Raw genomic sequence first — 57671 nt, forward strand, 5'->3', positions numbered from 1 at the left:
ACTGTTTCTTTAGTCATTTCTCTATCATTGTCACTGGTTTAAAGATAGCCATTTCTAATAAATCCTTTTACATAATTTTGTCTGCTTTGATCAAGGCATCAATTATGACACCACTTCATAAAAAATAATATCCAAGTCTTAATGATTATGTCATATTTTATCATAAGAATTGTAGAGGGGAGTTCACTTGCTAGCAGTCTCTATAGTCGACAAGCCTCAAATTTTTATGCTTGCTACTACTTATTTTTAATGGGATTCTTTGCTATTTTATGCCTTTTCCTAAGAAACATCATGATACTATTTTAATATGCCTAAAAACACATATGTGATAAGGTGCTCAAAACTTTTAAAGATTCAATTTCAAAGTTAATTATCAAAAATTGAAACCCAGGTGTTCAGAGACGAATTGAAATATTGTTTAACGAATAATGATATGTCTTACATGTAATTAGCTATGACAAACGTGTTGTACTTGTTTTAGAAAAAGAATATCATCAACAACTATTCGAGTTAGCGAAAACGCAGAACATAACCGATAGTAGGCTCGCACAAAAGATGATAGAGGAATATTTAGACAAGCATCAGAATTAAGGTATTTATTTTGAACAAAACCTGGTTAATTTAAAAAACCGAACTCCCCATTCATCTACACGATAGTGCAATTTATTTGCAGTCTATTTCGTGTGAATGAAGGGGTTTTTAGTTAGAAACAAACTATACATAATATCAAAATTTAGGGGTATAGGATTTATGGTTTAATCATTTATATGTATATACAAATAGTTCTTTTTGTATATTAATTCCCATAATGTACTACCTAAAACGGTTAGTTTAGCACCATCCTAATAGTGATTGTCTGTCTATAATAGATAATGTTTCAAAAATCACAAGTATTAGGAGGAAACAATTTGCTAAGGAAGATTTTCATTCAATTGATTGTTTTGGCAATGTTCATTGCCTTTATTCCTTTTGGGAATTTTGCAAGTGTTGCTGCCAAAGAAAATCCCCAAAAAAATATGAAAGGAAATGAGAAAACCGAAGTAGTAGGAAAACGTACGCAAACTTCTAAAACGTTTAACAATTCTGATGGTACTTATACAACTGAAATATATGAAGCACCTATTCATTTTAAAGATAGTAAAGGTAACTGGAAAGATATTGATAACGACCTACAAAAAAAGAAAAATAATGGCAAAGGACAATTTGAAAATAAAGCCAATACCTTTGCTGTGACATTTGATGAAAAACTTGAAGAGGAAACGAACAACGTACAAGTAGCGGATAACCATTACAACCTTAATATTGGATTAAAGGAAATTGAACAAAAAGGTGAAATAATTCCTGCTAAAGAGGTTATCGGGGTTGCTACAGATAACCAAATTGAGTACCAAAATGTTTTTGATAATATTTCGACTACATATTCTGTTGGAGAAGACTTTGTAAAAGAAGATATTATAATTAACAAGAAGCCCGAAAAAGGGTTACCACAAACCTTCTCATATCAGCTATCTCTAGAAAATTTGACATATGAACAAATTAATAATCAAATCTATTTGAAGGACGCCAAAACGGGTGAGATGGTTTATGTTATAGAAGCGCCGTTTATGTATGATGCTTATAAACCTGTAGGCTTTCAATCTATTGATGGTTCAAATTCTATACCAGAGGAAGCAAAGTCTTATGATATCACGTTAAAAACACGAAAGGAAAACAATACTCTATGGATTGATTTAACCCCCGATACAGCATGGCTACAGGATTCTAAAAGACAATACCCTATTGTTATTGATCCAACAATTGTACGTATCCAAGGAAACTCTAAAATGGTTGATACAACAATACGAAAAAAGTTTCCAACTCAAACTGGGGGAAATGATACAGAATTAGGTACAGGTACAGCCACAGATGGGAATATTGTAAGAAGTTTATTGAAGTTTGATGTAACACCTATTCCAGAAAAAAGCATTATTATGTCTGCAGATGTAAGTCTTTATCTATCTTCAACTAATGATCCAACTCCTATTAATTTAAGTATGCATGCTATGAAACGCTCATGGGATGAAAATACGGCGACATGGAATAACTATTCTACAGCAGGGGGCTGGACAACAGCAGGGGGAGATTTTAATACCACGGCTCTTTCAACTGTCACAGGAGTCTCTTCAGTGCCAAGTAATGTAGAAGAGGGTATTAAACGATGGTCTATTCCTACGAGTATGGTGAGTGGGTGGCTATATAATCCCGAATCAAATCTGGGTTTATTATTGAAAAGTACATCAGAAAATACAATGATTTACAAAAAATTCATCAGTAGTGAAAGTACAACCAACCCACTCCCTTATAAACCGAAACTTGTCGTTACTTATAAAACACCCAATCGTTTAGGGTTGGAAGACTATTGGGATTATGCCACACATGATATTTCAAATGGATCTAACTATGTAAATTTAGGCACAAATAATAATGTTATTCAATACACAGATTTTAGCTTATTCAACTATGGTGGATTTGGTTTAGATTTTACTAGAACTTATAATAGTAAGGATTTTGAAAAATCTCCATTTGGCTATGGTTGGAGTTTTACAGGTTCAGAGAAATTATTTTATAATGATAAATATTTTAATGTCGAATATAAAGATGCAGATGGTACGGTCCATGCTTACTCATGGGATGGAGATAAGTATATTGCACCAGCAGGTAATTATGATAGTTTAGATATGGTGGATAAATACACTTTTAAACTGACTAGCAAAACTGGTATCATAACAACATTTAAAGTTAGAGAAAGCACTAGTGATACAGATGTGGAAGTAGCATATGTAACAGAGCAAAAAGATTTAAATAACAATACAATCACTTATAATTATGATACATCAAATCAGCTTACTTCTATCAATACTAATCTAGGCACAAAATTAGTGTTAACTTATACTGATGGGCTTATTACAAATGCAAAATATAATGATCAGGATATTAAGTATACTTATACAGATGGTTACTTAACACGAGTAATGGTTAAGAAAGATAAGAACGATGACAAAACATCAACGCCTACTTCGTTCTACTACACAACTAATGGACAGTTAACAAAAATTATTGATAGTAATCAGAAGATTATGCTTTATGGATATAATAGTGAATTGGATTTAGTATCGGTAACAGAACCTTCATTAGATGGGCAAGTAGATTCTATCACTAATTACTCTTTAGATCGAACAAATAATATTGTGACAGTTACAAGCCCAGAAGGTACTGTTACACGCTATGGTTTAAATAACAATTTTAATGTAACGAAAATGTTTGATCCTTCAGGTGATACAACAACCTATACATTAGATGAAAAAAGCTATAATGTTCTTTCACAAAATGTTATGTATTCAGATGGATCTACTTATACTAAGAAATTTGAGTATGATACAAAGGGAAATTTATTAAGCACTAATGATTCAAAAGGTGTGACAGAATCCTATACGTATAATGAGTATAGTAATCTTTTAACTCAGACAGATGCCAATCAGCAAACAACTACCAACACTTATGAGAATGGTAATCTAAAAACCTCCACAACACCTAAAGGAGAAACAACAACCTATACGTATAATGACCATGGAGATTTGACACAAGTAAAATATCCAGATGGGAAAATCGAAACGTATAGCACTAGCTATGAGAATAATCAAAAACTAACAACCTATCAAGATATTGAATTAGGTATCACAACTAAAACTGTAACTGATTTTAATGGAAATATCCTCTCTTATGAAGACGGAAAAAAGGGGAAAACTAGGTATCAATACAATTTGAAAAATGAACTAGTAGAGGTAGAAGATGCTGCAAATAAAATAACGACTTATACGTTTGATGCCAACAGCAATTTAACATCTGTGACAAATGCTAATGGTAAAAAGCAAATGTCTCTTAGCTATAATGCACAAAATGCCATAGAAAAAGAAACAAATGCAGAGGGACAAGTTACATCTTACAATTATAATGCTGATGGTGATTTAAGTGAAATTATCAAAGCAGCAGGTGAAAAAATCGCCTATACTACTTCAGCTGATACCAATACACAGATAGTGAAAATAAATGGGGTTAATCAGTTTTCAACACAAGTAGATGGTTTATCTACGACAGTGACAAATCATACACTTAGCAATCAAAAAGTTACGTATACACTTTCAGAAAATGAACTATTACAAAGGGTAGACATTAATGCACCTGTAAATCGTTCAATAATGTACACTTATAAAAATGAGAAAGATTTAGAAAGCATTCAATATGGTACAAATACCATTGAGTATGAATCAGATGAAAATGGTCAAACAATTGCAGTAACACTCAATGGACAACCTTCAGCGAGCTTCGCAAGGAACACAAATGGCTTATTGGAGAGCACGACTTATAAAAATGGTGCCGTTATTTTAAATAAGTATAAAGCTGATCAATTACAAACAGAAACTTTGAAAACAAATAGTACAACAACTTGGCGTACAAATGCGTATGAGTATGATAAAAACCAGCAAATTACCAAAGTAACGAACAGTGATGGTACGGTAACTTACACATATGATGCTTTAAACCAACTAACCAAAGAACAATATAGTAATGGTTTATCCATTTCATACACATACGATTCAGTTGGAAATCGGACTTCTAAAACGACTTTGCATAACGGCAATACAACTACAACCAACTATAGTTATAATGATGCAAATCAAATGAAAGCTGCTGGTGATAAAACTTATACTGTAAGTCCTAACGGAAATGTAACTAATGATGGTGTTTTCCAATATGTTTGGAATGCCTTTGATCAATTAACAGAAGTAAAGACCCTTACTGGTACGACAGTTGCAACCTATCGTTATGATGAAAATGGTCGTCGTGTATACAGTAAAGATAGTAATGGTGAAACGTATTATCGATATAATGGCCTAACAAATGAAGTGCTGTTTGAAGAAGATGCAAGTGGCAATCTTACAAAAGCATACACTTACGGTGATAATGGGCATCTATTAACAATGACATATCAAGGTTCAACTTATTACTATTTAACGAACTATCGTGGAGATGTACTAGCCCTAACGGATTCAAATGGTGACATTGTGGCGAAATACACATATGATGCATGGGGTAATATTATGAGCGAAATTGGTACAATGGCAACTATCAACCCATACCGCTATGCTGGCTATCGTTACGATGAGAGTACAAAACTATACTATTTAATGGCACGTTACTATAATCCAGATACAGGTGTGTTCTTATCGTTAGATTCTGTACGTGGAGATATTATGAATCCTTTAACATTGAATGGTTATAGCTATGCAAACAATAACCCAGTAATGAATATCGATCCAAATGGGGAATATTGGAAAAATGCATGGTGGAATAATAAATCTTTTTTATCTAAAACAATAAATGCTGTAATATTTATTGTTTCTGTATCTTTTGGAGGAGGAATAGCAAAAATTTTATCTAATTATTCAAAGAAACAATTTAGTAAAGCTAAACGAATTCTTTTTGCAGATAAAGTAAAAAAATCATTAATCCGAAAGGGCGTTTCTGCGAAAATTTCTAGTAATATTGTTACTGCTTTAACCACAGCTGTTAACATTGCAGGGTTTTATACTGACCCTGGTACAGCTATTTTTAAGTTTTTAGATGCAAGAGATAAATATCCCAAAAACGGATATTTTAATGGATATTAGTATCTAAATTAATATATGGAGAACTAAATATGAAAAATCAATTTCTACGAATGCTTTTGTATAGTATTATTCTACTAGTATTATTGAGTTGGCATAAACTAAATTTTTATATTCTGGCAACTTTATATTTTCTTTTTATGGTGATAGAAGTTTTCTTGAATTCAAAAGAATATAAGAAGGAAAGTAAATATATAGTTTTAGGATATCGAATCCTCTTTATTCTTACAGCAGTGATAATTATATTTAATAGGGATAAGATTATGGGATAAATATTTAAAAAAATAAAAGGTTTATTACTAATAAATATAAAGCATAAGAAATGACAAAAGGTATGAGAATAAATCTCAGTGCCTTTTGTCCATTTAGTTATTCCCTTTATATTTACAGTGATAGCACTATATTTTGCAAACAGACTAACCGAAAAAATGGACTGGTAGTATTAATAATCAATTATGAATGTACAATTCAATATGGGGAAAATACACATAAATTAATAGATATAGAGTTCAAGTAGTGCTCTAATTTAGTTTACTTTACATATTGTGAGAAATAGTGTTAAAACAGTAGGACGACTAAACTGAATTACACCATAATACCAAGTAAATTTAAATTACTCTGCGCTTCTTACATAAAGCCCAGCCACTGATAGTTCAGAGGTTTGGGCTTTTATTATTTATCTTCTTTTATCCATCTCATTTAACACTTTTTCACCATCTTTAGAAGACATGTTCTTATACAATGAAGTTGTTTTAATATGGTATAGTACAAGCTATGAGAATAATCAAAAACTAACAACCCATCAAGATGTTACGTATATACAATCTGAAAATGAACTATTACAAAGGGTAGACATTAGTGCACCAGTGAATCGTTCAATAATGTACACTTATAAAAATGAGAAAGATTTAGAGAGCATTCAATATGGTACAAATACCATAGAGTATGTAACAGATGAGAATGGTCAAACAACTCAAACCACACTTAATGGGGCAAACACTGCTAACTTCATATGGAATAAAAACAACTTATTGGAGAGCACAATTTTCAGAAATGGTGCAGCTATATTAAATGAGTATAGTTTTAATCAATTACAATCAGAAACATTGAAAACCAATAGTGAAACGACTTGGCAAACAAATAAGTATGAGTATGATAAAAATCAGCAAATTACCAAAGTATCAAACGATGATGGTACAGTCACTTACACGTACGATGTTTTAAACCAGCTAGTCAAAGAACAATACAGTAATGGTCTATCCATTTCATATACGTACGATTCAGTTGGAAACCGTATTTCTAAAACCACTTTGCAAAACGGTAGTATAACTACAACCAACTATAGTTATAATAATTCAAACCAGATGATGGCTACTGGTGATAAAACTTATTATGTTAGCGACAATGGAAATGTTACAAATGATGGTGTTTTCCAATATGCTTGGAACGCATTTGATCAATTGACAGAAATTAAGTCTCTAACGGGTACGACAGTTGCCTCATATCGTTATGATGAAAATGGACGTCGTATATATAGTAAAGACAGTAACGGCGAAACGTATTATCGTTATAACGGTATAACAAATCAAGTATTGTTTGAAGAAAACTCAGAAGGGGTCATTTCAAAAGCATATACTTATGACGATAATGGTCATCCTCTAACAATGACTTATCAAGGTTCAACATATTACTACTTAACGAACTATCGTGGAGATGTACTAGCCTTAACAAATACAAATGGTGAAATTGTTGCAGAATACACATATGATGCATGGGGCAATATTATTAACCAAAGAGGTGCACTGGCAATTATCAATCCGTACCGTTATGCTGGTTATCGATACGATGAAGATTCAAAACTTTACTATCTAATGGCACGTTATTATAACCCAGATACAGGAGTGTTCTTATCGTTAGATTCTGTACGTGGAGATACAATGAATCCTTTAACACTGAATGGTTATAGTTATGCGAACAATAATCCTGTAATGTTTGTTGATCCAGATGGGGAATTCTCAATTTCAAAAAATTTAAAATCAATACTAAAATCATTTATTAAAATGATTTTCGCTGATTTACGTGAAAATACATTAACAAATTTTGTATTGTTTGTTGGTGGTGGTGGTGTATCCGCTTATGTTGCAAGAAAAATGGCCTTAAAGGGGTTTACTATGTTGAATAGAGCACCAAATAAAAAGGCAATTAAAGCTTTTATTACAGGTGGATTTAGCGCATATATTTCTGGATCCTTTCTTAAGGGAGCTGCAAGTACAGCAGTGAATTTAAGTGGAAAACTATGGAAATGGGATCCGTGGTTTGATACTACTAGGCTTGGAAAAACAATTGATAAAGGATTACTTAGTGCAGAGCGATATTTACTAAGTAAAATTAAGTAATAGGTGGTAATTAAAATTAATATATCTAAAAATCAGCCATCCAGAAAATATAATAGCATAGTAAGAAAAGCGAATCTTTATGATTTATTTTTTATGAAAAATAAAGCTATTAATACATTGGTTTCAGGGTTAAACTATTCTTTAACAGACACTGAAAAATCGAGTGCATTTATTTATATAGGACTTTTATATTCTGATTTAAAAAAATACAATAAGGCATCTGAATATTTTCATAAAGGTTTGAAAATCCTTGAAAATGAAGAATTCTATTACAGTCCTAATTTCAATAAAATCATTAAGGTTCTTGTAAAAAATAGAGATTTCGAAAAAGCCACTTACTGGTTAGAGAACTTTAATGGTAGAATATCCTATGATAAAAAATTTAGTAAACTAGGTAATCTTAATTCATATATAAAAAACATTAATAAGTAACCTGAGATAATATCAATTTTTTGAAAAACGTTCTAACAAGCAAGGGTTTAATACCTTGCTTGTTGTTTTTTATAGCGCTACTAGTAATAAAGCCCAAACACTATTGGTCAGTAGTTTGGGCTTTACTCTTTTATCTACGTTTATCCATCTCATTGAGTACCTTTTCACCATCTTTAGAAGACATGTTCTTATACAATGAAGTTGTTTTAATAGCTGAGTGACCTAATTGATCCCTTTATAAAATTATGTCTCCACCGCTCCGGGTAAAATCTATTGCAAATGAATATCTAAGTTTATGTGGACTTTTACCGTTTCTAAAGAAAGCTGCTGTATATTTATTTACGATATTTTGAATGGCTCTTCTATATAAAGGTCTTACAACACCACCATAAACGCTAACAAAAAGGAAAGGGGGATTTTTTAGCGCCTGGGTATCTAGATTCTCTAACATCCATGAACCGTTCTAAATCTACAATAGCACTTTCTAAAACGGAAACAGAGTCAGGTTTGTTACCTTTTCGTACAACATCTATGTATCTGCTGTGCAAATGTATATTGTTCATTTCGAAGAGGTATTTTTAATTATAGACAAAGGTATAAAAAATAGGGGAAAAGGCAAAACCTTTTATGAGACTAGTTTCCATGAAAGGGGAAATCTTCGATGAATATGGTTCTAACTGCTAATAAACGTCAAAAAGGGCGTCATTCGTCACTAACACAGCTTCGACAAAATGGGGCTATTCCTGGTGTTGTTTACGGTTTTCAAATGGAGCCGACAGCCATTACGTTAGATGCTAGAGCTTTTGCGAAAATATTGGCTGCACATGGTACGAAAAGTGTCTTTCAACTCGATGTGGAAGGAGAGCGCATCAATGCTGTTTTAACAGAAGTGCAGCGCTGTGCATTGAAGGGTAATGTAAAGCATGTTGATTTCAAGTCCATTAATATGTCTGAGGAGCTAGAAGTCGATATTCCGGTAACCGTGATTGGTGATGCTGTAGGAGTGGCAGAAGGAGGCTTCCTGCTTCAGCCTAATCGTGAGGTTCGCATTAAAGTGAAGCCAACTGAAATTCCAGAAACCATTGAAATAGATGCCACGAATGTTGCGATTGGCACTTCTCTTTATGTAGGGGATATTCGCCAACAGTTTCCGTTTGAAATTTTACATGAGGATGACTATACACTGGTGACCATCACACCACCAGCTGCTGAAAATGTACAGGAAGATGATACAGTCGACGATACACCTGAAGTGCTTGAAGCGACAGGGCAAAATACGGATGAAACAAGAGGATAGAGAAAGAGGGAGCCATCTTACATTTCGTAAGTGGCTCCTTACCGTTTATTGGTTAAACTGCTGTATCGATTTTCGGTAACGATAATATAAAGTGATGTAAATACTACAAGTTACTAAAAATAGCCATGGTGGGATAAAGCGCCCGATGGCAAAGGGTGTTTCAAATAAAAAGGCAAAAAGGAAAGAAAACCCTTCTTTCTCCCATAAACCAGGTGTAAAATACGCATTTTTTATACTGAAAAGGGAGTAGTAACTATCGTTGGCATAAAAAATCATTAAGAAGATAAATGACAGTATGGCCCAGTTGCTTGCTTGTTTCATTAAACGTTTATATTTCGCAATGTGGGAATCATGATCTGAAAATAATTCATCATTACCATCTTTACTTTTTGTCCAATAAAAAGTGCCATCATATGATTTTTCTTTTACTATACGCCAGCCAAAATCCTCATGTAATTGCTTATAGGTCGCTTTCTTTTCTTTGCGAAGCTCCTGCTGACAATCAATCCGAATAACTTGTTCAAGATCTTCAGTAGGCTGAAATGTATAAATACCTGCCGAGTTTATGTTGGAGCATATCCAACCCTTGGCTAACATTTCGTTTAACCAACGCTCTTCCTTTTCGATATCAAAAAAGATTTTAAACTTTATCATGTTCGCCAGCTCCCTCGTATAAAGATAAAATGCGCTGCAATCTTTGTTGCTCTGCGGCTAATATTTCTAGACCCTCTTCTGTCGTTTGATAAACCTTGCGTCTTGTATCCTGGGTTTCAACAGGTGTAATCCAATGATATTTCAATAAATTGTCAATGGCTCCATACATCGTACCTGCAGCAATTCGGACTGTACCAGCACTCATTTCCTCAATTTTTTGCATCATAGCATAGCCATGTAGCGGTTCACGTAAGGCCAGTAGAATATAATGCATGGTTTCGGATAAAGGTAATAATTTATGTTTTTTCACATCTTCACCTCAAATATACAGTTGGACTATATAGTTTGATTATATATAGTTGCACTGTATATTTCAACTGTAAAAAAAGACAATGCAAAAATGCATTGTCATTAAAGTTTAGACAACAGCGCTTTTCACGCCTGTCCATCGCATAAATAATTTTTCGTTATAGGATAAGGCAAATTGTACGATTGGTCCAAGTCCAAATGCCATAAACACCGTACCGATGCCTATAGGACCGCCAAGTAGGAAGCCAATAATTGCAACTGTTACTTCCATTGTTGTACGAGAGCGGGTCACACTCCAGCCAAGCTTATGGACCATCATCAGCATAAGTGTATCACGTGGTCCAATACCTAAATTCGCCACCATATACATCCCACAGCCCCAGCCTAGTAACACTAACCCTGTAAGGTAAGATATAAGTTGCATCCAAAAACCATCAATATCAGGTAACCAATAGTTGAAAATATCAATAAAAATGCCTGCCAAAAACATATCGATAAACGTTCCAGGTAAAGGGAACTTTTTCGTAATCAGCATATCAAACGCTAAAATAGCAAGTCCCAAAATAATGGACCATGAACCGATTGATAAGCCCAATGTTTTTGTTAAGCCAATATGTAGTACATCCCATGAGCCCACACCAAAAAGTTGGCCTTTAATTGTTAATGTGATCCCAAAAGAAAGCACGATAATGCCTGTTATGAAAAACAAACAGCGCGTGAAAAAAGCTTGTTTCATTTTTAACCCTCATTCATTCGAAAATTCCTGTTGTCCATCCAGTTATTATAACAATAGATTTTCAATATGCCCGAAGATTGTCATTTCACATTTTTCAAAAAAAGACGGTTAGCTTTCTTGGGAGAGGGCAAAATAGATATGTAGATGAAAGGATGGGATACTATGACTTCTGTACGTGATGAAATTTTAGAAGTGTTAAATCGGGAAAAGATTGGGACAATGGCAACTGTAGAAAATGGCAAACCGTACTCACGTTACATGACGTTCCAGCATGAAGATTTTGTGTTGTATACAGTGACGAATAAACATTCAGAAAAAATGGAAGAGCTACGCAAAAATCCATATACCCATATTTTATATGGCTACGAAAATGGTGGCTTTGGTGATACGTATGTGGAAATAGAAGGCAAGCTTACGGAAGTACATGAAGAAGGGATAAAAAATAAACTAGCCGAATTTTTTACAAGTATCTTTGTTGGCAATCAGGATGAAATGGTGACATTAAAAATTGAGCCTATTCGTATGCGCTTGATGAATAAAAAAGGGCAACCACCCAAAGAGCTAGAATTTTCGAACGACCATTGATCAATGGTCGTTTTTTTACTGACATAACGATAAATAGTTGCAATGATTAGTATCTTTTTGGCATGATAGTTCTTAAAAGAAAAAGGAGTATAGGTTATGTCGATAAAATTACAGCAGCTAACACAAAATGTATTATCATCTCAAGGAAAATTAGAGGCAGATTTTATACTGAGAAATGCGCAAATTGCGGATGTTTTTTCGTTAACATGGCAAAAAGCAGATATCGTTGTGAAGAATGGTATGATTGTTGCTCTAGATCGCACTAATAAGTTTCAGGCTAAACAGGAAGAGGATGCGGCAGGAGGCTATGTCATTCCCGGATTAATTGATGGTCATATACATATTGAATCTTCTATGTTGACACCTGGAGAATTTAGTCGCGTTTTACTTCCTCATGGTATTACAACCGTGGTGACAGATCCTCATGAGATCGCCAATGTCGCAGGAGCGGAAGGCATTCAATTTATGCTCGATGATGCACAAAAGGCAGATATGGATATTTTTGTGATGCTGCCATCAAGTGTGCCAGGTACACAGTTTGAAAATGCAGGCGCTACACTAACAGCTAAGGATTTGGCACCATTTCTACAACATGAGCAGGTTCGTGGATTAGCTGAGGTGATGGATTTCCCAGCGGTGTTAAATGGGCAAGAGGAAATGCTTCAGAAAATTTTGTTATCGCAGGAAGTAAATTTAGTCATTGATGGGCATTGTGCAGGCTTACAAAGCGAACAAATTACAGGCTATCGAGCTGCGGGTATTCACACAGATCATGAGTGTGTAACGGCTCAAGAAGCGATTGACCGTGTAGAGCAGGGGATGTATGTACTAATCCGAGAGGGCTCAGCCGCGAAAAACTTACGTGACTTATTGCCAGCTGTCCAGTCACACAATGCTCGTCGCTTTGGATTTTGTACAGATGATAAATATGTGGATGAGTTAATCGATGAGGGCAGCATCAATTATGATATCGCCATGGCAATAGCTGAAGGGATGCAACCATTGCAAGCAATCCAGTTAGCAACGGTAAACACAGCAGAATGCTATCGTTTATTAGATCGAGGTGTACTTGCACCAGGCTATAAGGCAGATTTTGTGTTAATAGAGGATTTGTCGACGATGCAGGCAAAGGCTGTATGGAAAAATGGGCAGAAAGTGGCTGAAAATGGTGAGATGCTGACAAATCGACAAGAGCCAGTTGTGCCTGCTCATATCTATCAATCTGTCCATTTACCGACCATTACAAAGGATAGGCTACAACTAGCATTCACAAAGGGTACAAAGGCGAATGTGATGGAGATTGTGCCAAATCAGCTGATTACAAATCATGTAATAATGGATGTCCCTGTAAAGGAAGGGGTCTTTGTTCCGTCTGTAGAACAAGATCTATTAAAATTAGCCGTAATCGAACGTCATCATCAGTTACACACGACAGGTCTAGGCATTGTCAAAGGCTTTGGCCTACAAAAAGGAGCAGTAGCCACAACAGTAGCTCATGATTCCCATAATGCCCTTGTTGTAGGAACAAATGATGAGGATATGGTCCTGGCGCTTACACGCATTCAGGAAATCCAAGGGGGCTTTGTGATCGTTGCGGATGGCCAAATTCTAGCGGAGATGCCATTAACCATTGGTGGCTTGATGACAGATGTACCAGCTCAACAGGCAAAGGAGCAGCTAGCAGGCTTGCACAGTGCATTAAAGACGCTTAATCCAACATTAGATTTCCATTTTTTATTAACGTTTTCTTTTGTGGCATTACCAGTTATTCCTACTTTAAAGCTAACAGATACAGGATTATTTGATGTGACAACCTTCCAGCATATCTCAGTAGAAGCATAGACGGTAGAACGACCTAATTGCGGTAAGCGATTAGGTCGTTTATTATCATTCTGTATACCGTAATTAGGTAAATCTTTTTACGTCGTGGAAATATATTTTCCAAGAGGCTACTTCTGCTCCTTCATCGAGCAATATGCAGCCATGCGATTTATCATGATGGGGACGAGGATAATGTTAGAAAATTGTCGGTACCATACCACCATCCATACGAATCGGTGATCCTTTAAATGCAGATGCAAATGGACTACATACAAATGTAGTTATTCTCCCTATTTCGATTGGTTTGATAAATCTTTGGATTTCTGATTGAGGTAGGTTTGTCATCATAAATTCTCTCTCTTTCTCAGAAAAACTCATGTCTTGGTTAGGAAACATACCATCAATTATTTGATACACATTCTCAGAGAGTGTTGGTCCTGGCATGATTGTATTAATTGTAACCTCTTTTCCTATTGTTAATTTAGAGAGGCTTTTTGACAAAGATAATAGCATCGTTTTTGTCATGCAATATTGAGGCATTTGTCCCGAGGGCATAATTGCTTCTTCACTGGCAATAAAAATAATGCGACCAAAATCATTTTCCAACATTTTTGGTAAGTAAAATTTAGATAATCCATTTGCCGCAAGAACATTAGTACGGAAGTATTTTTCCCAAGTATCATCATCAACATCTTCATATGGCATAATTTCATAGATACCCATATTGTTAATTAAAATGTCAATACACGGATATTTTTCAAATAAAGCTTCTCTTTGATGTATATCAGCAATATTGGCTGTAGCATTTTGTGGAAAAGTAGATGGATAAGCTAATTTAATTTCATTTACAGTGCGTTGTACCTCTTCATCATTTCGCCCATTTATTAGTACGTTCACACCTTCTTTGGCTAGTTCGATAGCGATTGCTTTACCTATACCTCTTGTAGATCCGGTCACTAAAGCTGTTTTATTGTTCAATCCTATATCCATATTACATTGCTCCTCTATCTATTTTGATTTTCTGGATGTAAAAATAAAAACGCCAACTTTTTTGAAAGTCTGACTATTGGTCTTGTGTTTCAAAATTTTATATTTATCTAATTTGTTCCTACATGTTTAGAACGCCAATTTGAAGGCGTATCACCTTCCCATAGGTGGAAGGCACGGTAAAATGAGTTTTGATCTTCGTATCCAATCAAGAAGGCGACATCTTTAATATCAAGCGAGGGGTCTGCTAGATACTCGCGGGCCTGATCCTGTCGAACTTGTGTTAACAAAAACTTAAAGCTCGTGCATTCGTTAGTAAGCCTGCGCTGCAAGGTACGGTCGCTCATTCCTAGCTCGCTCGCGACTGTCTGTATGTCAGGGCGTCCTCCTGCTAAGCTACGTTTTATTATCCATTTAACCATCTCAGTGATGGAGCTGCTATGTTGGTGCACATTCAACGATTGATCCAGAAGAGGGGTCAACATTTCCAGCAACTCCAAGTTATATGAGGCAAAGTGACGATCCAGATCCTCGCGGTGTATCGTCAACCGGTTACACTTTGCTCCAATTAGGATACTGCAACCGAAATAATCTTCAAGCGTCTGTACATCGCCCATTTCATGTGAAAATTCAACGAACTTTGCTGCGATCGGTTGACCTGTCCCCCGACGTCCAAGCTCAAGAAGAAATGCAAGTGTGATACCAATAAGCATAGGAGGACCAGGTTGCTCAGTATACGACCATTCTAGTTCGATTGTACATTCCTCACCCTCCTCAGTGATACGCAAGCTTTCAGGCGGACACAGTTGTTTGTACCGTGCCATTCTCTTTAAGGCATCACGATAATCACGTGCATGGTAGGCTACTAGGACAGTAGGGGGGTAATGAGTTGGTTCAAAGCTAGTCGCTAGTTTGATGATTCCTTTAGCAGTGTCGTCAATGATATCGGAATAAGCCTGCCAAATTGAAAAATATTGAGTTATAGAGACGACAGGTTCATTAATGATTGTAATAGGTAGTCGTGCTTTTCAAACCACGTCTTGCGGGGCTATCCCTACTTGACGTAACCCTTCCCAAAATCCCAACGGCATTTTAATGCGATTAGAGGTCTGTAACATCATCAATATGAGGCTCCTTCATCATGTATATTTATTGTTCATATCGTAAATTTTGTCCTGCTTTGTTTGAACGGGACAGTTTATATAGTATCTTTTCAATCACGCCTTGTAACTAGCAAACAGTGACTACTAACTTGCAATGTACGACAAATTTTTAGAAAACAAGAATAGTAGGCATCATTTTACGTCAAATAATTAAATAAATTTAATGCTTGGGTCAATAAAGCAACTATTGCTTCCCTTAACTTTAGCATATCTTTATCACGCGCATTGGCAGTATTCATTTTTCTCTCTTACAAGAGATATTTTGATTTTCCTCAAGATAATTAATACAGAATAGGGGATAGAGGCCACATTTTTAGCCACGCCCAGCCTATCTCAATACAGCCAAAAAAGTGTTTATAGCTTTATACATTTTGCCAAAGGAAGGCAAAACAGCAATCTCCTTTAAAATCACTTTTTTCGATTGATTTTATCGAAATAATCATCTTTATCGAATTGTAAATACATAATAAGATATAGGTATCCGGGAACAATAGTAAAAACTTCAAGGAAGCGGGGATCATCTAAATGTCAATAGCAGTTATTTACGGTGGCAATCGTCCGAATGGGAATGTAGAGACTTTAACAAAATTAGCCACTCAAGGCCTAATGATTGAAGAAATTTATCTAAAGGATTGTGTCATTCAGCCAATAATCGATAAGCGTCATGCTGAGGAGGGGTTCTCAGATGTCAGCGATGATTATAATGCCGTCATTGACCGTATTCTTCCGCATGATATTCTTATTTTTTCTACGCCTATTTATTGGTATAGTATGACAGGAGCGATGAAGAACTTTATAGATCGATGGTCACAAACCTTAAGAGACCCGAATTATCCTGATTTTAAAGCCTCAATGTCTTCTAAAAAAGCGTATGTTATTGCAGTTGGTGGAGATGAGCCTTATATAAAGGGGTTACCAATGATTCAGCAATTTCAACATATTTTTGATTTTGTTGGGATAACCTTTGAGGGGTATATTCTAGGAGAAGGAAACAAGCCAGGCGATATTATTCAAGATCTCAAAGCGTTGTCTGCAGCTGACCATCTTAGAAAAGAATTGCAATAGGTGCTGGTATAGAAAAGAACGAGCCAACTATCAGACGATCTTATTGGCTGTTAGATTATTTACTATTTTTATAGCAGTATACACAGAAACGTATTTGGATGAAAGAAGTCTCCAAATTCGTTTCTTTTTATATGATAAAAGGATTAAATGCCAGTCACTACATTTGGCAGCCCTTTCTTTCTTTCAGTTACAAACTAGTGTATATTGGATTTTATTATCGAAAAGGATGAATGTTTAAAAATAAACTATCGAAGAAATAGATAAAGGGGTTCAAGTGATGGATATTAAGCAGCTTCAAACGTTTTTTACAGCAGCTGAAACATTAAGCTTTACACAGACAGCCCAGCTTCTTGACTACGCTCAATCGAGTATTACAGCTCAAATCAAAACTTTAGAACAAGAGTTGGGTGTTCAACTTTTTGAGCGGCTTGGCAAGCGCATTATTCTCACGGAAGAGGGCAAGCGTCTACAGCATTATGCAAAAAAAATGCTTGAGCTAGACCGTGAAATGAAAAAAGCTATATCCAACGAGCAGGAGCAAGTCCTATTGAAGATAGGGGCACAGGAAAGTCAGTGTGTCTATCGATTGCCCAGCATTTTACAGCAATTTCAACAGGTTCACCCCCATGTGAAAATCATTTTTAAGCCAGTGCATACAACGGACATTGCTAAAAAGCTATTACAGGCAGGGGATCTAGATGTTGCCTTTATTACAGATACGTACCAGGAAACATCGATGTTACAGCGACAGCGATTGATTGAAGAGCAGCTTATTTTTGTCAGTGCACCTATCGAAAGAAGGGAGCCGCTATCCGCTCAACAACTAGCGCATGAAACGATACTGTTAACTGAAACAGGGTGCTCTTATCGTAATCATTTAGAAGCATTGCTTCAGCTAGAAGGGGTTAGGCCTTTACAAATGATTGAATTTGCCAGTATTGAAGCGATCAAACAATGTGTAATTGCAGGTCTAGGTATGACGTTTTTACCTAAAATGGTCGTAGAAAAAGAACTGACATTGGGACATGTAACAGAGATACCGTCCACATTAAAGCTAGCTCCTATTTATACAGATATTGCTTGGCATAAAGATAAGCATTTGCAACCGTGCCTCCTCGATTTTATTGCTATTGCCAAGCAGAAGTATCAAACGCTGGGGAATTAAAAAAAAGGAGCCTGAATGAATCAGACTCTGTTAAAATTATTGCTGCTTGAGGGTACCCGAAAAATTGGTGCCTTCATTACGTTCAGCACGACAATCAATCTCGGACACCTTTAGGGCATTATTGGCTAAACGTTCAAATTCAACGACACAGCGATTGCCGTTTGAGGACTTATTCATTAAGGCTTTTGAGCTGCTTGTTATCGTGGCTGTTCCATTGACGTTACCTGAAGCTGTCCCATCATTTGCTGTTAAAGCAATAGAGAAGCTGTTACTTGTAGCGTTAGAAATGACGGCATCGCGGCGGTTAAAATCGTTTGCACCTTTACCCCATTTGTAATAATACGTATAGACACCTTCCCAAGCACTTTTACCAGGTGTTGCTTGTTGCAAAGATTTATCGAGCTGACTTTGGGCATTTTTAGCTCTTGTCATTAATGAAACATTGTTGGCATTCTCGTGTATGGCTTGTGCATCCGCTGAAATTTCATAATAATTTCGCTCGTCCATACGATAAAGCATCGTGACAACTTGCGCACGGGTCATGTTGTTTGTCACGCCATAAAACTTTTGTAAATTACGATCTTCATACTGTGGATTTAGCCCAGAAGAAATATAGGTATCAAGTAAAAACTGAATAGATTGATCTAATCCCTTCTTACCGCTAGCTAAATGAGCAATAGCCTGTGCCACTACACCGCGCTTCACAGTAGCCGCTCGAATTCGGTTGTCGAAATAGCCATTTAAAGGCACCCCGTAGCTTGCGAGCTGGTTATAGAATTCATCCGACCAGTTTGCCGAAAGCGTTTGCTTTTTTAATTCGTCGATGGGCGTTTCGAGCTCATAAAAATTGGCTAATAGTTTTGCTAATTGCTGTTCAGTAATAGTAGCATTCGGTTTAAATGTACCGTCTGTAAAGCCATTAACAATATCATATTCTTCTGCCCATAAAATAGCTTCATAGGCATAATGATCCTCTGATACATCTCGAAAGCCAGCAGCTTGTACATTGCCTGCACTAGCGATAATCAGAATAGAAAATAATAATGTACCGATTAATTTTTTCATTCGTCGTCTTCATCCTTTCTTGCTCGCTTTAGTAATAGTTTGCAGGAAATGGATAAAAACTGCAAATTTTTCTAGTGAAAAAAATAATCGCTGCCCTTTGTCGGGAAGCGATTATTTTAAACGTCATTATTGGGCTGTGTAGCCACCATCTACTGTTAATGTGTTCCCTGTCATAAACGTTGAATCGTCACAAGCCATAAATAAAACAGCTTTTGCCATTTCCTCTGGTTGTCCTAGTCGTTGCATAGGTGTGATCTGACGTAATGGTTCCTTACTTTCTTCTGGGATAATCGGTGTATCAATAAAGCCTGGACATAGGGCATTAACACGAATACCTCGCGTAGCAAATTCCAATGCTAATGAACGTGTTAAATTAATCACACCCCCTTTTGCTGCATTATAAGCAGCTGATCCTGGCGAGCCAACCCAACCATACATCGAAGCTGTATTAACGATTGTACCACCATTCGCTTTTAGCATTTCTTTGATGGCAGCCTGCGCCATTAAAAATACACCATCTAAGTCTACATTTACAGTTTGACGCCATTCCGCATAAGGAAGCTCCTCAGTTGGCGTAACACGACCAATTCCTGCATTATTAAAAAGGACATCGACTTTGCCAAATGCCTCAATCGTTGTTTGATAAATAGCAGCTACTTCCTGTTCATCCGTTACGTTTGCTTTGATGAACATGGCTTCTGCGCCTGTTGCCTGTAGTTCGGCTGCAAATGCTTGGCCTTTTTCCTCGTTTAGGTCCACAAGCACCACTTTTGCTCCCTCTGCTACAAATAATTGAGCGGTTGCAGCACCGATACCAGAAGCACCACCTGTAATAATTGCGACTTTATCTTGTAATTTCCCCATACATGACACTCCCTTAAACAATCATTTTTCTTGCACACTGTGTAAATCACGGTGTACTTTTATTGTAAAACGCCTGAAAACGGAAACAATCATTAATGTCGTAGTAAATATCTAACTAGTAGACATATGTCCCTGAAATGTCTAAAAGGGGGAAGTAAAATTGCCAAAATGGACACAAAGACAAGAAAGAACCCGCCGTCATTTTTTTGAGGCGTTTGTCGATTTAATGAAACAACATGGTTTTCAAGCCATTACAGTGAAGGATATTGTAGAACGAGCCGGCTATAACCGAAGTACCTTTTATGTGCATTTTCGAGATAAATTTGAGCTGGCAGAGAATTTACTAGAACAGATGCTGAATGGTCTGGAAGTAGCAGTAGGTGAACCCTACCTATATGGGGAAAAGGTATATACGACAAAATTGAAGGCACCATCCTTTAATATTATTCATTACATTTATAAGCATCGTTTGTTTTTCGAGCTGCTGAATGTGGAAGACACGATTCCTGGGTTACATACTCGTATGCCCTTAACGATTACAAAAATTTATCAAGAGCAATTTAAATTTGAGACGATCAATCAGCAGCCTGTCAATATGAACATGTTCAAGCATTATACTTCCTACGGCTTTTATGGATTGATGATGCAATGGATTGCAAGCGGTTATGAAAAATCAGAAGAAGCTTTAATCAAGGATATTATTGAATTAACGAAAACACATATTTATGCCTTTGAATTTATAGGAAAACCGTTAGAAAAAGAAGAATGAACGTTTATTCACATAAATCTATGTATTAAAAAATCTCTAATGTTAGCATTGGGGATTTTTTGTTTGGGCCAAACTAATTTTTACATAAGAAAAAAATTTTTTAAAAGAAATTTTCATAAAGTAGTTGAATTTTCTTTTCATTAAGCATATATTTTTCCTAAGGGAAACAAAATATCTGTGGAGAAAGAAGAGTGTATGAATGAAAGATTTAGGTGATTTCAAGCTGACGATTCTTCCAATGGTCATTTTAATTATTTTAGCAATCGTATGGAAACTGACCGATTCAGTAGGCGCAGGGATGATGTTAATACTTTTCTGGATGAGCTGGCGCCAGCTTATCAGGAAAATGAATATAAATTAAGGCATTGTATGAAAAAAAGCTGTGAGATTAGCGTTCAAAACCATTAGAGGGCGGGCATGACAAACAATATACGGCTTGTCCGCCGATTGGTTACGTTGTTGTTTAGCACTTTTTTCAAACAATTGCTTAAAAATGAGAAAGTCGAGGTAGGAAAATGAAACAATGGTTAGGCGTGATGGTATTATCACTCTCATTTCTATTATTTGGCTGTTCAGCAGAAACAGAGGGTGAAAAAGAAGGCATTGTGGTCGCAACCACTGGACAAATTGCAGATGCGATTAAAGTAATCAGTGGCGATCATTTACAGGTATCGGCATTGATGGGTCCAGGCGTAGATCCCCATCTCTACAAGGCGACTCAAAGTGATTTATCGAAATTGGATAAAGCAGAAGTCATTTTTTATAATGGCTTACATTTAGAAGGACAAATGCTCGATATTTTTGAACAAATGGCGAAGGATAAAACGGTCCTGGCAGTGGGCGAGACATTAGATGAAAAGCAACTGCTTGCCAGTGATACGGATGCCATGCTCCATGATCCGCATATTTGGTTTGATATTGAGCTTTGGCAAGGTGTTGTCAAGGCAATCAGTACGCAGCTTCAGGAAGAATACCCTGAATTTAAAGCAGATTTTCAAACAAATGAAGCAGTGTACTTGAAAAAGCTAGATGATTTACAAAGCTACGCAGAAAAGCGTGTGAATGAAATACCACAGCAACAAAGAATATTAGTAACGGCTCATGATGCATTCAATTACTTTGGCAGAAGTCAGGGATTTGAAGTACGTGGCTTACAAGGACTAAGTACGGATTCAGAGTATGGTGTGAAAGATGTTCAAGAGATGGTTGATTTCTTAGTAGAAAATAAGATTAAGGCTCTTTTTATAGAATCCAGTGTGTCCGATAAGGCGATGAAAGCTGTCATTGAAGGGGCTAAGGAAAAAGGCCACGACATTGTCATCGGTGGGGAATTATTCTCCGATGCTATGGGAGCTGAAGGAACAACAGAAGGTACGTATATAGGTATGTATCAACATAACATCGACACGATCGTCGATGCATTAAAGTAGGTGAAGAAAATGTATGCATTAACAGTGGAAAATCTATCAGTGGCGTATGATAAAAAAACAGTATTGGAAAATGCCTGTGTAACAGTGCCTACAGGTCATCTAGCTGCCATTATTGGCCCAAATGGTGCAGGGAAATCCACATTCTTAAAGGCCATTTTAAATCAGCTTCCCAATAAAGTAGGAAAGGTAGAAATTTTAGGGAAGATGTTTGAGCCAAAGAGTTTGGTCGTAGGCTATGTGCCACAGCGTAATGCGGTGGATTGGGATTTCCCAACAAATGCGTTGGATGTGGTGCTCATGGGGCGTTATGGCCATACAGGCTTATTTAAAAGACCGTCTAAGCAGGATAAAATTGTTGCTCGACAAGCTTTAGCAAGTGTTGGCATGCAGGATTTTGCAGAGCGTTCCATCGGGCAGCTTTCAGGAGGCCAGCAACAGCGTGTATTCCTGGCTAGAGCCCTTGCACAAAATGCAGATATATATTTTTTAGATGAACCATTTGCAGGAGTAGATGCTGCGACAGAAAAAACGATTATTGATATCTTAAAGGATTTAAAGGCACAGGGGAAAAGTATTTTTGTTGTGCATCACGATCTTCAAACTGTCAAAGAATACTTTGACTATACGATTCTATTAAACAAAACGATTTTAGCATCAGGCGCAACAGAAGATGTTTTTACACCAGAGCAATTACAAAAAACATATGGTGGTAAACTTTTCATGATGCAGCATGTGTAAGGAGGGACATAATGTTAAGCGGTAACTTATTGTGGGTACTGAGCGGAACGATGTTACTTGGGATTGCAGCAGGCATCACAGGCACGTTCTCCTTCTTACAAAAACAGAGTCTAGTAGGGGATGCTGCTGCGCATGCAGCATTACCAGGCATTGCCCTTGCGTTCCTGCTAACAGGTCAAAAGGAATTGCCAATTTTAATGCTAGGAGCGGGCATTACATCTGCATTATCTGTGTATTGTATTCAATGGATTGTGTCATTTTCAAAAATGAAGGCTGACGCTGCCATTGGATTAGTCCTCACCGTATTTTTTGGTGTTGGTGTTGTATTTTTAACAGTGGTTAACCGTAGCCCACTGGGGAATCAGAGTGGTCTGAATAATTTTATTTTCGGTAAAGCAGCGACGATGACCAAGGCAGATTTAATGTGGCTCTTTATTAGTGCAACCATCATTATTATGGTCAGTCTCTTGCTTTATAAGGAATGGAAGCTACTGATCTTTGATCCTGTTTATGCAAAAGGGATTGGCTTACCAATAGAGGCTTTAAAGGCAACATTAACGGTTTTAATTGTCATGACAATTGTTACAGGTATACAAGCTGTTGGCGTTATTTTAATGTCAGCGCTATTAATTATTCCTGCTGCCAGTGCCAAGCTATGGACAAAAAAATTGAGCACAATGCTCATTTTAAGTGCCGCGATTGGAGGTATCGCTGGCATAACAGGAACCTTTATTAGTGCGATTCGAACAGGGTTATCGACGGGTCCTATAATTGTCTTAGTGGCAGCAGGTATATTCTTTCTATCGTATTTTATAAGTCCAGCTGGTCAAATTAGTAAATATCGTAGGAAAATGCAATTTCGAAAGCAGGGTGATGTAGGATGATCGAATTTTGGGTTGTATTCACGGGACTGTTAGTTGGGATAACTTGTGGAATTGCAGGGGTCTTCCTCATCTTGCGTAGAATGTCTATGATTGCAGATGCGATCAGTCATACAGTGCTCTTTGGTATCGTGATGGCATACCTTATTACCCAAACATTGAATGGCTTTTGGATGTTGGTAGGTGCCGCCTTTGCAGGGATTTTAACAGCCTATCTTGTGCAATTATTACATTCTTCTGGTATTCAAGAAGACGCAGCGATAGGCGTAGTATTTACATCTCTGTTCGCAGCAGGTGTTCTCCTCATCACCTTATTTGCAGGCAATGTGCACTTAGATGTTGAGCATGTTTTAATGGGAGAAATTGCTTTTGTTCCTTGGGATAAATGGACATTGCTTGGGCTGGCAATGCCTAAGGCTGTATGGATGCTTTTGCTCGTCCTCGTCATTAATATTGCGTTCCTACTCCTATTCTTTAAAGAAATGAAGCTTGCGACGTTTGATCCTGTGTATGCAGCAACCATTGGGATTCCCGTTGTCTTTCTTCATTATGGCTTTATGACATCGATTTCGTTTACAACAGTGGCAGCTTTTGATAGTGTAGGGGCCATTTTAGTGGTTGCCATGTTGATTGGGCCAGCTGCAACCTCCTACTTAATCAGCAAGACGATTAAGCAAATGTTCGTCTATAGTATGCTCTTTGGAGCTGCTGCTTCCGTCATTGGCTATTATTTAGCGAAATTGTGGGATACCTCTATAGCAGGTATGATGGCAACAACAGTCGGCTTCATTTTTATCGTGACGTTCATCTGTCAAAAAATCGTTGAGCGTAGGAAAAAAGTACTTGTTCATAAACTAGAAACTTCTTAATGAAAAACGTCGTTTGATACGCCCATCAAACGATGTTTTTTCTTTTGAGGACAAGTTCAAACTTTTGAATGAGTACTACTTCTAGGAAAAATAGTATACTCGTTAAGATAAACTAGAAAGAGAAAGAATAGTAGCATCTAGCAAATTTTTCTATATTTTTATGTACGAATATTTAAAATTTTGTTACGATAAATTTTATGATAGCAACAAGGAGAACAGCATGTGGAGAAATCGAAACGTATGGATTATTTTATTAGGTGAATTTGTCGTAGGTCTCGGCTTATGGGCTGGCATTATTGGCAATTTAGCCTTTATGCAAGAGGTAGTACCTTCTGACTTTCACAAATCATTAATTATTTCTTGTGGTATTTTAGCAGGCTTAGTTGTTGGTCCAATGGCAGGACGTATCATTGACCAATCGAAGAAAAAAACGGTTGTCCAGATGGCGAGTATCGGACGCATCATCAGTGTTTTATTTATGTTTATCGCACTTTATACTAATTCGGTCATTTGGATGATTCTATTTTTAATCACGCTGCAAATAGCAGCAGCATTTTATATGCCTGCCTTGCAATCTATTATTCCCATGATTGCGAAGGAACAGGATTTAATTACATTAAATGCTTGGCAAATGAATGCGAGAACCATTTCAAGGATCATCGGTACAGCCGCTGCTGGATTTATGCTCAGTTTTTTTGAGTTAAAATGGTTATATATTATTTCATTTATTGTCTATTTAGGCATGTTTGTCATTACTAGTTTATTGCAATTGGATGAAGCATCTACTGAAACGATGACAAACAAAGAAAAAGGGAATTTTAAAGAAGTGTTACCGATGATCAAAGAGCATCCAGTCGTCTTGATGACGCTTGTCTTAATGTTAATTCCTACATTATTTTTAGGCTCTTTTAATTTAGTGATTATGAAAATATCTGAAATTCATCAATCTACCACAATTTCAGGATTATTGTATACGGTGGAAGGTATCGGATTTATGCTTGGTGCAGCTGGTTTAAAAATGATTGCTGACCGTGTACAAATGGGTACACTGCTTTTTTCATTAGCCTTTATTATCGGCTCAATGGAGCTACTATTATTACTGGCAGATATTCCATTTTTCGCTTTAGTGGCATTTGGCGTTTTTGGCTTTTCAGTTGGCTGTTTTTTCCCAACGACAATGGTAATCTTCCAAAAGCAAGTACCAAAACAGTTCCATGGACGCTTTTTCTCATTCCGCAACATGATTGATTCGGTCGTCTTTCAAATCGTGCTTTTATCGACAGGCATGATGCTAGATTTAATTGGTTTAAGTGGTATGGGACTTGTATTCGGAATCATAAGCTTAAGTTTAACCACGTCTTTCTTATTTTACGCGAAGAAAAAGAAAGTCGTTATGCATGCACATTAATAGCATGTCCTTTATGTATTACACCAATTGGGGCATACGGTAGAGGTCTAAAAAGGTGGTAACAAAAGAAAGGAACTGTCTAGATGGAGACGGTTCCTTCTTCATTAATTCAAGTAATCTTGTTTTATATACATAGAGAAGGAAGGTTGAAAAATGGTTGAAAAATCTCAACAGTCAATTGCGTCCTATATTGAGTCACCAGAAAAACTAAAAAACCTATATAGGCGTGTACTTATAGTTGTTAGCTTATCCCAAATTTTTGGGGGAGCTGGACTTGCAGCGGGTATTACTGTAGGCGCTCTACTGGCACAACAAATGCTTGGAACGGATGCCTATGCGGGTGTACCCTCTGCATTATTTACGTTAGGCTCTGCGGGTGCGGCTTTCATTGTAGGAAAACTATCACAGCGTTATGGTCGCCGCATAGGCTTATCAACAGGTTTTATAGTGGGTGGACTTGGTGCAATAGGTGTAGTTCTAGCTACTTTAATGAACAGTATTGTGTTATTGTTTGCCTCTCTATTAATCTATGGAGCTGGTACGGCAACTAATTTACAGGCACGCTACGCTGGGACAGATTTAGCCAATAATAAGCAACGTGCTACTGCGATTAGTACAACCATGCTTATGACCACGTTTGGTGCTGTTTTAGGTCCGAATTTAGTAGAATGGATGGGAAAAGTGGCGCTGTCTATCGGTATTCCAGCTCTAGCGGGTCCATTTCTATTATCTGCTTTGGCCTTTATTATGGCGGGGCTTGTATTGTTTACTATGTTGCGTCCTGACCCGCTAGAAATAGCGAAAGCCATAGAGGCACATAAGCAAAAAATGAACAAAGAAAATCAAACACCATCCTTGCCTATATCTAGCAATAAAAGAGGCCTAGCGGTAGGAGCAACAGTTATGGTCCTGACACAAATTGTCATGGTGGCCATCATGACAATGACACCTGTACATATGAAACATCATGGCCATGGATTAGCCGAGGTTGGTATTGTGATAGGGTTTCATGTAGGTGCTATGTATCTGCCATCACTCGTCACAGGTATTCTTGTTGATAAAATCGGCCGTACGGCAATGAGTATAGCTTCAGGTATTACATTGCTTCTTGCTGGCGTAGTGGCTGCATTTGCACCAAGTGATTCAATGGTGTTACTCATTGTGGCACTTTCTTTACTGGGATTAGGTTGGAACTTCGGCTTAATTAGTGGAACTGCTCAAATTGTTGATGCGACGGAGCCTTCTACCCGTGCAAAAACACAGGGCAAAATGGATGTCTTTGTGGCATTGGCAGGTGCATCAGGTGGTGCGCTATCAGGTATGGTAGTGGCGAATTCAAGCTATGCAGCGTTGTCCTTAGCAGGAGGGCTATTGTCGTTAGTATTGATTCCTGTTGTCATTTGGTCTAGAAGAGCGGCTTAAAAAGGCGAAGGGGAAATTGGAAGCTAAGCTAATTATTATCCGAGGAAGGATGATCTATTAAAATTAATGGTAAAGCAACTGTAGTAACAAAAAACTTACCCTTTCTTAGGGTAAGTTTTTTCATAGTGTTGAAAAATTTCCGTGCAGGTTACAGCTTTCCTCTGGGCGAACACAGATCAGTTTAGAGGTCATCTGTATCGCTATTCAAGAAGATTCAAGTAGCCTTCAATTCTAACCCATTAAAATGTTTTTTAGAAAAATTTTTCAAATAAAACAAAGGTGTTTACTACTCTTTATGGCTAGGGTAGTCACTCATCACTTCTCCACATTGGAAATAATCAACCTCTCGCCTTTTATAATTACCTTTTATGGCGTGGACAGCACATTTTTTCAATTGGAACTATTTTATTGAATAAGCGTTACAATATTAAATCGTTAGAAAGCTCAGAGTAGGTACTTATATGGATTTAATAACAGAAAAATTAATCATGATTGCTTTATTTATTTTAATCATTCATGCGATTGAAACGCTTGCATATGCAGTACGTTTATCAGGAGCACGTGTCAAATTACTAGCTTCTGCTTTATCTCTTTTTAATGTAATGGTCATGGTGTCGAGGTTAGCAAATATGATGCAACAACCATTCACAGGGAGCCTTGTTGATACAGCACCTACGGATAATGCGATGACATTTGTAGAACATCAATTTCGACTAATTATTGGAGCGGCTTCGCTTGGAACAATAGTAGGAATCTTACTTATCCCTACCTTTGTAGCCATTTTTTCAAGAGCTATCGTTCATTTGGCTGAGGAAAGAGGTTCAATCCCGGCTTTATTGAAAAAGGGCTTTACATTTGACTATGTAAGACGAGGGATTAAGCATATTCATACACCAAATTTTAGTTATTTAAAAGGCATTCGTCTACAGGATATACCGATTAAATTATTTGTCATCAATATTGTTATTACAGCTATCTATACGATAGGTGTTTTATCTGCATTGTATGCCACATTATTAGTACCAGAATTAAAGACTACTGCTGTTATGGCATCTGGATTAATTAATGGCATTGCAACAATACTATTAATCTTATTTATTGACCCGAAAATATCCATTCTAGCAGATGATGTGATCAATAAGAGAGGAAGCTATCTAGACCTGAAAAGAATGTCTGTTATGATGATGTTTTCCAGGTTTTTAGGAACGATTATGGCACAATTATTATTGATTCCAGGTGCTCATTATGTTGCGTGGTTTGCCAAACTGATTGCTTAATCAAGAACAGTAATCACGTTGGATAGTGGACAATATTTACACCATACAAAATCACCAAAAATTGTTGAAACCTTAAGGGCGTTTATGAAAAATAAAATCTTATCTCTCCATTTTTAAAGAGGTAAGATTTTTTTTAGTTCGATCCCGACACTAAAAAAAGGGTAGTAATAAGCTGCTACAAAGTTACTTGGCTTTGCTATACTTTGTAATCCATATTTCGATAAGCATTGAAATACTCTCCGTTTATAATTAGCATATAACATGAATTATATGAGGAGCCAGAATATGAAAAACTATCAATTTATTGCTTTATTAGTAGTAACGACCTTTTTAATGGGTTCATCATTTGCCATTGTTAAATTAGGCTTACCGTATGCCTCGCCTCTATTATTAGCTGCACTTCGTTTTATATTGGCTGGTATCATCATGGCTATCGTTGTTATCATCTTGAAGAGACCTCATCCTATTACGAGGAAGGAGTGGTTCAAGTTATGTATGATCGGGCTCTTTCAAACGGCAGGTGTGATGGGGTGTATTTTTATAAGTCTACGCACTATCACGGCAAGTGAGTCTTCTATTTTAACATTTACAAACCCATTATTAGTTGTGATTTTTGCCACCATTTTTATGAAAGTACGCTATCGTTTCTATCAATGGATAGGGGTTTTATTTGGCTTAATCGGCGTGATCATCACAATGGGGGCACAAGTTGAATTGAAAGTAGGTATCCTTTTTGGCTTGCTATCAGCTGTTTTTTGGGCTACTGCCACACTATTGGTGAAAAAATGGGGCGTGTTATTTGATACGTGGGTTTTATCTGCTTATCAGATGCTATTTGGCGGCTTACTCTTATTACTTGGAAGCGCATTGTTAGAACAGCCATTTTTTATTGTGAATCCACAATCGTTATTGATTCTGTTGTGGCTTAGTATTTTTTCCTCCATCATTCAATTTGCAGGGTGGTATTATCTTCTGCAAAATAGTGATCCAGGAAAAACAAGTGCCTATTTATTTTTAGCTCCTTTTTTTGGCGTATTAACAGGCTGGGTGTTATTGGATGAACCGTTAAAACCATCACTAATGGTTGGCGGCTTACTCATCATCATGGGCATTTATTTAGTAAACCGTACTTTTAGTGAAGAAAGGGCTAGGAGATAACTCCGTGCCCTTTCCTCTTTTATAAATCCAAATGAAAGACCTCTTTAAAGCCTAATTTTCCTTTCTCCGTCACTTTAATGGCGCGAATAGAGGGAACTCGTAATAGCCAACCAAGGTTGAAAAATTGATTTAATAGCTCGCAGCCTAGTGCACCAGCTAAATGATAACGCCGTTCACTCCAATCTAAACAGGCATGGGAAAAGGAGCGCCGTTTTCTCTTTAAAGCAGTTAAATCGATTCCGAATGTCGTAAAAAATAATGTGCCCTCATTTGTCAGGACAAATTGTTTACCCTCCAATGTAAGATAGCCTGCCTTCAGCATCGATTCCGTTAATTGGACACCCAATTTACCAGCAAGGTGATCATAGCAAGTTCTAGCATCCTGTAATAACTTGATTTGGCTCGATTGCTTTAATGAACGTACTTCAGGTGGTGGAGAGATGGCTAGGAATGATTCTAAAAATTGAGCAATGTCCTCACCAGCCAATTGAAAATAACGATGACGGCCCTGTTTTTCAACTTTTATCAGCTTTCCTTCTACTAATTTAGCAAGATGAAAGCTAGCAGTTTGCGGTTTAATGGCAGCCATATAAGCTAGTTCACTAGCCGTATGAAAACGACCGTCCATCATACTAGCAAGTATGGTTGCCCTTGACGTTTCACCAAGAAGTGCTGCTATTTCTGCCATGTTTGGATTAATTCCCATTCTGTCACAATCCTTTCAGTGTCCTATATTTAGATTTTAGTCAAAGTCATTATGGTTTACAATAAAAGTAATAGAGGAGGAGAAATAAATGGAAACATATTATGCAGTGATTTTTACATCACAAAGAACTGAGCAAGATGGGGATGGCTATGGCAAGATGGCTGACCTAATCGATGCCTTAGCACAGCAACAGCCTGGTTTCATTCGTGTTGAAAGTGTTAGAAACGAGGAAGGAAAGGGCATAACGGTGTCTTATTGGGAATCACTAGAGGCTATCCAAGCATGGAAAGACAATGCTAAGCATTTAACAGCACAACAATTGGGTAAAGACAAATGGTACACAAACTATAAAGTGGAAATCTGCCAAATGATAAAAGATTATTCATTTGCCAAATAGCAATTGAGAAGGAGGCCTATTTTTTATGACGATTGTGGAAGAATGGCACGAACTAAGACAAAAATTTAATCCTTCCAATCCGATAACCATTAATCAAATGCATATTTTTAAAGATCAATTAAAGCAGGTTCAACAAACAGAAGAAACAGTAAGAATTTTAGTAGAGGTTTACTGTTTACTTAGAATGTATCCTGAGGCATATCAGTTATTTACTGTCATTATGAATAAAGACGATAAAAAGGATCGGAAAAAATATGGCGTTCTCCAGACCTACATAGATCAACCAAATTCGGTGAATCCTCTGCTGCCAAGAAAAATTAGAGACCATCAGCAGCTTAAAACGAAAATTCCAACGTTTAAATATCTACCAAACCCTCTAGAGGCTGAAATTTTTGAAACAGATGAAATCGTTGTATGTGATTGTTGCGAGCAAGAAGTGGATGTCTATTATACTGGTGGTATTTATGCAATTGAGGAAGTAGATTATCTTTGTCCTTCCTGCATCCATAGTGGGGAAGCGGCTCAAAAATATGATGGTTCTTTCCAGCAAGACTTAATGGATGATGACCAAGTTACGAATCCCACATTTGCCGAGGAAGTGCTCTTTCGGACGCCTGGCTATGTAAGCTGGCAGGGCAATAATTGGGTGGCACATTGCTCCGACTATTGTGCGTTTATCGGCTATGTTGGTTGGCCTGATTTAGTAGAGCGAGGAATTGAGGATCAATTTGATAATTATACCGGCTTTTCAAAAGAAGAACTTTCTGCATCCTTAATGAACAAAGGTCATCATCAAGGCTATTTATTTCAATGCTTGGAATGTGACCGTTATGTGCTTTATTCAGATTTTAGTTAATCGTTGTTTGAGGGGGTAGGGAAGTGGAACAATTTCTACAACGATATATCGATTCATGGCGTTTAAATGGTTGGTTTATCCACGATATTTTTTTCTGCATCGTGCTAGGTATAGGACTTCTACTAGTTTTGTTTATCGTCATGAAACGTAAACGACTCGTTACTTCTAGCATTTTGCTCATTGCTTTTTTATTGGTCAGTAATCTATTAATGATTGTTTTTGGCTTAGCGGGGAGAGGCTTTCCCATCAAATCCGATTCGCCGATTTATACTGATGATTCACAAAGCATTGCTGTTCAAATGGTGCAAGGCTCAGAAAATAATGGGACATCGAATGGGATTACGCATTTAATTGCACATCATCTCCTAGTAGCTGTGAATTTACAAACAGGTGAAAAGCAATGGACAAAATCAGCTTCCTATAAAGAAACACTGCTTGGGGAATTTATGGGCGGTGTTCTTGTCCATCATCGGGATGATGAGTTTGGTCAATTATCACTGTTAGATTTGGAAACAGGCAAAGAAATACTTTCTGAAAAAGAGTTTCGAACGCTACATCCGTCATTAATAGCAATATTAAGCAATAATGCATATCAAATGGCTGTCCTAGCGAACAATTTATATTTGGAAGGGGTCGATGGCAAATTCTATCGCTTTGATGGTAAAACATTAAATGAGGATGTGAAGGCTCAAGATTACCTATCGGCCCGTTTTTTCATCGAGACTGAGTTGCCGGGTTATTTTGCTACACATCCACAGCCTGTCGAGGATTATCAGGCCATTCGAGATTTTAGTCAAGCTGTCCTAACCGAGCCAGCCATTCAAGCCTATGCAAATTTACAACCAAAAGTGGTGGATGTAGATATCATAGAAAAAACGGCTCTTGTTTCATATAGGCAAACACAGCGAGAAAGTGCTGAACACATGTTATTGCACTATGATATGAACAAACATCAAATATTGTGGGAAAGCAATATTGGCATCATTAATTCCCAGCAACAACAGCCCGCTGTACGGACTTTAGAGAATAGCTATGTTATTCAAGCCGGTGATAGATTACTGGTATTGGACAAAAAAATGAAAAAGAGGGCTGTTCACTATCATCTACGTTGGAATCGTCCTATTGATGAGTGAACTATATTGGAAAAATCATTCTTTTTTTGATTCGCCAAAAAAGGAGTATAATTTAATAGGAAGAAACTCTGATTAAAAGGACGGCGTGCAAATATGGATGAGCAATTAATGGATTGGATTATACGCTTTCAAAGGGATAAGGATATTGAAGCACCGGCCCATTTAAAAGACTATTGTTATGAGATGATCGAACCGTTGATTGAAGAATTTACGATGAAGTATGGCGAAGAAGCAGGCGAGTTATTACGTCTAAAGTGGGATAAACGATTTTATTTTATATTTACAAAATATCAAGTGAATGTAGGGCTACCCCTCGAGACATTTGTAAAAAATACGTATCGTTTTTATTTCATGCAGGTGTTACAAAAAGCTGGTTATAAGTGATCGAAAAAACCCTTGATTTGCGTAAAAACAAATCAAGGGCTTTCTATTATTTATAGAGTAGATCTTCTGCTAAATGAGTAAACACTTCACCGATTATCGACTCTTCATCATAGACCGAGGAACCTGTATTTTCCTCAGGTTGAGCAAAAGGAATTTGAGCGATTACATCTGTCTGTAATAAATCTGCTAATTGTTCGGCTCCACCTTGTCCAAATAGATAGTTTTTTTGACCGTCAGCACTTTCAAAATAGGCCATGTTTTCAACAACACCAAGAATCCTGTGTTTCGTATGTTGCGCCATCAAGCCTGCACGAGATGCAACATGAGAAGCGGCAAGATGCGGTGTTGTCACGATGATTTCTTGGGCTTGTGGAATCATTGCAGCCATATCAATTGCAACATCTCCTGTACCAGGTGGTAAATCGATGAGGAGGTAATCTAAATCTCCCCATAGCGTGTTGACAAGGAAATTGCGAATCCACTTATTGAGCATAGGACCACGCCACATAACAGGCTGGTTGTCATTTGTAAAAAAGCCCATCGACATTATTTTTACGCTGTTACGTTCTACTGGAATCGCCGTTTGATCAAGCATGGTAGGCTTTTGATCAATCTTCATCATGGCAGGGATACTGAAACCATAAATATCAGCATCTAAAATACCTACACGTTTGCCAAGACGAGCAAGTGCAACCGCTAAATTAATGGTCACCGTAGACTTTCCAACACCGCCTTTACCACTTGTAATGGCAATGAATTGAACACCAGAATTAGGCAGTAGCATGTTTGGCATTCCTTGTTCAGTTACATTTTTTGCTTGTAGTGAGGCTGTTAATGTGCGTCGCTCCTGATCTGTCATAGCTCCAAAGCTAATGGTAGTGGAGGCACCAAGCGCTTGTAATGCCTCCTCCACATCTTGCTGTATTTTTGCCTTTAACGGACATCCAGGTATGGTCAAAATAATATCCAGTGCTATATGGTTGTCATGTATTTGGATGTTTCGCACCATATTCAAATCTACAATACTCTGATGAAGTTCAGGATCATTCACCTGTTTCAATGCGTTTACAACATTTTCTTTTGTTAACATTTAGGAACCACCTTATTCTTTTAAGCCTTTGCCGAGTCCCTTTAAGAAATGAACCCCAAAATTGAGCGCACGATTGACATCTGGATCATTTAACATTTTCATGAGCTTAAAGGCACTAACTTTTTCATTCGATTCAAGTGCTTTGCTTGCTTCATCTACGCCTGTATTTAAGCCTTCAATGAGCTTAGTCGTTGTTTCAGGATTGAGCTCCGTCAATGCTCCCGCAACACCCATTATATTGTTAATGATATTGGTTACAGGCTTACGTGTTAATTGTCCTAGTGCAATATGGGCTACTTCCTCTTTGGCTTCAAGTAGCTTCATTGCTGCTTCTAGTGCACCGATTTCATTTAATTCAGCCATAATACTAAACACCTGATTGACAGCTTCTTCATTTTCAGAAAGCAATTCTTTTAGATTGTCTAATTTTTGTTCCTTTAGTTGTTCTTCCGTTAATTGTTGTTTTTTAATGCCTGTAATGGGTACAGCCATGCTCTCACTCTCTTTCGTTTATGGTTGTTAAGTGAACGTAGCCAGGACGATTCCATTTTCGTTGTACCTCAACACCATTTTGAGGATGACGCTTTTTATAGCGTGGGTTTGTGCGAGGAAGTGGTGATTTACCTTTAGCTTTTAGCACTTCTACTCGTACTTTTGTTTGTTTATAAGCTGGTGTTGACGTATTCACATCTGCTGCAGGGCCAGTTAGGAAGTTGATGGCTGAATCTTTGCTAACAGAGTTCATTGGTAAGAATAATTCGTTTCCTTGTACGCGATCTGTAACAAGAGCATTTAGTTTCAAGGCACCATATGGAGACACTAAACGAAGTAGGGCTCCATCTGCAATGCCTCGTTCTTTCGCCAATTCTGGTGATACTTCAACGAAAATTTGAGGTACTTTCGATTGAATACCTTTCGATTTATTTGTTAGATTTCCTTCATGGAAGTGTTCAAGCATACGGCCATTATTAATATGACAATCGTATTGTGCTTCAAACTCAACAGGCTGCACCCAATCATTTAAAGCAAAGCGAGCTTTTTTATCAGGGAAGTTAAAGCCATCTTCATATAATAACGGTGTATCCTTACCATCATGGCTACCCCAACAGAAGCTTCCCCAGCCTTCAAGAACATCATAGTTGGCTTGTGAGAAGAGGGGAGACAGGCTCGCCATTTCATCAAAGATGTCGCTTGGGTGATCATAATGCCAATCTGCACCTAAACGATGAGCAACCGCTTGCAATATTTCCCAATCTGCTTTCGACTCACCAAGTGTTGGTAATACTTGATACAGGCGTTGAACACGACGTTCCGTATTCGTAAATGTACCTTCTTTTTCAAGCGAAGGCGCAGCAGGTAAAATCACGTCTGCATATTGTGCTGTGCGTGATAGGAAACAATCTTGGACAACGAAAAAGTCAAGCTGTGAAAGCACCTCATCTACATGGTTGGCATTACAGTCAACTAGTGCCATATCTTCGCCCACTAAATACATCGCTTTCATTTTCCCTTCCATAATCGCATCTAACATTTGCATATTAGTTCGACCAGGCTGTGGTTGAATAGGGACACCATAGGCTTTTTCAAATTTTGCACGTGCCTCGTCATCTGTGACTCTTTGATAGCCTGGCAATAGATTTGGAAGTGTCCCCATATCGCAGGCACCTTGTACATTGTTATGGCCGCGAAGTGGGTAGGCACCAGCACCTGGACGACGATAGTTCCCAGTTGCTAAAAGTAAATTTGAAATCGCTGCGGATGTATAGGAGCCACCAGTATTTTGTGTTACACCCATGCCCCAAAGAACACATGTACCATCTGCATCACGAATCATTTCAGCCACTTCGATCAATGTTTCCTTACTAATACCAGTCATTTCTTGTGCATAATCAAGTGTATAGGTTGCAAGTACTTGTTTAAAATCATCATAATGAAGGACGTTTTCTTGAATAAACGCTTCATCATGCCAACCTTGATCAATGATATATTTGGTAACAGCCATTAACCAAACTTGGTCAGTACCTTGCTTTGGACGCATAAAGATGTCGGAACGCTCGGCCATTTCATGCTTACGAATATCCGCAACAATTAATTTCTGACCATGTAATTTATGTGCGCGTTTCACACGTGTTGCTAAAACAGGATGTCCCTCAGCTGGATTAGCCCCAATAATAATGACAAGTCCAGCCTTAGCAATATCTTTGATCGTACCAGCATCTCCTCCCATGCCAACTGTACGTAATAAACCATCAGTTGCAGGAGATTGGCAATAACGAGAACAATTATCGACATCGTTTGTTCCAAATAATTGACGGGCCATTTTTTGAATTAAGTAATTCTCTTCATTTGTAATTTTAGAAGAGGAGATAAAGCCGACAGAGCCCGGACCATATTGTTGTTGAATACCACCTAGTTTTGTTGCAATTAGATCCAGAGCTTCATCCCACGATGATTCAACAAACTCATTATTTTTACGAATGAGTGGTTTTGTAATACGTTCCTCAGAATTGACAAAATCCCAGCCGAATTTTCCTTTAACACATGTAGAAATCGCATTTACTGGACCATCAGAAGGCTGTACTTTTAAAATTTTACGACCTTTTGTCCAAACTTCGAACGAGCAGCCTACACCACAGAAAGTACAAACTGTTTTTGTTTTTTTTGTGCGTTTACTACGCATGGCTGCTTCCACTTCAGAAACGGCAAATATACCGCTATAGCCTGGTTCAACTTCCTTAATCAAGCTGATCATCGGATCTAACATATCCTGTTTGAGGCCAGTCATAAATCCAGCCTCTCCAAGCATGGATTTTTCCATTAAGGCATTACATGGACATACGGTTACGCATTGACCACAACTTACACAGGAAGAATCATTGATAGCAACGCCTGTATCCCAAATGACACGTGGTCTTTCTGCTTCCCAATCAAGGGATAATGTTTCATTTACCTGTAGATTTTGACAAACCTCTACGCACTGACCACAAGCGATACATTGGTTAGGATCGTATCGATAAAACGGATGCGACATGTCCACTTCATGAGGTTCCACTTTTGGTTGATAGGGATATTTTTGATGCTCGATTTCCATCATTTCGGCTGTGTTGTGTAATGCACAATTGCCATTGTTGTTATCACAAACTGTACAATACAGTAAATGATTTTCGAGTAGACGGTCCATCGCTTCTGTTTGTGCCGCTTTTGCTTTGTCAGACGTTAGGAATACATTCATGCCGTCTACTGCCTTTGTAGAGCAGGAACGAACTAATTGGCCATTCACTTCCACGATACATGTATCACATGTTTCAATTGGGTCAACAGCGGGCACATGACAAATCTGTGGATGCGGAATGTCATGTTGATTAATGGTATCAAGGATTGTAGCTCCTTCTTTTACTTCATACGGTACGCCATTAATATTAATTTGAGTCAAGGTAACTTCCTCCTTTTGCACTTTGAGACGAAACGGCTAACATGGTACAGCTTAAGACAAAAGGGAATAACAAATCGAGTTGGTGATTGTTGAAAAGATTGTCTTGTTATCATTGTAATTCCCAATGGTTCTTGAAGCTACCTCAAAATAGGTAAATTGCTAGATCATAACATGTTATCCATGTCTCGGTTTTGAAAAAATAAAAAAATCCACCATGAAATCACATGTCCTAGACATGCTAATAATTCATGGTGGATAAAATTCTTAGCAGGTCTTGCTAAAAACTCAATCTACTTTTATTTTTTAATAACAATAGAATTCAACTATTAAAAACAGTATGCAACATCGTAACATAGAGTTCAAAATAAATTAATTCCATTTGATATGCATATTATAGCCCTTTCCTTCAAAATGAACAATATTTATCTAAAATTTATTAAATGAGAATTATTATCAAAAAGTATTTTCTCTTTTATTTTTTTAAAAGTTGCTATATCATTAACAAACTGTAAGGGTGGCCTACATAACCATTTGCCTAAAAAAGTTTAATTATGATGGGAGAATCGTTGCTATGTCTAAAAAAATCCATGAATTTAATGACATGATTCGAAAGTTAAGAAAGGAAGTATTCGGTAAAGGTCCAGAACGTATTCATACCGTTTTTGTCGAGAATATGGCTGTATCTACCTTATACGGAAATATCACTCCGACAGAAAAATTTATTGCCAGTACACCAGAAGGGCTGAAAATGGTGCATGCTGCAAGGACGAGTATGATTCAAGATTTATATAGACAATCGCCACCAGAGGGTATGGAAGAACTGATGGGCAGCAAATTACTTCACTTATTTTCAGATATTAAAATTGAAGAGGATTTTGCGATTTCCGTCTTTGTTTTTGAAAAGCATATCAGTGAATAAAGGAGATGCTTTATGGATCGAGCAATGACAAGAAAAATTGTGCGTGTTGAAGGACAACAAGTGACAGAAATGGATGATTTAATTGTTTCAGAATACGCTGTGACCGTAAAAATTAATCAGCAAGAATTTGTCACGATGGTATGTACACCAGAGTATGTGGAAGATATGGTGATTGGCTACTTAGCTTCTGAACGAGTGATTCGTAGTTTTGAGGATATTGAGGAAATTTGGCACCAAGAGAAAGAGGGTTTTGTGCATATTAAAACAAAGCATATTAATCCTTATTACCAACAGACGCAAAACAAGCGCTATATTACGTCTTGCTGTGGGATGAGTCGACAAGGGTTTGTGTTTACGAATGATGCATTAGTAGCGAAAAAAATGGATCAAGTCGATGTGCAAATAACGACTGGGGATTGTTTCCGTTTAATGCATGCGATGCAGGAGAGTGCCGATATTTTTAAGAAAACAGGTGGCGTGCATAATGCTGCACTATGTGATGTAAATGGCATCGTCCTAAGTCGCATGGATATTGGACGTCATAATGCTTTGGATAAAATTTACGGCTTTTGCCTACGCAACAACATCCGTATGGAAGATAAAATTATCGTCTTTAGCGGACGAATATCATCGGAGATTTTACTAAAGGTTTCCAAAATAGGCTGTGCCATCGTGCTATCTAAATCAGCACCAACCGAATTAGCATTGCAATTAGCAGAGCAGCTTGGTATTACGACGGTTGGTTTTATTCGGCAACAGACATTGAATATTTATACACACCCACAACGCATCCTATTACCAGCTAATGAATTGAAAGAAGGAGATTAAATGACGAATCTACAAGACCAATTACACAGACCGTTAAGAGATTTAAGAATATCCGTGACAGATCGTTGTAATTTTCGCTGTCGCTATTGTATGCCAGCAGAAGTATTTGGTCCAGATTACGCATTTTTACCGTCTGATAAAATATTAAGTTTTGATGAAATTGAACGATTAGTAAAAATCTTTGTTTCATTGGGCGTGAAAAAAATACGGATTACAGGTGGGGAACCCTTGCTACGTCGTGATTTACCCGAATTAATTGCCCGTATTCACCGCATAAAAGGGGTAGAAGATATTGCTTTAACAACCAATGGCTCGTTATTAAAAAAATACGCGCAGCCATTGGCACAGGCAGGCTTAGCTCGAGTTTCTGTTAGTTTAGATTCACTTGATGATGAGCGTTTTTTCGAGATGAATGGTCATAGAGGCAAGGTATTGCCAGTGTTAGAGGGAATTGAAAAGGCTGCAGAAGCGGGCTTACAAGTAAAAATTAATATGGTTGTTCAAAAAGGGAAAAACGAACAAGATATTGTTACCATGGCACAGTTTTTTAAAGAAAAGCAACATATTCTACGCTTTATTGAATATATGGATGTAGGGAATTCGAACGGCTGGCGCTTGGATGATGTGGTGTCCAAAAAAGAGATCATTGAGCAAATCCATCAGTTTACGCCGTTACAACCATTAGCGCCCAATTATAAAGGAGAGGTGGCGACGCGTTATCAGTATCAAGATGCTCAAGGTGAGATTGGTGTAATTTCATCTGTAACGGATTCATTCTGCTCCAATTGCTCACGTGCTCGCCTCTCTGCAGAAGGGTCATTATACACTTGTTTATTTGCAACAGAAGGCACGGATTTAAGGGAATTGTTACGTTCAGGGCAAGATGATGCTGCCATCATCAAGTGCATTACGAACGTTTGGGAAACAAGAAATGATCGTTATTCAGATGAACGCAATGAACAAACGATGGCAAAAAGAAAAACGTCAAAAATTGAAATGTCTCATATTGGGGGGTAGCGAGTAAAAAACAGAAAAAAATCGGCACAATAATGCCGAATTTTTTCTGTTTATTTGTGCACAAAAGTGCCACTTTTCCCACCCGTTTTTTCAACAAGATAAGTTTCTTTGATGACCATCGTCTTATCAACGGCTTTGCACATATCATAAAAAGTTAGTGCAGCGACAGACACAGCAGTGAGCGCTTCCATTTCAACACCCGTTTTTCCACTGCATTTAACAGTGGCTTGAATATGGAGCTCATAGCCATTCTCTGCTTTTTCATAGTCAAACTGGAAATCCGTGCCCTGTAGCATGATGGGATGGCACATGGGAATGATATCAGCTGTTTTTTTAGCGCCCATAATCCCTGCAATTTGCGCAACTTGCGTCGGATCACCTTTTTTAATGCCACCTTGTTGGATGGCTTCATAGACCGCATCAGATAAAAGAATCGTACTGCGTGCAATGGCTGTACGTGTCGTGCTTTCTTTTGCGGAGATATCGACCATTTTAGGGCGACCTTCTTCGTTCCAGTGTGTAAAATTATTCATCATTAAACTCCTTTTTACTTGTTTGTGACCAGTCTTGTTGTGCGTTGATATTGATAAAAGTTGAGCTATTGTCATCAAAAGGGACATAACAGACACGAAGTTGCTCTAAAAGCACTTTCATACTTCGTTTATTTTGTGCCGTTAATTGTGTCGCCTTTGGTAAAGCAGTACGTCGATATAATGCAGCTAATGGCTGATCGCGTAGTGCTTGCGTCGGAACAATGGCATCATAAGTGTCATTAATCAGACCTACCATTTTTTGGATAAATTTTGCATTCATATAAGGCATATCGCTCGCTACGACAAAAAACCAATCCACATCAGGATAGGCTGTCATGATATGATGTAAAGCAAAAAGAGGGCCTTGATGTGGCTGCTTTTCAATGACCCATTGGACATTTTCCTGTCCAAACTGATGTTGTAAGTGCGCATTTGTAGCGATAATAAGAGGATCTAGCTGATTTTTTTGCAGGGCTATGAGACTATGTTTATATAATGGCTGTCCAGCAAACATCTCAAACATTTTTGGCTGACCATAGCGAGAGGATTGACCACCAGCTAACACAATACCAGCAATTTTCATAAGCGCTTCAGCTCACCGACAAAATGTTGGACAGTAGGTACTATGAGCTTCGACATAGCCAAAGTCACTGCATTTGTGGAGCCTGGTAAAACATAAATGGCTGTTTGCTGAAGACTTCCAGCGGTGGCACGACTAAACATCGCCTTTGGGCCAATTTCTTCATAGCTGAGCATTCGAAATAATTCACCAAACCCCATCATTTCTTTTTCAAACAGAGGCAGAATGGTGTCATAGGTTTGGTCTCTTGGTGTAAACCCTGTTCCACCAGTAACGATAATGGTATTAATTGTTGGATCGCTGCACCAATTTTTAACATGACGAGCGATATCGAGCGGTTCATCCTTTGTTAGTTGGTAGTCTACAACTTCAAATGCAGCTTCCTGTAGAAAGGACTGAATACGCTGACCAGCATGATCATCTGTCTTTGTGCGTGTATCACTGACCGTTAAAATGGCAACTTGAATTGATTGCTGCTGATGTGTTGGATGCACAGTAAGACCTCCTTCAAATGCGTTTTTGCTAAAAAACATTGCTTTTATTATAATGCTATAAATGAAAAGGTCAAACGAAAATTCATAGAAAGAAAGGCCTCATACGTATGCAAAATAGATATTCTAGACAACAATTATTTCACCCTATCGGACAAACAGGGCAACAATCCCTCCAACAAAAACACGTCCTTATCATAGGGGCGGGGGCATTGGGGAGTGCTAGTGCAGAAGCGCTTGTGCGAGCGGGTATTGGCAGGCTGACCCTCATTGATCGTGATTATGTTGAGTGGAGTAATTTACAAAGACAGCAATTATATACAGAGCTAGACGCACAAGAAAAAATGCCCAAAGTTATCGCAGCTAAAAAGCGTCTCCAACAAATAAACACAGAGGTAGAAATTCATGTCGGCATTATGGATGCTTGCACAGAGACTTTGCTACCATTACTAGAAGATGTAGATGTGATGGTTGATGCGACCGATAATTTTGATGTTCGCTTTGTCATGAATGACCTTGCGCAAAAGTATCGTATTCCTTGGGTGTACGGCTCTTGTGTTGGTAGTTATGGTGCAACTTACACGGTTGTGCCAGGCAAAACGCCCTGTTTGCATTGCTTATTAAAGGTGATGCCCCATACAGGGATGACTTGTGATACCGTTGGCATTATTAGTCCAGCAGTTCAAATTGTTGCCGCTTATCAAGTGGCAGAGGTTCTAAAACTGCTTGTTGGAGATGACAAAGCCTTACGAAAAAGCTACTTAACGTTTGATGTTTGGCAAAATCAACACTATGAAATCAATGTGGAGAAAATAAGGCAGTTTGATTGTCCATCTTGTGGTGATCAGCCGACCTATCCCTATCTCTCCTATGAAAATCAAACGAAATTACAGATCCTTTGTGGCCGAGACGCGGTACAAATTCGACCACCTAAGCCTATTCACTATTCGCTCGACCAGCTAGCAAACCAACTCCGTTCCAATGGGGAAGTTCAGGTCAATCCTTATTTGCTATCTTGCCAAGCGGACGATTACCGAATCGTTATTTTCCAAGATGGGCGAGTTGTAATACATGGTATACAAGATATTCAGAAAGCCAAAAGCATTTATTATCGTTTATTAGGTTAAGGGAGTGTGCCAAATGGTAGAAAAAAGACAACCAATTCCTGTGGCAGAAGCCGTTCATCGTGTAATGGACTATGCCTTTCAAGCAAAAAAGGAGCATGTGCCATTAACGCAAGCACATGGACGTTTTCTAGCACAAGCTATTAGAGCCGATCATGATGTACCTGCTTTTGATCGTTCGCCGTATGATGGCTATGCCATTCGTTCCGTCGATAGTAAGGAAGCCTCCTCACAGCATCCAGTCCGTTTTCAAGTCGTTGGAGAAATTGGGGCAGGCTATGTTTTTGAAGAGGTAGTTGGCGATCACCAAGCTGTCCGCATTATGACCGGGGCACCAATACCTCAAGGCTGTGATGCAGTGGTTATGCTAGAATTAACCCATACATTCGAAGAAAATCATCAAAAGTATATGTCGATTAAACGACCTTTTGAAGCAGGAAGCAACATTTCCTATAGAGGAGAAGATATACAAAAAGGGACTGTCCTCATTGAGCAAGGGCAAACGATTAATCCAGGGGTGATGGCACTGCTTGCTACTTTTGGCTATGAGCAAGTACCTGTTTATCGTAAAACAGTTATTGGTGTGCTTGCCACTGGTAGCGAATTACTAGAGCCAGGTGAAGCTTTACAGCCAGGTAAGATTCGCAATAGTAATGCCTATATGATGATGGCGCAAATTGAGCGTGCTGGAGCAGAAGTGAAATATTTTGGCAAGTTGAGCGATGATCTTGCGTTATGTATTGATCGTGTTGAAAAGGCCCTACAGGAAGTTGATATTTTAATTACAACGGGTGGCGTTTCTGTAGGTGATTATGATTATTTACCAGCTATTTACGAGGCGATTGATGCAAAGGTATTGTTTAATAAAATAGCGATGCGTCCAGGTAGTGTGACAACGGTTGCTGCTCGCCACGGCAAATTATTATTTGGTCTTTCTGGTAATCCTTCAGCCTGCTATGTTGGCTTTGAGCTATTTGTACGTCCGATTATACGTTCTGCATATGGGCATTCTCAACCACATTTACGCAGAGAGCAAGCGATTTTAGGGGCTGATTTTACAAAGCCGAATCCCTTTACACGCTTTGTACGAGCTCGTATCGAATATGTAAAAGGGAAGCTCGTAACTGTCCCATCTGGGTTCGATAAATCGAGTGCAGTTTCATCTTTAGCGACAGCCAATGCGTTCATTGTTTTACCAGGTGGCTCTAGAGGCTATGAAAAGGGTATGCAAGTGGATGTCCTTTTGCTAGAAGATTTGCAAGGAAGTGAGTGGCCTTGGGACAATATCGAAAAATCTTACAGATAGTTGGCTATCAAAATAGTGGGAAAACGACATTGATGGAGCGATTGATCAAGCAGGCTACAATGGAAGAGCTAAGAGTAGGAACCATAAAGCATCACGGACATGGTGGTGTACCGATGATCGAAACCTCGAAGGATAGCAGTCGTCATGAGCAAGCAGGCGCAGCTGTCACAGCAGTGGAGGGGGCGGGTACTTTACGTATGAGCATTCACCAAAATAGCTGGCAATTGGCTGAAATACTAGCGATCTATGATTCTCTTTCTATGGATATCATGCTGATCGAAGGATATAAAAATGAACATTATCCGAAGGTTGTGTTGCTGCGCACGCCTGAGGACCAAATACTGCTACAGCAAGTAACCAATATCCTCTGTGTGATTTATTGGCCAAGCTATCCACTCGATCCATTCCTAACAATCCCTGCTTTTTCGATTCATGATGAAACACAATATATGGAATTTTTATTGGCAGAAATGAGGGAAAAACGATGACGACAGCGTTATTTGAAATTATCGATCAACCAATAGATGTGGAGGAAGTAAGACAAAAAGTCCTTAGTCGAAATGCTGGAGCCATTACATTATTCATCGGCACAGTGCGCGAAATGACGAATGGTAAAAAAACATTGCATTTGGAATATCAAGCCTATCCAGCGATAGCGATTAAAATGTTTGAACAGATTGCGAAGGAAATACAAGAAGAGTGGCCAGAAGCAAAAGTGGCCATCACCCATCGTGTTGGCCATTTAGCTATTTCTGATATTGCTGTCGTGATTGCAGTGTCATCACCGCATCGTAAAATAGCGTATATGGCGAATGAATATGCAATTGATCGCATAAAACAGATTGTGCCCATATGGAAAAAAGAACATTGGGAGGACGGGACAGGGTGGATTGGTGACCAATTAGAAAATGTTCCTTATCCGCAAGGGAAACCAGCTATTCAGGAGGAGGAAAACCTGTGATTAACATCTTATTATTTGCCCACCTACAGGAAGCACTTGGTGAGTCAAAGCTATCAATAGAGCTGTCAGATGTGACAGTTGCGCAGTTAAAAGAATGGATGGAAAAGCATTATCCTCAGCTATCATTACAACAGATCATGACAGCTGTTAATGAGGAATTTGCTACGGATACAACGATTGTCAAATCTGGTGACACAATCGCCTTTATTCCACCGATCAGTGGGGGATGAGCAAGAAGAGGTAGTTGGCTTAAGCCAACTACCTCTTTTATACTTTCAGGATATGGATACTAAGAAGCAAAAGGAAGGAAATAGCAATCATACACAAAACCCATGCCCAGGCAAGGGTCATGTTTCCAGAATCAATTGCCATATAAATTGCTAGTGGTGTTGTTTGTGTTTTCCCTGGAATATTCCCTGCAAACATGAGAGTCGCTCCAAATTCACCCAAAGCTCGTGTGAAACTTAGAATCCCACCAGAAACAAGTGCCTTTGATGCAAGGGGAATGGATACATAAAGAAAAACCTGCCATTCATTCGCTCCATCCACACGTGCCGCATTTTCAATATCTCGATCGACAGAGGCAAAGCCAGTTTTAGCCGATTGATACATTAATGGAAAGGCAACGATTGTAGAAGCGATGACCGCCGCCCACCATGTGAACATGATAGGTTGATCGAATAGCCAGATAATGAAATGTCCTAACATACTATTTTTCCCGAACATGACGATAAGCAGGAAACCGACTACTGTAGGAGGTAATACTAATGGTAATAGCAACACCGTTTCTAGCACTAGCTTGCCTTTAAAATCATGAGTTGCCATCCATTTTCCCATTAAAATCCCTGCTATAATAGCGATGATCCCTGCAACAAAGGCAATTTCGATCGAAAGCCTAAGTGGAGACCAAAAATCGGTACTCATCTTTTATTGAGCCCCTTTAAATCCATACTTTTCAAAGACATCCATCGCTTCATCACTTTGTAAGAAGTGATAAAAATCCTTCGCCTCTTGCGCATGCTTACTTGCCTTTAGAACACCTACAGGATAAATAATCGGTGCGTGCATCGCCTCATCGGCAGTTGCCACGACATTGACTTTATCAGAGACAAGGGCATCTGTTTTATAGACCATCCCAGCATCCACATTTTCTGTTTCTGTATAAGTAAGTACTTGGCGTACATCTTTTATATACACTACTTTTGATTCGAGTGCATCCCAAAGTTGCATCGTTTTTAATGTGTCCACACCATATTGCCCAGCAGGAACCGTTTCGGGCGTACCAAGTGCAATTTTTCCTGCTTGTTGTAAATCTTCAAAGGATTGAATTTGCTTTTCATTGTTTTTAGGCACGATTAATACTAAGTCATTGGCTAAAAGATCCGTTCCTAGCTTTAGATCGATCATTTCTTTCTCTACAAGCGCATCGAATTTATCCTCCGCCGCTGAAAAGAAAAGGTCTGCAGGAGCCCCTTGTAAAATTTGTTGCTGTAATGCACCTGAACCACCAAAGTTATAGAGGATTTTGATTGTATCGTGTTGTTTTTCATAAATTGTTTTCAGTTCTTCTAAGGCATCCTGTAGACTAGCTGCCGCAGAAATCGTTAGTTCCACAGGTTCGTTTGTTGCCGCCTCTTTTTCTTGGTTACCACAGGCTGCTACTAGACCAACTAGTACGAACAGTGTCGCAAATAAACGATAAAATTTTTTCACTATAAATATACTCCTTTTATAACTCGTTATAACAAGACATAACTAATTATAATCAGATATAAATAAAAAAGAAAGTTAGTAAGGGTACAAAATGTCAAGATGTTCATAAGGCTATAAATACGTTACCATGAAAATAGAGGCTTATAGGAGGAGAACTTTTACATGTCACAAGAACAATCCTATACGATTGAAGAGGTTGCACAATTTTTAAAGGTTTCAAAATTAACAATTTATGATTTAGTGAAGAAGGGTGATTTGCCAGTTTTTCGCGTAGGCCGGCAAATGCGGGTAGATCGTGCTGACTTGCAAGCCTATATACAAAAACGGAAAACAGGTAGTACGCCAGCTGCTGCACAGGCTTCCATAGCCACTCCGACTAAAAATCATGCGAAAATTATAGTGAGTGGGCAAGATTTAGTGCTAGATATTTTAGCAAAATATATCGAGAAACGGCGTTCTTCAAAAGTATTACGCTCACATGAAGGTAGTTTTAATGGTGTGATGGCACTGTATCATGGAGACTGTGATATTGCGAGCTTGCATATGTTTGATGGGGATACAGGAGATTATAATACCCCTTATGTAAAAAAAATCTTTGTCAGTCATGCCTTTGTTCTCATCAATGTTGTATCACGTAAAGCGGGTTTCTATGTTCAAAAGGGGAATCCGTTGGAAATTCGTTCATTTGAAGATTTTCAAACAAAGACATTCACATTCATCAACCGTGAGAAAGGCTCAGGTGCTCGTACTCTGTTAGATGAGCAATTGCGCATTCACGGTATCGCACCATCCACGATTGCAGGCTATGCCCATGAAGAAATGAGCCACCTCAATGTCGCCTCTGCTGTCGCCAATGGACGCGCAGATGTTGGGATAGGCATTGAAAAAATTGCCAAGCTTATTCAGGTCGATTTTATACCAATGGTCACTGAACGTTACGATATTGTGTTATTAAAAACACCAGAAAATCAACCACTCATCGATATGGTGAAGGAGATTTTAAAGACACCTGATTTCCAAGCTGAAGTAGCTGCATTAGGAGATTATGACGTCTCTTTAATGGGCCAAGTCATGTATGAAACGCTATAATCAAAAATTCATATTGAGTTTAATAAAAAAATCAATTACAATTCTAACTAGGAAATTTTATGGTCGTTGTGTCATTTAGTATGGCTCAGCCGCTATATTTTTTATGATACATGGTGAGATGGATAAATTAGTAGGTACTACTGCTAGGATATTAGCCCACCATAAAATAGCTTGCGTACTCAATGCGCAACTATTTTATGGTGGGCTTTTTTGTATAGTAAAAAGGAGATGGATGATGTGACATGGTCGGTATTACATATCATTGGCATTATTGCCTACGCCATTAGTGGAGCATTTGTAGCGTTACAGGCCAACTATTCTTTTATTGGCATATTTGTGCTTGGTCTGACAACGTCTTATGGTGGTTCCATTATCCGCAACGTTGTACTGGATATCCCTGTGTCAGATATATGGGAACGGCAATCCTTATTAGTCGTTTTAGTCACGCTGACGACCATTTTATTTGTCAAAAGGAACTGGATTCATCACTGGAACCGCTGGGGCTATTTCTTTGATTCGATTGGCCTAGCTTCTTTCGCAATACAAGGCGGATTGTTAGCAAAAAGCTTGCATCACGACCTCGGCATTATTATTATAGCGTCGATGTTTACTGGTGTTGGCGGAGGCATGGTGCGAGATTTGTTAGCTGGTAGAGCGCCGCTTGCATTACGAGAAGAAATTCATGCCGTCCTAACATTTGTATGTGCCCTTTGTATATGGTTGGGGTGGGACAGTCCGCTTGAATTGTCGATCATAGTTATTTTTATAGTAGTGATTCGCATGTTATCGGTGAATAATAAATTAAAATGGAAGCTTCCTTTTAAACATTTCTATAACGATGCAAAGGAAAAATAGGTTGATTGTCGAAATAGGTGAAGGTAGTTTTAATTCGAAAAAAGGAGGGGGAAAATGACAATAGAATGTTTACGTGAGTGGTTACTATCCTCAAATAATACAGTGATTCTAACAGGAGCGGGCATGTCAACGGAAAGTGGGGTTCCTGATTTCCGTTCAGCATCTGGTTGGTGGAAACAAATGGATCCAAGAACTGTCGCGACAACGGAAGCATTAACAGATCATTACTCATTATTTCATGAATTTTATAAAACACGTATCGAAAACCTAGAAAAGGTGGCTCCCCATGAGGGACATCATATATTAGCTGATTGGGAACAAAGAGGTCTAGTGTCTCTAATCGCTACTCAAAATGTGGATGGTTTTCACCAATTGGCAGGAAGTCAATCTGTCGAGGAGTTACATGGTTCGATCCGGTCTATTCGTTGTCATCGTTGCCAGCAGGCGGCTGTCATGGCAAGCTTCTTGAATAAGGCTAGTTGCGCCCATTGCGGTGGGAAACTTCGTCCAAATGTTGTGCTCTTCGGAGAAAGCCTACCACAAGCAAGTTGGCACCGTTCAATGGAGGCAATCAAAACAGCTGAACTTGTCCTTGTCATTGGAACGAGCCTTGAGGTATATCCCGTCAACCAACTACCTATGATGACAACAGGAAAAACCGTTTATATTAATTTAGATATTTCACAGCAGACAACCCCATTTGATCTGACAGTGAAGGGAAAAATAAAAGAAGTGTTGCAACAACTACAAATATAAAAAAGGCGCCCTTGCAAATTCAAGTGGCGCCTAAAACATTTGAGGTAGAAACTCCCTCATGAATCGTTGATTTTTTCGTAACCATATTTTCAAAATCATGCGATGTGTTAACAGCTTATGTCTTTTATTGGGCCTCGCCTTTGCTTCTATGAGGCTCTGTAAAAGAATACAAGTTTCAGTTGCAAAAGCTTGAGGTTCAACGAGAACATCTAGCTTGTAATCAATTAACTGGGCAGCCTGAACCTTGGCAAGTAATTGGGCAAATTGTGTATTCATGGTAGCGTAATTTTCTTCTAACTCTAGGTCAATCAATGAATAGAGCGTTTGCTCTATTTCAACTTCTAATTCCTGTAGTAACTCCTTTGATGGCTGTGTCACTAGTTCACCCTCTTTTATACGACTAGATAACCAATAGCTGCACAAAGTATGCCAATTAACAAGGTACTGGCAATATAGCTAATGGCTTGTCTCCATTTTTGTTGTTCTATAAGCTGTAGACATTCAAATCCAAAAGTAGAAAAAGTTGTGTAGGCTCCTAAAAAACCTATGCCAATTAATTGCCATAACCAATCACTAAGATGTAGGGCAAATAAGAAACCAAGGGCAAAGGAGCCTGTACTATTAATAATAAAAGTGGCCCATGGATAGGGATGTACAAGTAATTTTCCTAAATAAAATCTAGAAAGAGCGCCAAAAAAACCACCAATTCCGACTAACATCATGCAATACGCCCCCTAGCAAATCGTATTCCCAGCCATGTGCAGGCTAATCCACCTAAAACACTTACTGTAACATAGAGTACAGCCTGTAGCCACTGGCTATTTTCTAGGAGTAATAGTGTCTCTAAGGAAAATGTCGAAAAGGTAGTAAAAGCTCCACAAAACCCTGTACCTATTCCTAGTATAATAGGTGTGCGTTTTATAAAAGAAGTAAAAAGCCATGCTAGGCAAAAGCAGCCTAGTAAATTTATAAACAGTGTTGTGAATGGAAATACTTCTGTATTTGGAACGGCGAGACTAAGGCTATATCGCCAGATGGCACCAAGAATTCCACCAATTCCCACCGCTAGAAATGACCTCAACATAAAAACCCCTTACTGAAAATGACTATAAAGAAAGTGTATCATGAGACAAAAATTTTAGAAATATTTCAATTCAAGTTATGTCCCAAAATCGACTTTTAAAATGTATATAGTGTATAGAAAGGTATAAATGCTCACGAAATAATATTTCGAAATATTATATATGGAAAATGAAATAGATTTTATTACATGGACATTTCTTTATCCATCTTATGTGAACCCGCTGACGGAAAACCCGCTGACGGCTAAACCATAAACGGAAAACCCGACACTACTAAATAATAATTAACTAAATAATAATTAACTAAATAAATAAAGATGATGAGATAAGCATATTGAAGGAGTGCAACAGACGCAAAGAGAATTTTCTATTGTCTGCTATTTGGTATCAAAATCACTAGTCTTGTATTTCAGTCTTTAGGTTAATGTCTGTGCCGTAGATTTATTGTAAGGTTATAGACAACACAGTAATTTTAAGCATGTTCTCCCTTTGATTCCTTAGAGCATTTTAATGCTTTAAAGCGCTAACTATTTCCTGAAAATGATAAAAAATAACAGGGTGATAGTTGACAAATATTTCTATAGTGTGATAATCTTCAAGAACACTATAACAAATAAACTAAAGGAGGGCATGACAATGTTAATTTTATCAGTATCAAATTCAATCACAGTTACATACATTGTCCGTGCCTAACGCTTTATTTACTATTGCAGAACTAGGTATGGAATTATCCTGCCTTTTATAAGAGACACTTACTCTTTTAGGGTATGTGTCTTTTTTTGTGCAAAAAAGGTTGTAGTGCAAACAAAAAAGGAGTGTATGTATATGACAAAAACAGTTAGACGAATGATTTTCAAAAAGGAATTTCTAGAAAGTGGGTAGTCATCCACAACAGCACGGAGGAAAGAAGGTTATGATGTATGTTTGATGTGTTAAGTAAATTAGGCTGGTTCTTTAAAAAATACTGGAAGCAATATACGGTGGCCATTGTTTTACTAATGATTGCCAGTGGATTAGAGGTTGTCCCTCCCTATTTACTCGGTTCTATTATAGATCTATTGACTGCAGGAGAAATGACACCAGCTATTTTAACAAAGTATGTCTTGATTTTTATTGGAATTATTATTGGGGGCTATTTATTAAATTTTGTGTGGCAATTCCGACTATTTGAAGGGGCTATCAACCTTGAGAAAATTTTACGTCGTAATTTAATGCAGCATTTTTTACGCATGACCCCAACATTTTATGAGAAAAACCGTACCGGTGACCTGATGGCACGTGCAACAAATGACTTAAATGCCGTATCCATGACAGCTGGTTTTGGTATTATGACGTTGATTGATTCAACGATTTATATGGGCTTTATCATTTTTGCGATGGGCTATATGATTTCGTGGAAGCTCACATTTTTCGCTATGTTACCAGTCCCTATTATGGCGATCCTCATTCAATATTTAGGAAAAATTGTTCATGAGCGATATATGAAGGCACAAGATGCTTTTGGGGAGCTAAACGATAGTGTGCTGGAATCTGTAGCAGGAGTGCGAGTGGTGCGTGCCTATGTGCAGGAAAAAAAGGATGAGGCTAATTTTGCAGAGATGAGTGAAGTCGTGTATGCAAAAAATATTCATACAGCAAAAATCAATGCTTTATTTGGCCCAATTACAAAAGTTGGAACAGGCATTAGCTATGTTGTAGCACTTGGTTACGGGGCTCATTTAGTGGCAACAGAGGCGATGACGGTTGGGCAACTGGTCACGTTTAATGTTTATTTAGGTTTGGCTGTTTGGCCAATATTTGCGATTGGTGAGCTCATCAATGTTATGCAGCAGGGGAATGCCTCACTAGATCGTGTGCAGGAAACCTTGAACTACGAGGCGGATGTTCGAAATATTCCGAATCCACAAATGATTGCGACACCAAATGCGATTGGCTTTGATGCCTTAACATTCCAATATCCGATGAGTCAGGTGAAAAACCTACAGCAGATTTCCCTTTCCTTAAAAAAAGGTCAAACCCTTGGCATTGTTGGTAAAACGGGGGCAGGTAAAACAACCTTCCTACGCCAATTGTTGCGAGAATACCCAATCGGACAGGGACAGCTTTCCATTGACGGTATCGATATTACGGCTCAAACGAAGGAGCAGATCCTCGACTGGATTGGTTATGTACCACAAGATCATGTGCTATTCTCACGCACTATTCGTGAAAATATATTATTTGGGAAAGAAGATGCAACACAAGCAGAGTTGCAGCAGGCGATACGTGCCGCGTATTTTGAAAAGGATTTAGACAATCTACCAATGGGTCTTGAAACACTTGTTGGAGAAAAGGGTGTCTCTCTTTCAGGCGGTCAAAAACAACGTGTGTCTATTGCTCGTGCTTTAATTAAAGATCCTGAAATTTTAATGCTGGATGATTCGCTTTCCGCTGTCGACGCGAAGACAGAGGCAAGAATTATTGAAAATATTCAGCGTGAACGTCAAGGTAAAACGACGATTATTACGACACATCGCTTGTCTGGTATTCAGCATGCCGATGTCATCATCGTACTGGATGATGGGCAAATTGTAGAGCAGGGAACACATGAGGAACTTCTTGCGCAACAAGGATGGTATAAAGAGCAATTTGACCGTCAGCAGCTAGAAGGAGGTGCCTCATGAGTACGAGTCAACGTTTAACACGCTATGCGATGTATTTTAAAAAGCCGATACTATTAGGCTTATTCTTCCTAACAATTGCCGTATTCACGGAGCTTGTTGGACCGTTTATTGCGAAACATATTATTGATAATTACATGACAATCGGTCATATAGAAATCAAACCGATTACATGGTTGCTCATTGTGTATTTACTTTTAGCCATTGCAACAGCCATATTACGTTATTTTATGTATATTTATTTGCAAATTGGGGCAAACCGTGTCATCCAAAAATTACGTAAAGATGTCTTTGAACATATTCAAACTTTACCGATCCAATACTTCGACAATTTACCAGCGGGTAAAATTGTTGCGCGTGTAACAAACGATACAGAGGCAGTTCGGAATTTATATGTACAGGTTCTATCCAATTTTGTGACGAGCTTCATTTCTATTTTTGGGGTGTATATAGCGCTCTTTATTTTAAATTGGAAAATGGCAATGCTTGCTTTAACCATGATTCCAATTGTTTATGTATGGATGATTTTATATCGAAAATTTGCCTCTAAATACAACGATGTCATTCGTACAAAAATTGCAGATATTAATGCCATGATTAATGAATCCATTCAGGGCATGACAATTATTCAGGCGTTCCGTCGTGAGCAGCAAATGACGAAGGAATTTGATGACATGAATAATGAGCATTATGCGTATGAACGTAAGCTGCTGGTGCTTGATTCAGCTACATCCTTTAACCTTGTGAATACGCTAAGACTTATCATGTTTACGGTCTTTATTTTCTACTTTGGTACACGCTCATTCACATCAACTGAAGTGATTACAGCAGGGACATTGTATGCATTTGTTGATTACTTAACAAAGCTATTTAATCCGATCACGAATATTGTGAACCAGTTTTCACAGCTTGAGCGTTCACTCATTGCAGGTAAACGTGTCTTTGAGGTGTTAGATACGAATGGTGAGCCTGTTTCTGAAAAGAGCATCCCACGATATAAAGGAAATGTGGTTTTCGAAGATGTTTCCTTTGCCTATAAAGATAATGAATATGTGCTGAAAAACCTGTCATTTGAAGCACATCAAGGTGAAACAATTGCCTTAGTTGGTCATACAGGTTCAGGGAAAAGTTCCATTATGAACTTACTGTTCCGCTTCTACGACCCGTCAAAAGGCAAAATTACCATTGATGGCATTGATATTACCTCTGTTCCACGTCAAACGATGCGTGAACATATGGGTATTGTGCTACAGGACCCTTACTTATTTACAGGTACGATTGCATCCAATGTTAGCTTAAACAACCCGCGCATCTCTCACGAGAAAATAGTAGCTTCCTTAAATGCTGTCGGGGGAGAACGTGTTTTAGCTAATTTACCAAATGGCTATGAGGAGCCAGTTATTGAGAAGGGCAGTACATTATCTTCAGGACAACGTCAGTTGATTTCGTTTGCACGTGCCCTGGCGTTTGATCCAGCCATTTTAATATTGGATGAAGCGACATCGAATATTGATACGGAAACGGAAGAAATTATTCAGCATGCGATGGATGTCCTGAAAAAAGGACGAACAACGTTTATTATTGCCCATCGACTTTCTACCATTAAAAATGCAGATCGTATTCTTGTACTTGATCGAGGAAAAATTGTAGAAAACGGCACACATGATGAACTGCTAGCGCTTGGCGGAATTTATGACAAGATGTATCAAATGCAGGCGAACTCCTTACAACAATAGTAATAGCTAGAAAAGCCCCACTTCAACTGTGAAGCGGGGCTTTTCTATTTATCTTACATATTTGAAGACATTGATAAAGAATAACAGGACAGACAGCGCTACAGCAATTCCACCACCAGACACGAAAAGCTCAAATAACCAGCGTGGTACATCCCAATACACCATCATCATGCCAACAAAAAGGAAGGGTAAACCGAGATTGTAAAGCCAGAACTGTGCTTTGGCGAGACCTGTCTCCGCAGCATTTTTATAAGTCGAATAAATTAAACCAATGAATCCAGTAGTCAGCCAACCTACCACACCAATATGAGCATGTGTCGCTTTCCATTGAAGTTGAACCGTATAATGCATAAACAGGCCAAAAGCAAAAACAATTAATAAATAAAAGACTGAAACCTTTATCCATTTAGCACCCATTATCCACAACTCCTTTCTTGAAAGTGATTTTAGCTAGCTGCTACAGTATATTCTTGTCAAATTAAAAAGATGCTTGTATGTATTTGAAAATAAATGTAGTTGGTTTTCACTAAACTAAAAAATTTAATGGTGAATTTTAGTAATATGTAAACTTTTCATGGAGTTCTGCGTTGTATAGGCAGAAGGGGGGTGGACATGGTAAAGCAATCAATGAATGCGTTTCTACAGCAAGCAGGAACGCTGCTATATCGTTATTTGAGAAAACGTGGATTAGCCCATGAGGATGCAGAAGATATCGTCCAAGATACATGTTATAAATTTTTATTACATAAAAATGGAATTCAGTCAGATAAAGTAATGAGCTGGTTATATCGTGTAGCAACCAATCAATTTTATGATCTCAAGAGACAAGAAAAACGTCATCCAACAACAGAATTAGAGGAAGTTCAATTGACATCATTGATTCACATTCCTGAGATCCAATGCTAAAAAAAGAAAAATTAAAGGACATACAAAACACGCTCGAAACGCTATCCATTTTACATCAGGAATTATTAATCCTGAAATATGAGCTGGGATTATCGTATAAGGAAATTTCAGCCTTGATGAATAAGAATGAAAACACACTCAAAACGCATGTCAGACGTGCTAGGGAAGAATTTACTGAACGATTTAAGGAGGATATTCATGATGAATAAAGAAGAAAATGAATTTGTATTTGATGATAGACAGACGAAAAAAATAATGAGAAAGGCCAGGTTTTGGTCAACAGTCAAAATGATTGGGATTACATTAATCGTTACCCCCATTGTGCTAATAGCATTATGGTATGGGTTGAGAACTTTATCGTTAAATAGTGCGCAAAAAGTAATGGATGATATTCATTTGTTTAACGAAATAAGTGGGCCCAATGTCCAAATTAGTAATCAGGTTTATGACGATCATTTGCTGGGAGGGAAAATAACAACAACAACCTATAAGGTGCTTGGAGAGCTGCATCGGCCCTATATTTGGAAGCCTATCAAAAGCGATTATAATTTATTTGGAACGCTTACACGAACGGCCATTTCTAGCCCCATCCAAATAGAAGGTTCAGAATCACTGGCAGAAACATATCAATTCGAACGGTTTAATGACTACACAGGTGACCGAGAAATGTTTTTTTATCATCCAAAGATTTCCTACGACCATTATCAAGATAAGATTAGTGAACTGCGCCAATTGGAGAAAAATACTTTAGTAGAAATAGCTATTTCCTTTGATGATGCTTATAGTTTGGATGAAATTAAAAGCAAGCTACCTTCTGAAGTACAAGTAGATTGGTGGTGGGTGGATGCCTATACAGATGATACACTAGATTTTTTTAAGCAAGGACAGAATACGATTTCAGCCAATGATCCATACATTTA

General features: G+C 38.1%; 58 protein-coding genes (1 of these 58 running past the window's edge). 38 read left to right on the plus strand and 20 right to left on the minus strand.

Features of this window, described 5'->3' with window-relative positions; translation table 11 throughout:
* The first annotated feature begins 908 nt into the window (after positions 1–908).
* From V1L66_RS09590 to V1L66_RS09605, 4 genes are all read left to right on the plus strand, one after another.
* Entirely contained in the window at positions 909–5708 is a 4800-nt protein-coding gene (locus V1L66_RS09590; protein WP_333003944.1) for a DNRLRE domain-containing protein, read from the plus strand.
* Positions 5709–6433: 725 nt separating this feature from the next.
* Complete coding sequence (locus V1L66_RS09595; RefSeq protein ID WP_333003943.1) at positions 6434–8101, plus strand: RHS repeat-associated core domain-containing protein; 1668 nt, start codon at positions 6434–6436, stop codon at positions 8099–8101.
* A 93-nt stretch (positions 8102–8194) separates the two neighbouring features.
* The gene (locus tag V1L66_RS09600; protein WP_052125365.1) at positions 8195–8533 is read left to right on the plus strand and encodes a M48 family metallopeptidase; all 339 of its coding nucleotides are present in this window, start codon (positions 8195–8197) and stop codon (positions 8531–8533) included.
* Between the two features lie 661 nt (positions 8534–9194).
* Entirely contained in the window at positions 9195–9830 is a 636-nt protein-coding gene (locus V1L66_RS09605; protein WP_333003941.1) for a 50S ribosomal protein L25/general stress protein Ctc, read from the plus strand.
* Between the two features lie 45 nt (positions 9831–9875).
* On the opposite strand, the gene V1L66_RS09610 is transcribed toward V1L66_RS09605, so the two are convergent.
* From V1L66_RS09610 to V1L66_RS09620, 3 genes are all read right to left on the minus strand, one after another.
* Positions 9876–10484, minus strand: a complete 609-nt coding sequence (locus V1L66_RS09610) for a DUF2812 domain-containing protein (RefSeq protein WP_016991677.1) — start codon at positions 10482–10484, stop codon at positions 9876–9878.
* Positions 10471–10758, minus strand: coding sequence for a PadR family transcriptional regulator (locus V1L66_RS09615; RefSeq protein WP_036077461.1), 288 nt, complete (start codon positions 10756–10758; stop codon positions 10471–10473). Before V1L66_RS09615 ends, V1L66_RS09610 begins: the two co-directional genes overlap by 14 nt.
* A gap of 144 nt (positions 10759–10902) precedes the next feature.
* Entirely contained in the window at positions 10903–11529 is a 627-nt protein-coding gene (locus tag V1L66_RS09620) for a YitT family protein (RefSeq protein WP_016991675.1), read from the minus strand.
* Between the two features lie 162 nt (positions 11530–11691).
* On the opposite strand from V1L66_RS09620, the gene V1L66_RS09625 reads away from it, so the two are divergent.
* Both V1L66_RS09625 and ade read left to right on the plus strand, forming a co-directional pair.
* Positions 11692–12114: a pyridoxamine 5'-phosphate oxidase family protein gene (locus tag V1L66_RS09625; RefSeq protein ID WP_016991674.1), complete on the plus strand. Its 423-nt coding sequence runs from the start codon at positions 11692–11694 to the stop codon at positions 12112–12114.
* A 96-nt stretch (positions 12115–12210) separates the two neighbouring features.
* Positions 12211–13956 carry an adenine deaminase gene (gene ade, locus V1L66_RS09630; protein ID WP_333003937.1) on the plus strand — a complete coding sequence of 582 codons (1746 nt, stop codon included), beginning with the start codon at positions 12211–12213 and terminating at the stop codon, positions 13954–13956.
* A 174-nt stretch (positions 13957–14130) separates the two neighbouring features.
* Here the strand turns inward: ade and V1L66_RS09635 are convergent, their stop codons facing one another.
* Both V1L66_RS09635 and V1L66_RS09640 read right to left on the minus strand, forming a co-directional pair.
* A complete protein-coding gene (locus tag V1L66_RS09635; RefSeq protein ID WP_016991670.1) occupies positions 14131–14925 on the minus strand; it encodes an SDR family NAD(P)-dependent oxidoreductase in 795 nt (264 codons plus the stop codon).
* A gap of 107 nt (positions 14926–15032) precedes the next feature.
* Positions 15033–15935 (minus strand): AraC family transcriptional regulator, encoded by a 903-nt coding sequence (locus V1L66_RS09640; RefSeq protein ID WP_238542651.1) that lies wholly within the window; start codon positions 15933–15935, stop codon positions 15033–15035.
* A gap of 675 nt (positions 15936–16610) precedes the next feature.
* Here V1L66_RS09640 and V1L66_RS09645 point away from each other — a divergent pair.
* Together V1L66_RS09645 and V1L66_RS09650 are read left to right on the plus strand one after the other, a co-directional pair.
* Positions 16611–17150 carry a flavodoxin family protein gene (locus tag V1L66_RS09645; protein WP_333003936.1) on the plus strand — a complete coding sequence of 180 codons (540 nt, stop codon included), beginning with the start codon at positions 16611–16613 and terminating at the stop codon, positions 17148–17150.
* 277 nt (positions 17151–17427) lie between these two features.
* Positions 17428–18315: a LysR family transcriptional regulator gene (locus tag V1L66_RS09650; protein ID WP_333003934.1), complete on the plus strand. Its 888-nt coding sequence runs from the start codon at positions 17428–17430 to the stop codon at positions 18313–18315.
* 36 nt (positions 18316–18351) lie between these two features.
* On the opposite strand, the gene V1L66_RS09655 is transcribed toward V1L66_RS09650, so the two are convergent.
* Entirely contained in the window at positions 18352–19380 is a 1029-nt protein-coding gene (locus V1L66_RS09655) for an S-layer homology domain-containing protein (protein WP_333003933.1), read from the minus strand.
* A gap of 126 nt (positions 19381–19506) precedes the next feature.
* On the minus strand, positions 19507–20244 hold the full coding sequence (locus V1L66_RS09660) for an SDR family NAD(P)-dependent oxidoreductase (protein WP_016991666.1): 738 nt from the start codon (positions 20242–20244) through the stop codon (positions 19507–19509).
* Between the two features lie 160 nt (positions 20245–20404).
* On the opposite strand from V1L66_RS09660, the gene V1L66_RS09665 reads away from it, so the two are divergent.
* The 10 genes from V1L66_RS09665 (at position 20405) to V1L66_RS09710 (ending at position 30196) form a co-directional block, all read left to right on the plus strand.
* Positions 20405–21013 (plus strand): TetR/AcrR family transcriptional regulator, encoded by a 609-nt coding sequence (locus V1L66_RS09665; protein ID WP_016991665.1) that lies wholly within the window; start codon positions 20405–20407, stop codon positions 21011–21013.
* A 199-nt stretch (positions 21014–21212) separates the two neighbouring features.
* Positions 21213–21374, plus strand: a complete 162-nt coding sequence (locus V1L66_RS09670; protein ID WP_167334366.1) for a hypothetical protein — start codon at positions 21213–21215, stop codon at positions 21372–21374.
* 154 nt (positions 21375–21528) lie between these two features.
* Positions 21529–22443: a metal ABC transporter solute-binding protein, Zn/Mn family gene (locus V1L66_RS09675; protein WP_258860471.1), complete on the plus strand. Its 915-nt coding sequence runs from the start codon at positions 21529–21531 to the stop codon at positions 22441–22443.
* Positions 22444–22452: 9 nt separating this feature from the next.
* Positions 22453–23181, plus strand: coding sequence for a metal ABC transporter ATP-binding protein (locus V1L66_RS09680; protein WP_205444051.1), 729 nt, complete (start codon positions 22453–22455; stop codon positions 23179–23181).
* Positions 23182–23192: 11 nt separating this feature from the next.
* On the plus strand, positions 23193–24065 hold the full coding sequence (locus tag V1L66_RS09685; RefSeq protein ID WP_312124703.1) for a metal ABC transporter permease: 873 nt from the start codon (positions 23193–23195) through the stop codon (positions 24063–24065).
* Positions 24062–24931 carry a metal ABC transporter permease gene (locus V1L66_RS09690; protein ID WP_333003924.1) on the plus strand — a complete coding sequence of 290 codons (870 nt, stop codon included), beginning with the start codon at positions 24062–24064 and terminating at the stop codon, positions 24929–24931. The genes V1L66_RS09685 and V1L66_RS09690 overlap by 4 nt, the downstream gene beginning before the upstream one ends.
* 220 nt (positions 24932–25151) lie before the next feature.
* The gene (locus V1L66_RS09695) at positions 25152–26339 is read left to right on the plus strand and encodes an MFS transporter (RefSeq protein ID WP_333003923.1); all 1188 of its coding nucleotides are present in this window, start codon (positions 25152–25154) and stop codon (positions 26337–26339) included.
* Positions 26340–26492: 153 nt separating this feature from the next.
* Entirely contained in the window at positions 26493–27761 is a 1269-nt protein-coding gene (locus V1L66_RS09700) for an MFS transporter (RefSeq protein ID WP_333003922.1), read from the plus strand.
* A gap of 461 nt (positions 27762–28222) precedes the next feature.
* A complete protein-coding gene (locus V1L66_RS09705; RefSeq protein WP_016991660.1) occupies positions 28223–29038 on the plus strand; it encodes a lipid II flippase Amj family protein in 816 nt (271 codons plus the stop codon).
* 285 nt (positions 29039–29323) lie between these two features.
* Positions 29324–30196, plus strand: coding sequence for a DMT family transporter (locus tag V1L66_RS09710; RefSeq protein WP_333003921.1), 873 nt, complete (start codon positions 29324–29326; stop codon positions 30194–30196).
* Positions 30197–30215: 19 nt separating this feature from the next.
* On the opposite strand, the gene V1L66_RS09715 is transcribed toward V1L66_RS09710, so the two are convergent.
* The gene (locus tag V1L66_RS09715) at positions 30216–30902 is read right to left on the minus strand and encodes a helix-turn-helix transcriptional regulator (protein ID WP_333003920.1); all 687 of its coding nucleotides are present in this window, start codon (positions 30900–30902) and stop codon (positions 30216–30218) included.
* 88 nt (positions 30903–30990) lie between these two features.
* On the opposite strand from V1L66_RS09715, the gene V1L66_RS09720 reads away from it, so the two are divergent.
* From V1L66_RS09720 to V1L66_RS09735, 4 genes are all read left to right on the plus strand, one after another.
* Positions 30991–31299: an antibiotic biosynthesis monooxygenase gene (locus tag V1L66_RS09720; RefSeq protein ID WP_016991657.1), complete on the plus strand. Its 309-nt coding sequence runs from the start codon at positions 30991–30993 to the stop codon at positions 31297–31299.
* A 25-nt stretch (positions 31300–31324) separates the two neighbouring features.
* A complete protein-coding gene (locus V1L66_RS09725; protein WP_258860479.1) occupies positions 31325–32155 on the plus strand; it encodes a CbrC family protein in 831 nt (276 codons plus the stop codon).
* Between the two features lie 23 nt (positions 32156–32178).
* A complete protein-coding gene (locus tag V1L66_RS09730; protein ID WP_312124715.1) occupies positions 32179–33288 on the plus strand; it encodes a PA2928 family protein in 1110 nt (369 codons plus the stop codon).
* A 93-nt stretch (positions 33289–33381) separates the two neighbouring features.
* On the plus strand, positions 33382–33672 hold the full coding sequence (locus tag V1L66_RS09735) for a hypothetical protein (RefSeq protein ID WP_016991654.1): 291 nt from the start codon (positions 33382–33384) through the stop codon (positions 33670–33672).
* A 46-nt stretch (positions 33673–33718) separates the two neighbouring features.
* Here the strand turns inward: V1L66_RS09735 and V1L66_RS09740 are convergent, their stop codons facing one another.
* The 3 genes from V1L66_RS09740 to fdhF are packed head-to-tail and all read right to left on the minus strand — an operon-like array spanning position 33719 to position 38195.
* A complete protein-coding gene (locus V1L66_RS09740) occupies positions 33719–34762 on the minus strand; it encodes an Mrp/NBP35 family ATP-binding protein (RefSeq protein ID WP_333003917.1) in 1044 nt (347 codons plus the stop codon).
* Positions 34763–34774: 12 nt separating this feature from the next.
* Entirely contained in the window at positions 34775–35254 is a 480-nt protein-coding gene (locus V1L66_RS09745; protein ID WP_016991653.1) for a DUF1641 domain-containing protein, read from the minus strand.
* A 4-nt stretch (positions 35255–35258) separates the two neighbouring features.
* The gene (gene fdhF / locus V1L66_RS09750; RefSeq protein ID WP_333003915.1) at positions 35259–38195 is read right to left on the minus strand and encodes a formate dehydrogenase subunit alpha; all 2937 of its coding nucleotides are present in this window, start codon (positions 38193–38195) and stop codon (positions 35259–35261) included.
* Between the two features lie 571 nt (positions 38196–38766).
* Here fdhF and V1L66_RS09755 point away from each other — a divergent pair.
* Genes V1L66_RS09755 through moaA form a run of 3 tightly spaced genes read left to right on the plus strand, consistent with a single transcriptional unit; the run spans position 38767 to position 40959 of the window.
* Positions 38767–39114: a DUF2294 domain-containing protein gene (locus tag V1L66_RS09755; protein ID WP_004230595.1), complete on the plus strand. Its 348-nt coding sequence runs from the start codon at positions 38767–38769 to the stop codon at positions 39112–39114.
* A gap of 12 nt (positions 39115–39126) precedes the next feature.
* On the plus strand, positions 39127–39942 hold the full coding sequence (fdhD, locus tag V1L66_RS09760; protein ID WP_036077271.1) for a formate dehydrogenase accessory sulfurtransferase FdhD: 816 nt from the start codon (positions 39127–39129) through the stop codon (positions 39940–39942).
* A complete protein-coding gene (gene moaA / locus V1L66_RS09765) occupies positions 39943–40959 on the plus strand; it encodes a GTP 3',8-cyclase MoaA (RefSeq protein WP_333003913.1) in 1017 nt (338 codons plus the stop codon). It abuts the gene before it with no gap.
* Between the two features lie 50 nt (positions 40960–41009).
* Here the strand turns inward: moaA and moaC are convergent, their stop codons facing one another.
* Genes moaC through V1L66_RS09780 form a run of 3 tightly spaced genes read right to left on the minus strand, consistent with a single transcriptional unit; the run spans position 41010 to position 42566 of the window.
* Complete coding sequence (gene moaC / locus V1L66_RS09770; RefSeq protein WP_016991651.1) at positions 41010–41492, minus strand: cyclic pyranopterin monophosphate synthase MoaC; 483 nt, start codon at positions 41490–41492, stop codon at positions 41010–41012.
* Complete coding sequence (locus V1L66_RS09775) at positions 41485–42075, minus strand: molybdenum cofactor guanylyltransferase (RefSeq protein ID WP_333003910.1); 591 nt, start codon at positions 42073–42075, stop codon at positions 41485–41487. Before V1L66_RS09775 ends, moaC begins: the two co-directional genes overlap by 8 nt.
* Positions 42072–42566 (minus strand): molybdenum cofactor biosynthesis protein B, encoded by a 495-nt coding sequence (locus tag V1L66_RS09780; RefSeq protein ID WP_016991649.1) that lies wholly within the window; start codon positions 42564–42566, stop codon positions 42072–42074. The genes V1L66_RS09775 and V1L66_RS09780 overlap by 4 nt, the downstream gene beginning before the upstream one ends.
* Positions 42567–42673: 107 nt before the next feature.
* Between V1L66_RS09780 and V1L66_RS09785 the strand changes: the two genes are divergently transcribed.
* The 5 genes from V1L66_RS09785 to moaD are packed head-to-tail and all read left to right on the plus strand — an operon-like array spanning position 42674 to position 46184.
* On the plus strand, positions 42674–43690 hold the full coding sequence (locus tag V1L66_RS09785; protein WP_026023324.1) for a thiazole biosynthesis adenylyltransferase ThiF: 1017 nt from the start codon (positions 42674–42676) through the stop codon (positions 43688–43690).
* Positions 43691–43703: 13 nt separating this feature from the next.
* Positions 43704–44993, plus strand: a complete 1290-nt coding sequence (glp, locus tag V1L66_RS09790; RefSeq protein WP_333003907.1) for a gephyrin-like molybdotransferase Glp — start codon at positions 43704–43706, stop codon at positions 44991–44993.
* A complete protein-coding gene (gene mobB / locus V1L66_RS09795; protein ID WP_333003905.1) occupies positions 44957–45481 on the plus strand; it encodes a molybdopterin-guanine dinucleotide biosynthesis protein B in 525 nt (174 codons plus the stop codon). Before glp ends, mobB begins: the two co-directional genes overlap by 37 nt.
* Positions 45478–45954, plus strand: a complete 477-nt coding sequence (locus V1L66_RS09800) for a molybdenum cofactor biosynthesis protein MoaE (RefSeq protein ID WP_333003903.1) — start codon at positions 45478–45480, stop codon at positions 45952–45954. Before mobB ends, V1L66_RS09800 begins: the two co-directional genes overlap by 4 nt.
* Positions 45951–46184 carry a molybdopterin converting factor subunit 1 gene (gene moaD / locus V1L66_RS09805; RefSeq protein WP_016991645.1) on the plus strand — a complete coding sequence of 78 codons (234 nt, stop codon included), beginning with the start codon at positions 45951–45953 and terminating at the stop codon, positions 46182–46184. Before V1L66_RS09800 ends, moaD begins: the two co-directional genes overlap by 4 nt.
* 37 nt (positions 46185–46221) lie before the next feature.
* Here the strand turns inward: moaD and modB are convergent, their stop codons facing one another.
* Both modB and modA read right to left on the minus strand, forming a co-directional pair.
* Positions 46222–46878, minus strand: a complete 657-nt coding sequence (gene modB / locus V1L66_RS09810) for a molybdate ABC transporter permease subunit (RefSeq protein WP_333003900.1) — start codon at positions 46876–46878, stop codon at positions 46222–46224.
* A 3-nt stretch (positions 46879–46881) separates the two neighbouring features.
* Positions 46882–47667, minus strand: a complete 786-nt coding sequence (gene modA, locus V1L66_RS09815) for a molybdate ABC transporter substrate-binding protein (RefSeq protein ID WP_333003898.1) — start codon at positions 47665–47667, stop codon at positions 46882–46884.
* A 162-nt stretch (positions 47668–47829) separates the two neighbouring features.
* Here modA and V1L66_RS09820 point away from each other — a divergent pair, with 162 nt between their 5' ends.
* The 3 genes from V1L66_RS09820 (at position 47830) to V1L66_RS09830 (ending at position 50367) form a co-directional block, all read left to right on the plus strand.
* Complete coding sequence (locus tag V1L66_RS09820; protein ID WP_333003897.1) at positions 47830–48756, plus strand: helix-turn-helix transcriptional regulator; 927 nt, start codon at positions 47830–47832, stop codon at positions 48754–48756.
* Between the two features lie 210 nt (positions 48757–48966).
* Positions 48967–49611: a TRIC cation channel family protein gene (locus tag V1L66_RS09825; RefSeq protein WP_339280048.1), complete on the plus strand. Its 645-nt coding sequence runs from the start codon at positions 48967–48969 to the stop codon at positions 49609–49611.
* A 54-nt stretch (positions 49612–49665) separates the two neighbouring features.
* A complete protein-coding gene (locus V1L66_RS09830) occupies positions 49666–50367 on the plus strand; it encodes an NAD-dependent deacylase (protein WP_333003895.1) in 702 nt (233 codons plus the stop codon).
* 30 nt (positions 50368–50397) lie between these two features.
* Here V1L66_RS09830 and V1L66_RS09835 read toward each other — a convergent pair whose 3' ends face one another.
* From V1L66_RS09835 to crcB (V1L66_RS09845), 3 genes are read right to left on the minus strand one after another with little or no spacing between them, the layout of a single operon-like run.
* Positions 50398–50745, minus strand: coding sequence for a hypothetical protein (locus V1L66_RS09835; protein ID WP_016994590.1), 348 nt, complete (start codon positions 50743–50745; stop codon positions 50398–50400).
* A 14-nt stretch (positions 50746–50759) separates the two neighbouring features.
* The gene (crcB, locus tag V1L66_RS09840; protein ID WP_036077247.1) at positions 50760–51089 is read right to left on the minus strand and encodes a fluoride efflux transporter CrcB; all 330 of its coding nucleotides are present in this window, start codon (positions 51087–51089) and stop codon (positions 50760–50762) included.
* The gene (gene crcB / locus V1L66_RS09845) at positions 51086–51448 is read right to left on the minus strand and encodes a fluoride efflux transporter CrcB (protein ID WP_409072221.1); all 363 of its coding nucleotides are present in this window, start codon (positions 51446–51448) and stop codon (positions 51086–51088) included. Before crcB (V1L66_RS09845) ends, crcB (V1L66_RS09840) begins: the two co-directional genes overlap by 4 nt.
* Positions 51449–52369: 921 nt before the next feature.
* Between crcB (V1L66_RS09845) and V1L66_RS09850 the strand changes: the two genes are divergently transcribed.
* Both V1L66_RS09850 and V1L66_RS09855 read left to right on the plus strand, forming a co-directional pair.
* Entirely contained in the window at positions 52370–54112 is a 1743-nt protein-coding gene (locus tag V1L66_RS09850; RefSeq protein ID WP_016994587.1) for an ABC transporter ATP-binding protein, read from the plus strand.
* Positions 54109–55845: an ABC transporter ATP-binding protein gene (locus tag V1L66_RS09855; protein WP_333003891.1), complete on the plus strand. Its 1737-nt coding sequence runs from the start codon at positions 54109–54111 to the stop codon at positions 55843–55845. The genes V1L66_RS09850 and V1L66_RS09855 overlap by 4 nt, the downstream gene beginning before the upstream one ends.
* 48 nt (positions 55846–55893) lie before the next feature.
* Here V1L66_RS09855 and V1L66_RS09860 read toward each other — a convergent pair whose 3' ends face one another.
* Positions 55894–56262 (minus strand): hypothetical protein, encoded by a 369-nt coding sequence (locus V1L66_RS09860; protein ID WP_048392470.1) that lies wholly within the window; start codon positions 56260–56262, stop codon positions 55894–55896.
* Between the two features lie 195 nt (positions 56263–56457).
* On the opposite strand from V1L66_RS09860, the gene V1L66_RS09865 reads away from it, so the two are divergent.
* The 3 genes in view from V1L66_RS09865 to V1L66_RS09875 are tightly spaced (each overlapping or abutting the next) and all read left to right on the plus strand, a layout consistent with a single transcriptional unit that may run on beyond the window.
* Complete coding sequence (locus tag V1L66_RS09865; RefSeq protein WP_333003888.1) at positions 56458–56751, plus strand: sigma factor; 294 nt, start codon at positions 56458–56460, stop codon at positions 56749–56751.
* Positions 56745–56960, plus strand: a complete 216-nt coding sequence (locus tag V1L66_RS09870) for a sigma factor-like helix-turn-helix DNA-binding protein (protein ID WP_333003886.1) — start codon at positions 56745–56747, stop codon at positions 56958–56960. Before V1L66_RS09865 ends, V1L66_RS09870 begins: the two co-directional genes overlap by 7 nt.
* Positions 56950–57671, plus strand: partial view of an anti sigma factor C-terminal domain-containing protein gene (locus tag V1L66_RS09875; protein WP_333003884.1) — the 5' portion only. It continues 283 nt past the right edge of the window; the window shows 722 of its 1005 coding nt (coding positions 1–722); it begins with the start codon at positions 56950–56952; its stop codon lies beyond the right edge, outside the window. The genes V1L66_RS09870 and V1L66_RS09875 overlap by 11 nt, the downstream gene beginning before the upstream one ends.

This window comes from Lysinibacillus sp. IITD104, from assembly GCF_036698265.2.
GTDB lineage: Bacteria > Bacillota > Bacilli > Bacillales_A > Planococcaceae > Lysinibacillus > Lysinibacillus boronitolerans.

Bases quoted from the DNA above. Each gene is read 5' to 3' on its own strand.
- moaC (WP_016991651.1), bottom strand. From the start codon at position 41,492: ATGAATAATTTTACACACTGGAACGAAGAAGGTCGCCCTAAAATGGTC.
- V1L66_RS09820 (WP_333003897.1), top strand. From the start codon at position 47,830: ATGTCACAAGAACAATCCTATACGATTGAAGAGGTTGCACAATTTTTA.
- V1L66_RS09855 (WP_333003891.1), top strand. From the start codon at position 54,109: ATGAGTACGAGTCAACGTTTAACACGCTATGCGATGTATTTTAAAAAG.
- V1L66_RS09680 (WP_205444051.1), top strand. From the start codon at position 22,453: ATGTATGCATTAACAGTGGAAAATCTATCAGTGGCGTATGATAAAAAA.
- V1L66_RS09735 (WP_016991654.1), top strand. From the start codon at position 33,382: ATGGATGAGCAATTAATGGATTGGATTATACGCTTTCAAAGGGATAAG.
- V1L66_RS09705 (WP_016991660.1), top strand. From the start codon at position 28,223: ATGGATTTAATAACAGAAAAATTAATCATGATTGCTTTATTTATTTTA.
- V1L66_RS09645 (WP_333003936.1), top strand. From the start codon at position 16,611: ATGTCAATAGCAGTTATTTACGGTGGCAATCGTCCGAATGGGAATGTA.
- V1L66_RS09610 (WP_016991677.1), bottom strand. From the start codon at position 10,484: ATGATAAAGTTTAAAATCTTTTTTGATATCGAAAAGGAAGAGCGTTGG.
- moaA (WP_333003913.1), top strand. From the start codon at position 39,943: ATGACGAATCTACAAGACCAATTACACAGACCGTTAAGAGATTTAAGA.
- V1L66_RS09715 (WP_333003920.1), bottom strand. From the start codon at position 30,902: ATGGGAATTAATCCAAACATGGCAGAAATAGCAGCACTTCTTGGTGAA.
- V1L66_RS09755 (WP_004230595.1), top strand. From the start codon at position 38,767: ATGTCTAAAAAAATCCATGAATTTAATGACATGATTCGAAAGTTAAGA.
- V1L66_RS09600 (WP_052125365.1), top strand. From the start codon at position 8,195: ATGAAAAATAAAGCTATTAATACATTGGTTTCAGGGTTAAACTATTCT.
- ade (WP_333003937.1), top strand. From the start codon at position 12,211: ATGTCGATAAAATTACAGCAGCTAACACAAAATGTATTATCATCTCAA.
- V1L66_RS09710 (WP_333003921.1), top strand. From the start codon at position 29,324: ATGAAAAACTATCAATTTATTGCTTTATTAGTAGTAACGACCTTTTTA.
- V1L66_RS09660 (WP_016991666.1), bottom strand. From the start codon at position 20,244: ATGGGGAAATTACAAGATAAAGTCGCAATTATTACAGGTGGTGCTTCT.
- V1L66_RS09700 (WP_333003922.1), top strand. From the start codon at position 26,493: ATGGTTGAAAAATCTCAACAGTCAATTGCGTCCTATATTGAGTCACCA.
- V1L66_RS09800 (WP_333003903.1), top strand. From the start codon at position 45,478: ATGACGACAGCGTTATTTGAAATTATCGATCAACCAATAGATGTGGAG.
- V1L66_RS09745 (WP_016991653.1), bottom strand. From the start codon at position 35,254: ATGGCTGTACCCATTACAGGCATTAAAAAACAACAATTAACGGAAGAA.
- fdhD (WP_036077271.1), top strand. From the start codon at position 39,127: ATGGATCGAGCAATGACAAGAAAAATTGTGCGTGTTGAAGGACAACAA.
- V1L66_RS09865 (WP_333003888.1), top strand. From the start codon at position 56,458: ATGGTAAAGCAATCAATGAATGCGTTTCTACAGCAAGCAGGAACGCTG.
- V1L66_RS09675 (WP_258860471.1), top strand. From the start codon at position 21,529: ATGAAACAATGGTTAGGCGTGATGGTATTATCACTCTCATTTCTATTA.
- V1L66_RS09775 (WP_333003910.1), bottom strand. From the start codon at position 42,075: ATGAAAATTGCTGGTATTGTGTTAGCTGGTGGTCAATCCTCTCGCTAT.
- V1L66_RS09725 (WP_258860479.1), top strand. From the start codon at position 31,325: ATGACGATTGTGGAAGAATGGCACGAACTAAGACAAAAATTTAATCCT.
- V1L66_RS09685 (WP_312124703.1), top strand. From the start codon at position 23,193: ATGTTAAGCGGTAACTTATTGTGGGTACTGAGCGGAACGATGTTACTT.
- V1L66_RS09830 (WP_333003895.1), top strand. From the start codon at position 49,666: ATGACAATAGAATGTTTACGTGAGTGGTTACTATCCTCAAATAATACA.
- V1L66_RS09655 (WP_333003933.1), bottom strand. From the start codon at position 19,380: ATGAAAAAATTAATCGGTACATTATTATTTTCTATTCTGATTATCGCT.
- V1L66_RS09740 (WP_333003917.1), bottom strand. From the start codon at position 34,762: ATGTTAACAAAAGAAAATGTTGTAAACGCATTGAAACAGGTGAATGAT.
- V1L66_RS09605 (WP_333003941.1), top strand. From the start codon at position 9,195: ATGAATATGGTTCTAACTGCTAATAAACGTCAAAAAGGGCGTCATTCG.
- V1L66_RS09870 (WP_333003886.1), top strand. From the start codon at position 56,745: ATGCTAAAAAAAGAAAAATTAAAGGACATACAAAACACGCTCGAAACG.
- V1L66_RS09690 (WP_333003924.1), top strand. From the start codon at position 24,062: ATGATCGAATTTTGGGTTGTATTCACGGGACTGTTAGTTGGGATAACT.
- crcB (WP_036077247.1), bottom strand. From the start codon at position 51,089: ATGATGTTAGTCGGAATTGGTGGTTTTTTTGGCGCTCTTTCTAGATTT.
- modB (WP_333003900.1), bottom strand. From the start codon at position 46,878: ATGAGTACCGATTTTTGGTCTCCACTTAGGCTTTCGATCGAAATTGCC.
- V1L66_RS09595 (WP_333003943.1), top strand. From the start codon at position 6,434: ATGTTCTTATACAATGAAGTTGTTTTAATATGGTATAGTACAAGCTAT.
- V1L66_RS09635 (WP_016991670.1), bottom strand. From the start codon at position 14,925: ATGGATATAGGATTGAACAATAAAACAGCTTTAGTGACCGGATCTACA.
- V1L66_RS09670 (WP_167334366.1), top strand. From the start codon at position 21,213: ATGAAAGATTTAGGTGATTTCAAGCTGACGATTCTTCCAATGGTCATT.
- V1L66_RS09785 (WP_026023324.1), top strand. From the start codon at position 42,674: ATGCAAAATAGATATTCTAGACAACAATTATTTCACCCTATCGGACAA.
- V1L66_RS09620 (WP_016991675.1), bottom strand. From the start codon at position 11,529: ATGAAACAAGCTTTTTTCACGCGCTGTTTGTTTTTCATAACAGGCATT.
- V1L66_RS09650 (WP_333003934.1), top strand. From the start codon at position 17,428: ATGGATATTAAGCAGCTTCAAACGTTTTTTACAGCAGCTGAAACATTA.
- V1L66_RS09850 (WP_016994587.1), top strand. From the start codon at position 52,370: ATGTTTGATGTGTTAAGTAAATTAGGCTGGTTCTTTAAAAAATACTGG.
- V1L66_RS09860 (WP_048392470.1), bottom strand. From the start codon at position 56,262: ATGGGTGCTAAATGGATAAAGGTTTCAGTCTTTTATTTATTAATTGTT.
- V1L66_RS09625 (WP_016991674.1), top strand. From the start codon at position 11,692: ATGACTTCTGTACGTGATGAAATTTTAGAAGTGTTAAATCGGGAAAAG.
- glp (WP_333003907.1), top strand. From the start codon at position 43,704: ATGGTAGAAAAAAGACAACCAATTCCTGTGGCAGAAGCCGTTCATCGT.
- V1L66_RS09720 (WP_016991657.1), top strand. From the start codon at position 30,991: ATGGAAACATATTATGCAGTGATTTTTACATCACAAAGAACTGAGCAA.
- V1L66_RS09615 (WP_036077461.1), bottom strand. From the start codon at position 10,758: ATGCATTATATTCTACTGGCCTTACGTGAACCGCTACATGGCTATGCT.
- V1L66_RS09695 (WP_333003923.1), top strand. From the start codon at position 25,152: ATGTGGAGAAATCGAAACGTATGGATTATTTTATTAGGTGAATTTGTC.